The sequence below is a fragment of the Actinocrispum sp. NPDC049592 genome (assembly GCF_040675465.1).
Taxonomy (GTDB): Bacteria; Actinomycetota; Actinomycetes; order Mycobacteriales; family Pseudonocardiaceae; genus Kibdelosporangium.
In genome coordinates this window covers 1-57,671 of the sequence record NZ_JBFAPA010000011.1, presented here as the reverse complement: position 1 = coordinate 57,671, position 57,671 = coordinate 1, and the positions used below count along the sequence as shown (strand labels likewise).

Here is a 57,671-nt window from a genome sequence, read left to right as displayed (position 1 = left end):
ACCCAGAAACCGCACCAGACAGTGACCACGACATCGCTGCCCAGGACATCGGTGTCGAGGATCCGAGTGCCGTCGAGGATGTGGATGTGGTGGTTTCGGTGCCGTTGGTGGCGGTCGCGGTGGACGGCAAAACCTTACGAGGCACCGTTCCCCGCACCGGCGGCGCCGGAGTACACCTACTCGCAGCGTTCACCCACCGCGCCGGGACCGTCGCCGCACAACGACTCGTCCCGATCGGTACCAGCGAGATCGCCTGGTTCACCCCACTGCTGGACTGTCTCGAGTTGACCGGAGTCGTCATCACCGCGGACGCCCTGCACACCGTCCGCGATCACGCCACCTACCTCACCGGCCGCGACGCCCACTACGTGTTCACCGTCAAGAAAAACCAGCACCGCCTGCACGCCAGACTCGCCGCTCTGTCCTGGCCGACAATCGAGCAGCACACCACCGAGGACACCGGGCACCACCGCATCGAACACCGCGCCATCCACCTCCGGACCGCACCCGACACACCCGACGATCTGGATTTCCCTGGTGTGGCACAGGTTTTCCGCATCACCCGCGACCGCACCGACCGCGCCACCGGCAAACACGAAACCCACACCTGGTTCGGGGTCACCAGCCTCACCCCCGAACAGGCCGATCCCGCCTGCATCGCGTTCCTGCTACGCGGACACTGGAGGATCGAGAACAGACTGCACTGGGTCCGCGACGTCACCTGCACCGAAGACACCTCTCGACTGCGCACCGGCAACGCACCCCGCGCCATGGCCTCCCTACGCAACCTCGCCAGCAGCGCCCTACGCACAACAGGGTGGATCAACATCGCCCAAGCCCTCCGCCACATGGGCCCGAGACACCACCCGACCACTCACCCTGCTCGGAATCCATGCCTGACCAGCCACAACCGATTTTGACCGAACCCTGCCCGGGAGGGTGGGGGGTTCTGGTGGCCGTTGCGGCATTGCTGCGAGTTGGCGACTGCGGGGCGGGCGGTCGGGAACTGCGGTTCGAGGGGCGTCGTTGCCGGTCGGGTGGTGGGATGGGCCTGGTCCGGCTTGAGGGTGGTTCGTAACCGTGGTGTCGTTGGGTAGTTAAGGCTACGGCAGGGTAAGTTACCGGCAGTAGCTCGCCGAGGAGGAGTTCCCATGGCCGCCTACCAGACCATTGTTGTCGGCACGGATGGGTCGGACTCGTCGTACCGTGCGGTGGACCGGGCCGCGGCGGTGGCCGCGGACAGTGGTGCGACGCTGGTCATCGCGTGTGCGTACCAGCCCGCGAGCCGGCGTGATGTCGAGCATGCGCAGGACGAGCTGGGCAGTGATGTGGCGTATCAGGTCGTCGGGTCGGCGCCTGCCGAGGACACCGTGCGCACCGCGTCCGAGCGGGCCACGAAGGCCGGTGCGACCAAGATCGACACGGTGATCGTGGACGGTGAGCCGGTGCCGACGCTGACCCACCTGGTCCGCGAGCGGCAGGCCGATCTTCTGGTGGTCGGCAACCGGGGGCTGAACACGCTGGCCGGGCGCATTCTCGGGTCCGTGCCGTCGGAGGTCGCCCGGAAGTCGGGGGTCGACGTGCTCATCGTGCACACCACGTGAACGAGTCGCTGCCGGCGCGGGTCGAACGGGTCCTGCTGGGCGGCCGGCGCAAGTACACGCGCGTGCAGGTGGCCGAGAAGGCCGGGATGCCGCTGGAGCGCGCGACGGAACTGTGGCGGTCGCTGGGGTTCGCGAGTGTCGGCGACGACGAGGTGGTGTTCACCGAGGCCGATGTCGAGGCGTTGCGGCTGGTCAAGGAGCTGACCGAGCTCGGGCTGTACGACGCGGGCGCGCAGAACTCGATCGCGCGCGTGCTCGGCCAGCACATCTCCCGGATCGCCGAGATGGAGGTCCGCGTGCTGCAGGAGCTGATCGCGGCCCAGCCGGACCTGCTGGCCGACGAGCGCGGCTTCGCCCAGTTCATCGACCAGCTGATCCCGGACCTGGAACGGTTGCACGCCTTCACCTGGCGCCGCCAGCTCACCGCGTACGCGGGCCGGGCCCTTGCGGCGCCTGAGGAATCGCTCGACTCCGCGCAAGAAGTCGTCGGCTTCGCCGACATGGTCGGGTACACGTCGCTGACCCGGCGGTCCAGCGAGGCCGAACTGTCCCATGTGCTCGAACAGTTCGAGACCATGGTGACCAAGGCGATCGGCGAACAGCACGGCCGGGTGGTGAAGATGCTCGGCGACGAGGTGCTGTTCGTCGCGGACACCCCGCAGGCGGGCGCCGAGATCGCGTTGACCCTCGTCGAACTGGCGGAGGCGGACCCGGATCTGCCGTCGTTGCGCGCGGGCATGGCGTATGGGCGTGTGCTGTCGCGCTTCGGTGATGTCTACGGGTCGACGGTGAACATCGCGAGCCGTTTGACGTCCATTTGCAACCCCGGTGCAGTGCTTGTGGACGCGGAGTTGGCCGCCGCACTACAAGACGATCCCGCGTACACGATCCGGCACCGCCGTCCTGTGTCCGTGCGCGGCTTCCACCGGCTCAAGCCGTCGGTGCTGCGCCGGGCTACCAGCGCTTCGAAGTAGGGCGCCGGCGAAGACGGGCCTGCCAACACGCCTTGTGCCAGTGCCGTCGGTCCTCGACGTTGCCGTAGTCGTCCGTGGGCCACGCCACCACATGCGGGACGCCCGGCCCGATCTCGTGGTCGCAGCCCGGACACCGGTAGGTCTTGGCGGAACCTGTGACGGACCGGACATTCCAGTCCCCGTCCGGGCCCTCCTCGCCGCGCTGGAACGTCCCCGACGGTCTCGGCCGGGGATCGTCACGCTTGGCGCGGTTCCTGCGGGGCACAGCTGGTGACTATATTTCGGTCCGTGCCCACCTATGAGTTCAAGTGCCGTGACTGTCACGACACGTTCGAGGTCAACCGGCCGATGAGCGAGTCCAGCGCGCCCGCCAGCTGCCCCGAGGGTCACACCGACACGGTGAAGCTGCTGTCCATGGCGGGTCTCGCCGGGACCGCAGCCGTCACGTCCGGCGGTGGTGGCGGCGGTGGGGGATGCTGTGGTGGCGGCTGCTGCGGCGGCTGAGGGGTACGACACCGCCCGGACCGCCTTGTGGATCGGCGGTGCCCAATGGGCCGGGAAGACCACGGTCGCCCGGATCCTAGCGTACCGCCATCGGCTCACGGCCTACCACTGGGACTACTTCGACGTCCGGACGTACACGGATCGGCTCCGGGCCGCGGGCGTCGAGACCGGGCCGCCGGACTGGGTGAACTCCACCCCAGCCGACCTGGCGACCCGCGCACTTGACCTGTTCCCGCGGCGGTTCGAGTACACCCTGGAGGACCTGCGCGGCCTGGTCTCCCCGCACCCGGTTCTCGCCGAGGGCTGGGGCCTGCGCCCGGAACTGGTGGCGCCGCTGCTGTCCGCGCCGACGCAGATGATCGTCATGGTGCCCACGGACGAGTTCCGCGCCCACCAGATCCGCACCCTGCCCCGCGCGCAGGCCGTCGGCGCCGTCGTCACCAACCCCGGACGGGCCCAACGCAACCGGCTCGCCCGCGACCGTCTCATCGCGACAGACGCCGTGGAGTCCGCGCGCCGCTTGGGAATCCGTGTCCTCGAGGTCGACGGCAGCCAGGACGCCGAAGCCGTCGCCGACATCCTCACGGACCACTTCCGGCCGCACCTGCCCTGAACGCGAAAGAGCCCCGCCGCGGCACGGCGGGGCTCTTCGCTCCGAGCTCAGTACTGGTTGATCAGGGTGGTGGGGCCGACGGCCCAGCCGCCCGGGTGGCTGGCCCACTTCTCGACCGGGCTGTCCAGGCCGGTGGGGTTGCCGTTCCAGGTGAACAGGCGCGTGACGCCGCCGCCGTAGTCGTACAGGGCGCCGATGTCGGTCTTGCCGTCGCCGTTGAAGTCACCGGTGGTGAACTTGCTCTGGCCCATGTTCCAGCCGTTGCTCAGCCACTTCGAGGTGGCGTCGGTGAAGCCGGTGGCCGTGGCGGACCACACGTAGATGCGCGTGGTGTTGTTGCCGTAGTCGTACGTGCCGCCGACGTCGGTGCGGCCGTCGCCGTTGAAGTCACCGGTGAACAGGCGGGTCCGCGCGCCTTCCCACTGGCCGGTGCCGCTGGCCCACTTCGAGGTCGCGCCGGTGAACCCGGACCCGGTCGACTCCCAGGTGAACAGCCGCACGGTGTTGCCCTGGTAGGAGTACAGCGCGCCGATGTCGGTCTTGCCGTCGCCGTTGAAGTCACCCGTGACGAACTGGCTCTGGCTGGTGTTCCAGCCGCCGGGGTTGCTCTGCCACTTCACCGTCGGGTCGGCGAACTTGTCCGTGCCGTACTCCCACACGAACAGCTTGGCCACGCCGTTGCCGTAGTCGGCGAACGCGGCGATGTCGGTCTTGCCGTCGCCGTTGAAGTCGCCGGAGACGAACTTGGCCTTGGACGCGTCCCAGCCGTTGCTCTCCCAGCGCGGGGTGGCGCCGGTGAAGCCGGTGTCGGTGGCCTGCCAGACGAAGATGCGGGTCAGCGCGTTGCCGTAGTAGTAGACGCCCGCGATGTCGCCCTTGCCGTCGCCGTTGAAGTCACCGGTGACGAACTTGGTCTTGGCGATCGACCAGTTTCCCTGGCCGCTGGACCACTTGGTGGTCGCGTCGGAGAACCCGGCGCCGGTGGAGACCCAGTTGTACATGCTGGTGGTGTCGTTCGTGTAGTCGTAGAACGCGCCGATGTCGTCCTTCTTGTCACCGGTGAAATCGGTGACCGTCGGAACGGCCGTGGTGGCGGACACGACCGTCGACGCCGGGCCGTCCTGGCCGTTCACGACCGGCACGATCTTGTAGTACCAGGTCTGGTTCGCCGCGAGCGCGGTGTGCGTGAAGCCGGGAGTCGTCACGGTGCCCAGCAGCGTCGGCGCGTCCGGCGTGGTCGAGCCGTAGACGCGGTAGGAGGCGTTGGCCTGCGAGGAGATCCGGGCCCACGACAGGGTGATCGCGTGTTGCGGAGCCGGAGTCGCGGTCAGGTCGAGCAGCTGCGACTCGAGCCAGCCGCCGAGGTTGTCCACACGGGACTCAACGGCGCCCTGCCGGGTCTCGGTCTCGCCGAAACACCCGTGCTGCCACGAAGTGCTGTGCACCGCGACGAGCTCAGCCCCGCCGCCGGTCTCCCGGAACGCCGGGCCGCCGGAGTCGCCCTTGCACGTGGTGGCGCCGTTCCCGGCCTGTGGCAACAGGTTCAGCGTGGTCGCGGCGACGGCGTCGACCGTGGCCGTGGCGCTGTGCAGCCGGTCGGGCACCCACTCGGTGGCGGTCCGGCCGTAACCGGTGATCCGCACCACGTCGTCCTTGGCGGGCGCGGTGGTGGCGACCTTGACCGGCGTGATGCCGGTGACCGGAGCGGCCAGCCGGGCCAGCACCAGGTTGCGGTCCGCGCGGAACGCCAGCCTGGTCACCGGCGCGACCTGGCCGCCGGTGCCGGTCAGGTTCGTGCGCCCGATCGTGGCCGTGGTGGCCTTGGCCGGGGCGCCGTCCTGCCCGTTGTTCTCCGGGAAACAGCTGCTCGCGGTGAGCAGCCACTGCACGTCGATCAAAGTACCGCTACAGCTGCGGACTCCGCCGATGTCGAGCTTCGCGGAGAACGGGAACGACCCGTCCGGCGCGGGCGCCCCACCGGTGATCGCCCCGGCCGATCCGGCGGAGAGCAGGCTCGCCCCGGCCAGGCCGGCGGCCAGCAGCCCCGCTCGCAAACGTCTGGATGACACGTCGAGACACACCCCTGTAGAAGAGATTTCGCAGGCACAGGCGGAAAAGCGCCGCAATTCTCGGAATCGAGAAGCCCACGCCACGAAGGCCGCGTGAAACGCGGCCACCCCAGATTCGTGAGTATTCCCCCAGGAATTACTTCACCACCCCGCGGGCACGACCCTAGGCGGTCCGTGGCCCGGAGGACAAGGTGGGGTCAGGGGATTTGGTGGAGGTGGTGGCGCAGATCACCGGCGAGGTCGACGGTCACCCGCCGTTCGGTGAACCGCCATTGCCCGTCGCGCCGCGTGAACGTGTCGTGATAGCGCCCGCTCGCGATGGGCTGCAACGGCAACAGGTCCGCGACCGCCTGGAACACGGTGAAGTACGACCGCGCGGCGGCGGTGTCGCCGTCGAGCTCCAGGATGGTGTTGGTGGTGACGTGTTTGGTCCTCGGCGTGCCGTCCGGGTAGAGGATCACGATGCGCTGGAAGGCTTTCGTGACGTCCGCGGCACCGCTGGCCGAGCCGAAGCCCGCGCTGTACGTGCCTTCCGCGAACAGCTCGCCGACCCCGGCGAAGTCGCCGGTGTCGACCAGTTCCGCGTAACGCGCGATGAGGTTGTGCAGGTCCCGGTCGCTCACGGGCGGGGCTTCGGCACCGGCTTGGCCACCGGTTTCGTGGTGTCCAGCGGGAGCTCCTCCGGCTCGGCCGGCTCCCAGTGCTCCTTCGGCGGGCCACCGGCCGCCTCGGTCTGCGTGAGCGCGGTGAACTTCCTGGTCGGCGGCTCCTCGGCGGCCGGGTTGCCGTCCTGCGGCCGGCGCTCCTCGGGCAACGGGTCCAGCACCGGCGTCGCGTTGTCCAGCACCACGTCCGCGTCCTGGATCAGGCTGCGCGCCTGGCGAAGCTGATTGGCCACGCGGGTACGCAGCTGGCGCAGGGCGGCGACGCGCTGGGCGGCATGGCTGATCCGGCGGTTGGCCTCGTCGGTCGCCTCGCGCACCCGCCGGTGCGCCTCCTCGCTGGCCTCCTGCAGCCGCGCGTTGGACTCGGTGAGCGCTTCGTGCCTGCGGCGGTTGGCCTCCTCGGTCGCCTCCCGCACGCGCCGCTCGGCCTCGGCCTTGCTGGTGGCCTCCTGCTCGGCGAGCGCGCGCATGGACTCGGTGCGCCGCGAGGCCATCGCGATCTCGAAGTCCTCCTCGACCTGGGTGCGCCGCTGCTCGGACTCCGCGTCCAGCCGGTTGCGCTCGGCCTCGGCCTTCGAGGTGATCTCGTCGGCGTCCGCCCGCGCCTTGGCCAGCACGTTGAGGTGCTCGGCCTCCATCTCGGCGCGCCGGGTGTCCAGGCCGCGCAGCATCTCCTCGTAGCGGGCGCGCAGGGCGTTCGCGTCGGTCTCGGCCTTGGCCCGGATGTGCCCGGCCTCGGCCTCGGCGCGCGCCTTGGTCTCGGTCGCCTCGTCCTGGGCCAGCCGCAGCATCCGCTGCAGGCGTTCGCTCAGGCCCTCCAGCGTGGTCGGCGGCAGCGACAGGCGTTCGACCTGGCCGCGCAGGTCGTCGATCTCCGACCGCGCGATCTCCAGCTGCCGAGCGAGGTCGGCCGCCTGGGACACCGCCGCGTCCCGGTCGGCGGCCAGCAGCTTGAGGTCGTTGTCCACCCGTTCGAGGTGGTCGTCGACCTGCATCTTGCTGTAGCCACGCTTGGTGATGTCGAAGCCGACACCGAGCGGTACGAGCTCGCGTTCCTCGCCTAGCGCCATGCCCCCAACCTACCCCGCACGGTTCAGCGCCATGTGCGCGTATACCACATCACAACTCTTGACCGGCCGGCCAACCAAGCGCACTATCGACACGTAGGACCTTTTCTCCTTCCCGGAGGTGATCGCCATGAGCGACACAACGTCCACCAGGGCATGGACCCGCTGGCAGGACTGGGCCGAAGTGGTTCTCGGGGTCGTCGCGGTGCTGTCCCCGCTGTGGCTGACCACGACCAACACCATCACCTGGACCATGGTCGTGCTCGGCGCCCTGATCGTCCTCGACGGTCTGTTCTCACTGGCCATGCCGGGCGTCGTGTTCGGTGAGTACGTGCAGATCGTGCTGGGTGTGCTGCTGTTCATCTCGCCGTGGGTGATGGGCTTCACCGACATGACCGGCGCGATGTGGAGCGCGTTCATCATCGGTGCGCTGACGGCCATCGCCGGCGCAGTCGCCCTGCCCGCCGCCACCACCGCCCACCAGGGCATGGCGGGCCAGCACTGAGCTGACCGAATCCCTTGCGGAGCGCGCTCCGGGCTTGGTGTGATGCCGGGGCGCACTCCGCCGCGAGGGGGTACCAGTGTCGAAGTCAGCCGACGCCAAGGAGCGGATCCTCACCGCGGCCGAGAAACTGTTCGCCGAGACGGGCTTCGACGCCACCCCGACCTCGAAGATCGCCGAGGCCGCGCACGTGCCCAAGGGCCTCGTGCACTACTACTTCCGCCGCAAGTCCGACCTGCTGACCGCGTTGGTGCAGCGGCTGCCGGACGAGCACATCGAACCGTCGAAGGTTGTCGTCCCCGGTGACGTGGCCGCGAGCCTGCGCCACCTGGTGGCCGAACTGGACCACCGGCTGAGCAAGTCCCGCCTGCTGTCCCACCTGTTGTGGCGCGAGGCGGACACCCACAGCGCCGTCCGCGAGGCGCTCCAGGCCCGCTACCACTCGATCGTCGTGCAGGTCCGCTCGGTGATCCTGGCCGCGGGCGCGGGCACGATCGCCATGTCGGACGTGGACAGCGCGGCCGGCCTGTTCGCGTTGGCCGTCAGCTACCGGCATTCGGTGGCCCGGCACGCCGAGGAGACGCCGCCGCCGATGGACCGCGAGGTCTCGTTCATCGCCGATGCGCTGACTCTGGGCGCGGGACAGAGCTCCTGACCCACATCAACACGATCGCGGCGATCGCGATGGCCACTCCGATCGGGCTGAGATAGGTCTGCGACGGCAGCTTCATCGCCGCCACACCGCCGACCGCGACCAGCGCCATGACAACTGTCGCCCGGACTCTTCCTTTGGGCAGCCTGGTAGCGAACCAGACGGACAGCCCGGCCAGCACGACGTGCACGACCTCCGCGCCCAACGCCGTGCCCTCGGCGGCGTCGCGGTTGGGCGCGAACGCCGTACCGATGAACGCGTTGACTGTCGGCTCCCAGTTGAGCCACAACAGCACGGCGATGACGATCTGGAACACAGCCTCGGCGTACAGACACCTTGCCGCCCAACGCATTGTCACGTCCGGAACCTCCATCGGGGTTCTTTCTTGGGGTGGTTACGGCGTTTGGCGGCGGGCCCACGCTGCTCCCAGTCATCGGTGAGCCGCGTGAGCAGGCTTGTGAGGGTCCGCAGGTCGTCCTCGGACCAGTCGGCGACGACTTCCGCGAACACGGTCAGGCCCGCGGCTTCGAGGTGCTGGAGCTCCTTGGTACCGGCCTCGGTGACCTCGACGAGGCAGGTGCGGGCGTCCGCGGGATCGGCCTCGACGGTGACCTGCCCGGCGTCCTCAAGGGCCTGCACGTGCCGGGTCACCGACGAAGGCGCCATGTCGAGCGCCTCCCCGATCGTCCCCGGCCGGACCGGCCCCTGCGCAGCCACGACGTGCAGCACGCCCACGCGTGGCGCGTCGAAGGACCGGCTCATGCCCCGGCGAGCGTCGTCGACCAGCCGGAACGTCGCCCGGTTGACCGCTCGGACGAGTTCCGTTCGTTCCATGAAGGAAAGATATCACGCCCGGCGAAACCCCAGGCCACGAGGGGCGTGACCTGGGGTTTCGGGGAGATCAGACGCCGCGGAAGCGGTTGATCTCGGTGAGGTGCTTCGCGCGCAGTTCGGGGTTGGTCACGCCGAGGCCTTCCTCGGGGGCCAGGCACAGCACGCCGACCTTGCCCTGGTGGGCGTTGCGGTGCACGTCGTAGGCCGCCTGCCCGACCTCGGTGAGCGGGTAGGACTTCGACAGGGTCGGGTGGATCTTTCCCTTGGCGATCAACCGGTTCGCCTCGGAGGCCTCGCGGTAGTTGGCGAAGTGCGAACCCACGATCCGCTTGAGGTGCATCCACAGGTACCGGTTGTCGTAGCTGTGCATGAACCCGGAGGTCGACGCGCAGGTCACGATCGTGCCGCCGCGACGGGCGACGAACACGCTGGCACCAAAGGTCTCCCGGCCCGGGTGCTCGAACACGATGTCCGGGTCCTCGCCGCCGGTCAGCTCACGGATCCGGGCGCCGAACCGCTTCCACTCCCGCGGGTCCGGGGTGTCCTCGTCCGACCAGAACCGGTAGTCCTCGGCCGCGCGGTCGATGATCAGCTCGGCGCCCATCCGCCGGCAGATCTCGGCCTTCTGCGGGCTGGACACCACGCACACCGGGGTCGCGCCGCCGTTCAGCGCGAACTGGGTCGCGTACGACCCCAGACCGCCCGAGGCGCCCCAGATCAGCACGGTGTCGCCCTGCTTCATCGCGGCGCCGTTGTGCGACACGAGCTGGCGGTACGCCGTGGAGTTCACCAGACCGGGCGACGCCGCCTCCTCCCACGTGAGGTGCGCCGGCTTGGGCATCAGCTGGTTGGACTTCACCAGCGCGAGGTCGGCCAGGCCGCCGAAGTTCGTCTCGAACCCCCAGATCCGCTGCTCGGGGTCCATCATCGTGTCGTTGTGCCCGTCCGGGTGCTCCAGCTCGACCGAAAGGCAGTGTGCGACAACGGCATCGCCGGGCTTCCAGGCCTGCACACCCGGCCCGGTGCGCACGACCACGCCGGCCAGGTCCGAGCCGACCACGTGGTAGGGCAGGTCGTGGCGTTTGGCCAGCTCGGACGTCTTGCCGTAGCGGCGCAGGAAGCCGAACGTGTCCAGCGGCTCGAAGATCGACGTCCAGACCGTGTTGTAGTTGATCGCCGACGCCATCACCGCGATCAGCGCCTCGCCCGGTCCCAGCTCGGGCGTGGCCACGTCCTCGACGTGCAGCGACTTGCGCGGGTCCTTGTCGCGGGTCTCCAGGCCGGCGAACATGTCCACCTCGTCGGCGTGCACCGTCACCGCCCGGTAGTGATCCGGTACCGGGATATCGCCGGCGGCGTTCAGGTCACCCGAAAGAATGGCGTCACGGATCTTTTCCACGGTGTGCCTCCAGGTCGCGAATGCCCGGAGGTTACCCACCGGTAACCGAAGATCACCACAATTGTGAGACCTGCGCCACCGGGACCGATTCAGCGCTCCGAAGCGGGCTCCACCAATTCCACCAGAACGCCTCCGGCCGATTTCGGGTGAATGAAGTTCGTCCGGCTGTTCTGGGTGCCGTGCCGGGGCGAGTCGAACACCACATTCAGGCCGTTGGCCCGCGCGCCGTCGGACGCCTCGTCGATGTCGGCCACCCGGTAAGCCAGCTGCTGCATGCCGGGACCGTTGCGGGCGATGAACTTCCCGATCGTCGAGTCCGGCGACAGCGGTGCGAGCAGCTGGATCGCCGTGCCGGTGCCGTCGTCGCCGGGAACCCGCAGCATGGCCTCGCGCACGCCCTGTTCCTCGTTGACCTCCTCGGCGGTCACTTCCAGGCCGAACGCGGAACGGTAGAACTCGATCGCCTCGTCCAGGTCGGGCACGGCGATGCCGACGTGGTCGATGGCGGTCACACGGGTGGCAGGCTGCTGCGGCATAACATTGAGAGTAAGCACACTTCGCGACGCCAACGCGACAGGTCTGTGGTGTGCGCGACACAGTCCGTTGCTCGGAATCGGTTCCGTCGTTCCCCGTGGGTATGGTCTGAGGTTAACGAGCGCTTGCATTGGAGGCTGTTGTGTCCGGTTCCGTCATTGTCGCTGGAGCCCGTACCCCGATGGGGCGGCTCTTGGGGGGCCTGAAGGATTTCTCCGGCACCCAGCTGGGTGGGTTCGCGATCAGGGGTGCGCTGGAGCGAGCCGGGGTCAAGCCCGAGCAGGTGCAGTATGTGATCATGGGCCAGGTGCTCACCGCGGGCGCGGGCCAGATTCCCGCCCGCCAGGCCGCCGTGAACGCCGGTATCCCGATGAGCGTGCCCGCGCTGACCATCAACAAGGTCTGCCTGTCCGGCCTGGACGCGATCGCGCTGGCCGACCAGCTGATCCGCGCCGGTGAGTTCGACATCATCGTCGCGGGCGGCCAGGAGTCGATGACCCAGGCGCCGCACCTGATGCCGAAGTCCCGCTCCGGCTTCAAGTACGGCGACGTGGCCATGCTCGACCACATGGCGCACGACGGCCTGTTCTGCGCCTTCGACCAGGTCGCCATGGGCGCGTCGACGGAGAAGTACAACTCCCGCTACAACGTCACCCGCCAGCAGCAGGACGAGTTCGCGGTGCGCTCACACCAGCGTGCCGCGGATGCGCAGAAGAACGGCATCTTCGCCGAGGAGATCGTGCCGGTGCAGGTCCCGCAGCGGAAGGGCGACCCGATCGTCATCGCCGACGACGAGGGCATCCGCGGCGACACCACCGTCGAGGCGCTGGGCAAGCTGCGGCCCGCGTTCGCCAGCGACGGCTCGATCACCGCCGGTTCGGCCTCGCCGATCTCCGACGGCGCCGCGGCGGTCGTGGTGATGAGCAAGGCGAAGGCCGAGGAGCTGGGCCTGTCCTGGATCGCCGAGATCGGCGCGCACGGCGTGGTCGCCGGCCCGGACGCCAGCCTGCACGAGCAGCCGTCCAACGCGATCAAAGCCGCGCTGGCCAAGGAGAAGCTCGAGCCGGCCGACCTGGACCTGGTGGAGATCAACGAGGCCTTCGCTGCCGTCGGCCTGGTGTCAAGCGAGCAGCTGGGGATCAGCCCGGACAAGGTGAACGTGAACGGCGGTGCGATCGCGCTGGGCCACCCGATCGGCATGTCCGGCGCGCGGCTGGTGCTGCACCTGGCGCTGGAGCTCAAGCGGCGCGGCGGCGGGGTCGGTGCCGCGGCGTTGTGCGGTGGCGGCGGGCAGGGCGACGCGCTGGTGATCCGAGTTCCCTGACCGTGCCGGATGTCGCTGACCTGGTCGACCGCGCGCGGCGGTACGAGCCGCGCGCGGTGGCCAGGTTGATCTCGCTGGTCGAGGACGCCAGCCCGCAGCTGCGTGAGGTCGCCGCCGCGCTGGCGCCGTTGACCGGCCGCGCCCAGGTGATCGGGCTGACCGGTCCGCCCGGTGTCGGCAAGTCGACTTCGACTTCGGCGTTGGTCACTTCCCTTCGGGCGCAAGGGAAACGGGTCGGCGTGCTGGCAGTGGACCCGTCCTCGCCGTTCTCCGGCGGGGCGCTGCTGGGCGACCGGATCCGGATGCAGCAGCACGCGACCGACCCGGGTGTGTTCATCCGGTCGATGGCCACCCGCGGCCACCTCGGCGGCCTTTCCTGGGCCACGCCCCAGGCTTTGCGCGTTCTCGACGCGGCCGGGTTCGACGTGGTCCTGGTCGAGACCGTCGGGGTTGGACAGTCCGAAGTGGACGTTGTCTCGCTGGCGGACACGACGATCGTATTGCTGGCGCCCGGGATGGGCGACGGCATCCAGGCCGCCAAGGCGGGCATCCTGGAGATCGCCGACGTGTTCGTGGTCAACAAGGCCGACCGGGACGGCGCCGAGGCGACCGTGCGGGACCTGAAGAACATGGTGGCCATGTCCCGGCGCGGGGTCGCCGGAAGTTCGTGGCGCCAGCCGATCGTGCCGACCGTTGCGTCCACAATGGATGGCGTGGACGATGTCGTGAAGGCGATCGAGACCCATCACCAGTGGCTCGTCGAGCACGATGAACTGGGCCAACGGCGGTACCGGCGGGCCCGTGCCGAGGTCGAGGCGATCGCGCTGGAGTCGGTGCGCGCCAAGCTCGGCGGCCCCGGCGAGGACGCGTTGCGCCGGTTGTCCGAACGCGTCTCAGCGGGTGAGATCGACCCGTACACCGCCGCCGACCGGCTGGTTGAGGGAATATCCGGCGGGTAACCGGCGTCAGGTGGAGCACACACCGACGGAAGGGGCGGTTGATGAAGTTCGGCATCTCCACGTTCGTCAATGACGACGGGATCAGGCCGGCCGAGCTGGCCCGGGCCGTCGAAGAGCGTGGGTTCGACTCGCTGTTCGTCCCGGAGCACTCGCACATCCCGGCCAGCCGCGAGACGCCGTACCCGGGCGGCGGCGACCTGCCGCCGGTCTACTACCGCACGCTCGACCAGTTCGTCACGCTCACCGCCGCGGCCGTCGCGACCGAGCGCCTGCTCGTCGTCGCCGCGATCAACCTGCTGATCCAGCGCGACCCCATCCACGTCGCCAAGGAGACCGCGAGCGTCGACCTGGTCTCCAACGGGCGCCTGGTCTTCGGCGTCGGCGCGGGCTGGAACCTCGAGGAGATGCGCAACCACGGCACCGACCCGGACACCCGCGGCGCCGTGCTGGACGAGCGGATCGAGGCGATCAAGGCCATCTGGACCACCGAACCGGCCGAGTACCACGGCAAGCACGTCGACTTCGACCCGATCTTCAGCCGCCCCAAGCCCGTCCAGCAGCCGCACCCGCCGATCTACTTCGGCGGCAACTCCAAAGCGACCGTCCGCCGGGTCATCCAGCACGGCGGCGGCTGGCTGGCCAACCCGTTCCCGATCGAGCAGCTCACCACCCGGATCGCCGCCATGCGCGACGGCGCCGGCCGCGACGTGCCGGTCAGTGTGTTCGGTGTGGCCAAGGACGAGGACGTGTGGCGCGCCTACCAGGGTCTGGGCATCGAGCGTGCCGCCCTGTTCCTGCCGACCCGGCCGCGCGACGAGAGCCTCAAGCTGCTGGACACCTACGCCGAGCAGGTCGCGAAGTTCCAGCGGGGGTAGGGACAACTCCACCACCGGCCCGGGAGTTGGCGCCATTCTTCACGAAGGGTGGCGCCAATAGCGTTGCTGCCATGACCACACAGACATTGGCGCCGGTGACAACCCCCGCGCTGCGGCTGACCGGGGTGTCCAAGGTGTACGGGTCCGGCAACAGCGCGGTGCACGCGCTGCGCGATGTCAGCATCGAGCTGCGGCGCGGCACGTTCACCGCGGTGATGGGGCCGTCCGGCTCGGGCAAGAGCACGTTCCTGCACTGTGCGGCCGGTCTGGACCAGCCGACCGAGGGGCAGGTGCTGCTGGGCGACGTCGACCTGGCCCGGATGAACGAGACCCAGCTGACCATCCTGCGCCGGGAGCGGATCGGGTTCGTCTTCCAGGCGTACAACCTGCTGTCGTCGTTGACCGTGCAGCAGAACATCACGCTGCCACTGCGTCTCGCGGGCAAGCGCGCCGACCGCCGCCTGCTGGATTCCGTGGTGCACGCGGTCGGCCTGGAGGGGCGGCTGAACCGGCTGCCCAGCGAGCTTTCCGGCGGTCAGCAACAACGAGTCGCGATCGCCCGTGCGCTGGTCACGCGGCCGGACGCGGTGTTCGCGGACGAGCCGACCGGCGCGTTGGACTCGCGGACCGCCCGCCAGGTCCTGGAGCTGCTGCGAAACGTCGTGACCGGCATGGGGCAGACCGTTCTGATGGTCACGCACGACCCGGTCGCGGCCTCGTACGCGGACTCGGTGGTGTTCCTGGCCGACGGCCGGATCGCCGGGGAGATGCACCGGCCGACGCCGGAACGGATCGCCGAGCGCATGACCCACCTCGGGGACCGCTGAGAAGGTGTAGCCCGCTCCACTGTGCGGGCCCGGCGTTCACGGGAGACTGACTAGCATGGTGAAACAGTGGGGGAAGAACCTGGCGTACCTGGCGGCCGTGGCCTGCACCGCGCTGGTGTCACTGCCGTTGCTGATCTTGTTGCCGATGTCGGTCATGTCGATCGCCTTCGCCGGCGTGGGGTTCGTCCTCATCCCGGTGTACGTGATCATCGTGCGGCTGTGGACCGACCTGCACCGGACGCTCGTCGGGCTGGTCCTGCCCCAACGCGTGCCGCTCGCGCTGCGGATGCCGCAGGGGTCGGTGCTGGCCCGGTTCCGCCAGGCGGTGACGGACGCCAACACCTGGCGCGACCTGGTCTGGCTGGTGGTGCACGGGTTCCTCGGGTTCTTCTCGGGCTGGGTGGCGGTGCTGGTGTGCCTGATGGCCGCGGGCGGGGTGTTCACCACGTTGTTCTGGTGGACGCTGCCGCGGAGCGACTCGCTCCAGATCGTGGACGTCCACATCACCAACTGGGCCCTGGCTCTGGTGGTCGGCCTGCCGATGACGATCTTCGGGGGTATCGGCGCCCGGTACGCGATCCCGTTCCTCGCCCAGACGCACGCGCACATGTCCCGGGTGCTGCTCTCGCCATCGCTGGAGGCCCGGGTCGAGGAACTGACCGAGACCCGTGCGGGCGCGGTCGACGCGCACGAGGCCGAGCTGCGCCGGATCGAGCGGGACCTGCACGACGGGACGCAGGCGCGGCTGGTGTCGATCGCGATGCGGCTGGGCGTGGCGGAGAAGTCGATGTCCACCGAGGACCCGGCGGCCGTGCTGGTGCGGGAGGCACGGGAGGGCGCCGAACAGGCCATGGGGGAGCTGCGGGACGTCATCCGGACGATGTACCCGCCGATCCTGGCCGACCGCGGGCTGTCCGGAGCGTTGACCGCGTTGGGCGCGCGGTGCCCGGTGCCGGTCGGGGTGGAGGTCGGTGAGCTGCCACGGATCCCGCCCGCGGTGGAGGCGGCGGCGTACTACGTCGTGGCGGAGGCGCTGACCAACGTTGCCAAGCACAGCAAGGCAACGCGGGCGTCGGTCCGGGTGACGTGGGACGACGCGGTGGTGATCATGGTGGCGGACAACGGGTTCGGCGGGGTCGACGAGGCGCGCGGCACGGGGGTGCTGGGGATGCGGCGCCGGGTGGCGGCCCTGGACGGTACGTTGACCGTGGACAGCCCGGCCGGCGGGCCCACCGTGATCTCCGTGGAGGTGCCTTGCGGGTCGTGATCGCCGAGGACAACGTGCTGCTCCTCGAGGGCCTCAACCTCCTGCTGCGGTCCAGCGGTATCGAGGTGGCGGCCACCGCGATCACCGGCGACGCCTTCGTGGCGGCGGTGCGGTCTCACCAGCCGGACGTGACCATTGTGGACGTCCGGCTGCCACCGTCCTTCCGCGACGAAGGCCTGCGCGCGGCTTTGGCTGTGCGCAAGGAGTTCCCCTCGCTGCCGGTGCTGGTCCTGTCGCAGTACGTCGAGGAGACCTACGCGGCGGAGCTGCTCGCGGACGGGCGGGGCGGGGTTGGCTACCTGTTGAAGGACCGGGTCAGCCGGGTGGACGCGTTCATCGACGCGCTGCACCGGGTGGCCTCCGGCGGGACGGTGATGGACCCCGAGGTGGTCGCGCAGCTGCTGGTGCGCAAGCGGGACCCGGTGTCCCAGCTTTCGCCGCGTGAACTGGAAGTCCTCGAGCTGATGGCCCAGGGGCTGGGCAACGGCGAGATCGCCACGCGCCTGGTGGTGACCGACCGCGCGGTGCACAAGCACATCGGCAACATCTTCGCGAAACTCGACCTGCCCGCCAGCGACAGTGGCCATCGTCGCGTTCTGGCGGTGCTGGCGTACCTCAACCGTTAGCCTGTCCCGGTGCGGGACGAATGGAACAACGCGGTCTCGGCCCTCGGCGGTTCAGTGGTCTCAACGGACCTGGAAACCCGTTACGCCGAACCCCACCGCAAATACCACAACGCCACGCACATCCACGCGGTCCTGCGGGACGCGACCCTGTTGGTGCCTTCGCTGGATCCCGTGCTCGTCCTGGCGATCTGCGCGCACGACGTGATCTACAACGCCCACCCGGGCGACGACGAACGCGAAAGCGCCGCCTGGGCCCGGACCTGGCTGACCTCCTCAGCTGTGGCGGAACCCCACATAGCCGCCGTCGAGTCCCACATCCTCGCCACCATCACCCACACCTCCGAAAACCCCGCGACCCAGGTCCTGCTGGACGCCGACCTCGCCATCCTCGCGGCCGAACCGGATGCATACGACGTGTACATAAGGTGTGTACGAGCGGAATACGCGTCGTATGCGGAGCCGGAGTGGCGAGCGGGCCGCGCCAAAGTCCTGAGCTCCCTCCTCACCCGCGACCCCCTCTACCAAACCCCACGCGCCCAAACCCTCTGGACCACCCAAGCCCGAACCAACCTCAACCGCGAACTCACCACCCTCACCTAACTCCCAACACCCCCACCCCCCAACGTGGAACACGCCCACCCCCAACGTGGAACACGGGGTACCCCAACGTGGGACACGGCCCGCCCGAACGTGGGACACGCGCGGACGAGAGCGCGCCGACCCATCCCCGCGCGTGTCCCACGTTCGTGGGGGTCGTGTTCCACGTTCGTGGGGGGTGTGTTCCCCGTTGGTGGGGGGTGGGTTTCCCGTTCGTCTGGTGGGTCAGGTGGGTGGGCGGAGCGGTGTTCGTGGTGGTTGCGCCCGGCGGACGGCGATCCCGATCTCCTTCGTGGCTGGAACGGCGGGTGCCCGGGTGGGCACCCGCCGGTCGCGCTATCGGGTCCAGCCTGGCACACCCGGCAAGGGGCCGGATGGCAGTGCCGACGGGCCGGCGGCCAGGGTTGCGGCCGTCGGGGGTTCGACTGCGGCGCAACGGGTTCCGGGCGCCGGGGTCTTCAACGTCGCGAAGTATGTGTTCACGGCGGTGTTGACGCAGTCGCTGCGGCCATACACACCGTGGCCCCAGCCTTCGTAGGTCAGGAACACGGTGGTGTCCCTGGTCTGGTTGTGCGCGTTGGCGGCCCAGGCGTAGGCGGTCGCCGGGTCGTGGATGGCGTTGAGCATCAGGATCTTCGGCGCGTGCCGGATGTTCAACCGGTGCTGCGGGTTGTTGACCTTCGTCGGCAGGCCGATGCAGCCGGTGTACGCGGTGTGGCCCAACGCGCCGCCGCGCATGTGCGGTGCGATGGCGTTCTCGGCCGTGGCCACCGCCTGGTACTCCGCGAAGCTACGCACCGGCAGGCTCCAGTCCGAGCAGAACGCCGCCTGGAACACGTCGTTCACTTCCTGGTCGGCGAAAGCCTTGGTGCCAAGCGGCTTCTCCGCGTCCAGGGCGGCGATGAACTCGGCGAGCGGAGCCCAGCTGGGGCCGTAGAAAGCGCCGAACGAGGCCTGGATGACGTTGCGCGCGGTCAGTTTCACCGTGGGGTCGTCCGGGTCGGTGAGTTCGCCGCGGTCGGCCCTGGCCAGCACGCTGTCCCACACTCGGGCCGCGCCCTTGTCGTGCAGCACACAGGAAGTGGTGCGGTCACACCACTTCACCCACTCGTTGAACGAATCCTCCGCGGTGGCCGCCTCGGTCGCCGCGAACGCCCAGGTCCCCAGGCTGTGGTCCATGTTGCTGTCGATGACCATCGCCCGGATCTTGTCGCCGTACCGTTCGGCGTACTGCTGGCCCATCAGCGTGCCGTACGAGACGCCGTAGTAGTTGATCTTCTTCTCGCCCAGCGCCCGCCGGATCGAGTCCATGTCCTGGATGGTCGCGCCGGTGTCGGCGTGGTCGGTGATGGCGCCGCTGCGCTTGCGGCAGTCCGCCAGCAGGTCACGGTTGAACTTGGCCAGCGCGTCGAACTCGGCCTGGTTGCGCGGATACCGTGACGGCGCGGCTCGCTCCAGGTCCAGCGAGCACCTGACCGGCGCGCTGCGGGCGACACCGCGCGGGTCCCACCCGATGATGTCGAAGCGCGACTTGATCTCTTCCGGCCAGTTCTTGAACAGCGCGTAGCTCACGCCGGACCCGCCCGGGCCACCCGGGTTGACCAGCATGACGCCCAGCCGCTTGGCCGGGTCGGTCGCCTTGCGGCGCGCCACCGCGAGGTCGAACTTCTCCCCGGCCGGGTTCGCGTAGTCGATGGGCAGCTTCAGGCTGCCGCACTCGCCCGTCGGGTCCTCGGGACACGGTTTCCAGTCGATCGAGCCGACCGGCACCGCGTCGATCTCCGCCGGTTGAGCGTTCGCCAGCGAACCACTGACCACCAGGGTCCCGCTGACGAGCGCCACCCCGAACGCCCGCGTGATCGATCGCAAAGAGTCACCCTCCCTAGTCCTTGCCTCTGTGCGACCGACCCTGCCAACACCGTGAGTGAGCCTGCGACCGCCAGAAGTAGGGAAGCGCCCCTGGTTCTGCTCGGGGATCACCCTGACAGGAGCGCCTCCGCGAGCCGCGCGGTGAACCATTTCTCGGCTTTGCCGTAGGACCAGCCGAAGTCGGTGACCACCCGGTGCCACGAGTCATGGCCGAGGAAGAAGGTGACGGTGTCCTCGCCCTCGGCCAGGCTGCCGCGCAGAACGCCCAGGTCACGCAGCCGCGCGGCGACTTTCCGGGCGCTGGAACGAAACCAGCGCTCCGACTCGGCGGCGATCGCCGCCACGGTCTCGTCGAACGCGGCGTTCACCCTGATGATCGAGAACAGGTCCGCGTTGCGCTCGGCGCTGTATCTGGTCGCCGCGACGGCCAACCGGAGCACCTCACGCGGATCCCGCGCGTGACGCAACGACTCCACGAACCCGCCCAGCGTGCTGTCGGCCGCGCTCGTGCGGGCCAGCTCCTCGAGCAAGCGCTGTTTACCGCCAACGCTGGTGTAGATCGTGGCCGTGGCGACCCGGGCCGCCTTCGCGATGTCCCCGATCGTCGTTGCGGCATAACCCTTCTCGGCGAAGAGCCGGCGCGCGGCGGCCAGGATCGCCTGCTGGGTCCCGGCCGCGGCCTCCGCCCTGCGTGGCGAGTTGTAGACGCTCATAGTGCCACTCTGTTCATTAGAGAGCTATTCTGATGAATATGGACGTCATTGTAGTAGGTGCCGGACCGGTTGGCCTGTGGCTGGCCTCGGAGCTGCAGCTGGCCGGCGTGTCCACGGTGGTGCTGGAGCGCGCGGCCGAGCGCAGCCCCCACACCAAGGCGCTGGGGATGCACGTGCGCACGCTGGAAGTGCTCGCCATGCGGGGTGCGCTGGACGAACTGCTGGCTGCGGGGATCCCGGTCCCGGCCTGGCACTTCGGCCTGCTCGACCGGCGGGTCAGCTTCGCGGGCCTGGACACCCCGTACCCCTTCATGCTGGCCATCCCGCAGTTGATCACTGAGGAGCTGTTGGAGAAACGCGCACTCGCGCTGGGCGTTCGGATCCTCCGCGAGCACGAGGTGACCGGGATATCCCAGGACCAGGACTCGGTGCGGGTGACGGTCAACTCGGAAACCGTGCTGACCGCGGCGTATGTCGTGGGCTGCGACGGAGCCGGGAGCACGGTCCGCAAGGCAGCCGGAATCGAGTTCCCTGGCACTGCCAGCACCGCGTGGGGCTACCTCGCGGACGTCACCCTCGCCGACCCGCCGCAAGGCCCGTACACGCGGCACACACCGCAGGGCGCGCTGATCGTCGCGCCGCTCCCGGGTGGCCTGCACCGTGTCACCGGCTTCGACCCGACCAGTGCGGACCGCACCGAGCTGACCTTGGCGGACGTGCGCGCAAGCGCTTTCGCGGTCGCTGGAACGGACTTCGGCATGCGGGACCCGGTGTGGCTGTCCAGGTTCGGCAACGCGGCCCGCCTCGCCTCGGCCTATCGCAACGGTCGTGTCCTGCTCGCCGGGGACGCGGCCCACATGCACATGCCCACCGGTGGCCTGGGGCTCAACGTGGGCATCCAGGACGCCATGAACCTGGGCTGGAAGCTCGCCGCGGTCGCCCAGAACCGTTCCCCCGCGACCCTGCTCGATACGTACCACGCTGAACGCCATGCCGTCGGCTCCTGGCTCGTGGAGAATGCCCAAGCCCAGACCGCACTGCTGACGAACTACACCCCGGAAACCCAGGCCCTGCGGGCAACCCTGTCCACGCTGATCGACCGCAACCCCGCCCTGGAACACGACCTGGCCATGCAACTCTCCGGCCTCGACGTCTCCTACCCAGCCAACGAAGGCGCGCACCCCCTTGTCGGTACCCGGGCGCCTGACCTGGACGGCGAACTCTTCGCCAGCATGCACGACGGCCGCCCGCTCCGGGTAACCACTGCCGACAAGCCGTATACCGATGGCATGCACGTTGTATACATGTCGCATACCAGGCCGGAGTGGACGGACGTGGCCACCGCCGAGATCCGCCCCGACGGCTACATCGCCGAGGTGGCCACGAAATAGCAGATGGCGGGTGCCCGGCCGGGCACCCGCCATCTGCTTGTCAGCTCAGCACTTGGTCTTGTAGAAGAACTCCGCCTTGTTGGTCATGTCGTCCTTGGTCAGGGCGACCAGCGGTGCGGAGATGTTGCGCTGCACGGACTTGCCCTCGATGGCGTTCACGGCCTGCTCGACGCCGACCTTGCCGATGGTGGCCGGGTCCTGGGCGATCAGGGCCTGGAACGCGCCGTTCTTCAGCCCCTCCACCTCGGACGGGCTGGCGTCGAACCCGACCAGCTGCACCTGGCCGACCTTGCCCGCGCTGCGCAGGCCGGTGGCCGCGCCCTCACCGGTGTTCAGGTTGGTGGCGAACACACCGATCAGGTCCGGGGTGCTGGAGATCGCGGCGGTGACCTTCTGGGCGGCCACAGCGGGCTCGTTGTCGGTGAACTGGATGCCGATGGACTTGAGGTTCGGCGCGGCGGTCTTGAGCTCCTCCTCGAACCCCTTGGCGCGCGCGGCGGTCGTCGACGTGCCGGCCTTGGTGTCCAGCACCAGCACCGATCCGGTCTTGCCGCTGGTCAGCTTGGCGATGGTCTGGGCCGCGAGCTTGCCGCCCTGGGTGTTGTCCGAGGAGATCGAGGAGGCGGCCACGCTGGTGTCCTGCAGCGCGGTGTCCACCTCGATGATCTTGACGCCCATGTCCTTGATGGTCTTCATCTGCGGCGCCATGGTCTTGTCGTCGGTCGGAGCGATCAGCAGTGCGGCCGGTTTCTTGGCGCCGAGGGCGGTCACGATCGGGCCCTGCAGGGTCGGGTCGAACTTGTCCGGCGCCTGGGTGTTGAGCGTGTAGCCGGCCGACTTCGCGGCCGCCTCGGCACCGCACTGCATGGAGATGTAGAACGGCTCGTTCTTCACCCCGACGACAAGTTCCAGGTTCTTGTTGCCCGAAGCGGCGCCGCCGCCGGAAGATTGCGACGACGGTGCCGCGTTGTTCTCGCCGATCTTGCCGCCGCACGCGGTGAGCAACGCCCCCGCCGCCAGCACAGCCCCCGTCAGGATGAGCGTCCTCGTTGACACTTTTACCTCCGACTACCGTTTGTTTTGGGCTCGCCTGCGGTGCTGGTCGAACCACACGGCCGCGACCAGGACCGCTCCGACGGCGATCATCTGCCAGTACGGCTGAACACCGATGATGTTGAACCCCTTCTGCAGCACCGCGGGGATGAACACCCCGATGACGGTGCCCAGAATGGTGCCGAGCCCGCCGAACAAACTCGTGCCGCCCATCACCACGGCGGCGATCGCGTTCAAGTTATCCGTTGTGTGCCCGGAGATCGTGGTCGACTGGAAGTAGGCCAGCGACATGAAACCCGCGATACCGGCCAGGAACCCGGTGAGCAGGTAGACGAACGTCAGGTGACGGGTCACGCCGATACCGGCCCGGCGCGCGGCCTCGGCGTTGGAGCCGATCGCGAACGTGTACCGGCCGAACCTGGTGGTGTGCAGGATGAACCCGAAGATCACCGTGATGATCGCGGCCACCACGACCAGGTTCGGGATGTTGCCCTCCAGCGTGCCGAAGCCCAGGCTGTCCCGCAGTTCCAACGGAACCGTCCGCACGTTCGTGCCGTCGTTCAACAGGCTCGCCACACCGAGTGCGGCACCCAGCGTGCCCAGGGTGACGATCAGCGGCGGAATGTGCGCCCTGGCAATGAGAAGCCCGTTCAGCAGACCCCACACCGAACCGCCGAGGATCGCCACGACGAGTCCGACGAGGATGGTGCCCCAGCCCGCGTTGCTCGCGTCCTGGCCCGGGCTCATCCACTCCATCGTCTTGGCGGAGATCATTCCCGCGAAGATCAGCACCGAGCCCACTGACAGGTCGATGCCGCCGGTGATGATCACGAACGTCATCCCGACCGCGATCACCAGCAGCACGGCCGTCTCGATGAACAGCTGCTGGAAGTTGAAGAACGTGAGGAACGAGTCCGGTGCCAGGATGCTGAACACGACGATCAGCGCCAGCAGCACCAGCGCGATCCAGAACGTGTTGGCGGACAACAGCCTTGTCGTGAAGCTACGCCGCTCGACGGTCGGCAGAGTGTCCACAGTGGTGCTCACGCGGCGTCCTCCTGCGTCAGTGCCCCGGTCATCGCGCCGACCAGGTCCTCGAGCGTGGCGTCGGCCGCGGTGAACCGGGCCACCCGGCGGCCGAGGCGCAGTACCTCGACCCGGTCGGACACCGACAGCACCTCGGGCATGTTGTGGCTGATCAGCACGACGGCCATGCCCTCGTCACGGACCCGCCGGATCACGTCCAGCACCTTTTCCCGTTGCACCACACCCAAAGCGGCGGTGGGCTCGTCCATGAAGACGACCTTGCTGGCCCACACGACCGATCGCGCGACGGCGACGCTCTGCCGCTGTCCACCGGACAACGAGCCGATGGGGACGTCGATGCTCTGCAGTGTCACGCCGAGCCGGGTGAACTCCTCCGCGGCCTGCCGGCGCATCTCGGCCTTGTCCAGCACGCCCAACGCGCCCAACAGGCCCTTGCGCCGGATTTCCCTGCCCAGGAACAGGTTCGCGGCCGGGTCCAGGTCCGGCGCGACGGCCAGGTCCTGGTACACGGTCTCGATGCCCAGCCGGCGGGCGGTCACCGGGGAGTCCAAGGTGACCTGCCGGCCGTCGATCGTTATCGTGCCCGAGTCCGGGATCTCGGCCCCGGACAGGCACTTGACCAAAGTGGACTTACCCGCGCCGTTGTCGCCGATGAGGGCGACCACCTCACCCGAGCCGACCTCGAACGAGGCGCCGCGCAGAGCTTCGACCGAGCCGTAGTGCTTGACGATGTTCTGCGCTTGGAGAACAGCTGTCATTGCGGAACCTCCGGCGGCAGGCAACGGATCGCGGTGACATCACCGTCCACTGTAGCCGGTCCAGCCGCATAGGGGAGTACGTATGTATCGCCTTTATGCAAAGGAAATTGTCCACTTTCGGACTTCAGCGATCCAGAACCCTCAAGCGCCACAACGATGGAGAACGACGGCTCCAGCTCGGCGCCACCGCGGACGCGCTGCGCGCGGAAGAAGGCGGCGGCGTCCTTGCCCAGCAGGTCGGTGACCGGCAAGGCATCCTCGGCGTGCCGGACGATCGAGCCCAGCCGGGCGGCGTCCCAGCCGGACCGGTCCACGCAGTCCAGCACGACGTCGTAGCCGAAGCCGAGGTGGCCACCGGCCTCGTCGGCCAGGAAGTCCTTCCACTCCAACGTGACCGACAGGTCGGTCGGCTGCTGGAGCTCGACAATGAACACACCCGCGCCGATGGCGTGCGGCAGCCCGGCGGGAACGAAGACGGTGTCACCGGGCCGGACGGAGACCTGGTTCAGCGCACCGAGCATGGCCGCGGTGTCCTGTTCGGCCACCCAGTCGGCGACCGTGGCGGCGGAGAGGTCCTCCTTGAAGCCGATGTGGACGTCGCCGCCGTCCGCGGGCGTGCCAACGATGATCCACGCCTCGGTCTTGCCGTAGTGCGAGTTCATGTGCGCCCGCGCGAAGTCGTTGGACGGGTGGCAGTGCACCGGCAGGCGCTGGCCCGCGTCCAGAAGCTTCACCAGCACAGCGGGATCCGCGCCGAAGTACGTCGAATGTGCCTTGCCCAGCCAGTTCTCCGGGGACACCCGCACGGCGTCGCGCAGCCACTGGCCGTCGTCCAGCCGGGTCAGGCCCTCGGTGGGCTGCCCGTATCTGGTCGTGGTCGAGCCGACCCAGTCCTCCGGCCCGTGGTCGAGCCGCGCGTTCCCGGCGCCGCGCAGCGCCACGATCGCCTCGCCGCCGGCGTAGAACTGGTGCGGCTGGTTGGCCGGCAGCCACACAGGAGTGGTCCCTGCGGCGGCGTCTGGGCTGTTCAAGGGCGTACCTCTCCTGATCCCCGGGGAATGATGCTGGCCGGCAGCACGATCCTGCGCGGCGGTGACGTGTCGCCCTCCATGCGGGCGAACAACAGCTCGGCCGCGGCCCGGCCCATCGCGGCGATGTCGTGCGCGAGCACGGTCACCGGCGGGTCGAGCAGGTCGGCCAGCTCGAAGTCGTCGAACCCGGCCAGCGCCGGGCGTCTGTCCAGCGTGGACAGCGCACGCAGGACCATGATGGTGATCCGGTTGTTCCCGGTGATCAGTGCGGTCGCCCCGGCGGCCAGCAGTCTGTCCACAGCGGACTTGACGCCCGCGTCGGTGTGCGGGCCCATCACGACAAGGCTTTCGTCGAACCGGATCCCGGCCCGGGCGCAGCCCTCCCGGAACCCGCGCAGCCGCTCGCTCGCGGTGAAGATGTCCGGTGCGTCGCCCAGGAACGCCAGCCGGGAGTGGCCGTGCTCGACCAGATGTCCCACCATGGCAGCGGTTCCGCCGAGGTTGTCCACGAGAACGGTGTCGGCGACCACATCCCCGGCGGGGCGGTCGACGAACACCACGGGCGTGCCCGCGCGCATCTCCGGCACGAGGTACCCGTGCTGCATCCCGGCAGGCACAACAATGAGCCCGTCCACCCGCCGTGAGCAGAACTCCAGCGCCAGCTCGCGTTCCCTGGCAGGGTCCTCCGCGGACGAGCCGGTGAGCACCTGCCGCCCGTACTGCCGGGCGACCTCTTCCACCGCGCGCGTGAGCACTGAGTAGAACGGGTTCCCGACATCCTCGAGGACGAGGCCGATAGTCCCGGTCGACATGCCGCGGCGCAGGTTGCGAGCGCCGAGGTTGCGGCGGAAGCCGAGCTGTTCGATCGCGGCCAGCACGCGCTCCGCGGTGTCGGGGTGGACACCGGGCTCGTCATTGACCACCCTGGACACGGTTTTGATGCTCACGCCGGCCAGCCGGGCGACGTCGCTCATGGTCGCGCGGCGGACCTTGCGGGCACTGGGTTCCGACAACGTTGTCATGGTGCGGCGAGTGTCACATCGGGCCGACCGCATGTCAACGGGTGTACCCGGCGAAACCGGTCACGTCGTCACCCGATCTGGACCTGTTACTGCGTTCGGCGTACGTTTGCTGTTCACGATCAAGCGATTGAACCGGCCAAGGGTTGACGAATCTCGCGACGCTCCGCATTGTGGCCGACACGAACGGTTGACAGCGACAAGGTTGTCAGTCAATCCGCGTGGAGGCGAATCTCGGAGATGTCCCGCAGCAGACGGCTCGCAATCCTGCTGGCGTTGGGGCTGGTGACAGGCCTGGCCACGGCCGCGCCGGCGACGGCAGCACAAGACGATCTCGCACAGTTCGTGAACCCCTACATCGGCACCAAACCGGGTGGCCCGGACCACGGCACCGGCGGCGGCGCCGGGAACACGTTCCCGGGCGCGGACGTGCCGTTCGGCATGGTCCAGTGGAGCCCGGACACGGTGACCCAGCAGCACGGCGGCTACTTCTACGACGACACCAGGCTGAAGGGCTTCAGCCTGACCCACCTGTCCGGCGCCGGTTGCTCGACCTACCAGGACATCCCGTTCATGCCCTTCGCCGGTCAGGTGACCACGTCCCCGGCGACGGATCCGGGCCGGTACATCGCGGGATTCAACCGTGCCAACGAATCGGCGACACCGGGCGCGTACTCGGTGACGTTGAACTCGGGGGCTCGCGTTGACCTGTCGGTGACCCAGCGGACCGGGATCGGGCGGTTCACCTTCCCGGCCGGGCCGGCGACCTTGCTGGTCAACACGTCCGGCTCGATCGCGGGCACGGACGACGCCGAGGTCACCATCGGCACGAACACGATCTCCGGCTGGGCCACCAGCGGCAGGTTCTGCGGCGCCGACCACCGCTACCGCGTCTACTTCACCGCTCAGTTCGACCGGCCGTTCGAGTCGATCGGCACCTGGAAGAACGGGACCGTCACCCCCGGCCGGTCGACGGAACGCGGCGGTTCACCGGCCAAAGTGGACGTTTCCAAGACGACCGCCAAGGCAGCGAACCGACAGGACACCACCGTATCCGGGCCCGGCTCGGGCGGGTTCGTCACGTTCGACACCTTCGAGTCGGACACTGTGAACGTACGGGTCGGTCTGTCCTTTGTGTCCATCGACGGCGCGGCCAAGAACCTCAAGGCCGAGAGCGGAACCAAGACCCTGGAGCAGATCCGGGACGCGGCCCGCATGGCCTGGAACACCCGACTGAACACGATCAAGGTCAAGGGCGGCACGCCGGACCAGCTGACCACCTTCTACACCGCGCTCTATCACTCGTTGTTGCAGCCCAACGTGTTCTCCGATGCCGACGGCCGCTATCCGGGCTTCGACGGCCGGATACACACCGCGGACAAGGGGCACGCGGTCTACACCAACTTCTCCGGCTGGGACATCTACCGGTCGGAGGCCCAGCTACTGGCGTTGATAGCCCCCAAGGAGACCTCGGACATCGCCCGGTCGATGATCGCCTTCGCCGAACAGGGCGGTTCCTGGGACCGCTGGACGGTCGCCAACGGCTACACCGGCGTGATGAACGGCGACCCCTACCACATCATCGTCTCGACCGCGTATGCCTTCGGCGCCAAGGACTTCGACGCCTCGAAGGCGCTCCTGCTGATGCTTCGCGGTGCCACACAACCGACTCAGGGCTACCAGGAGCGGCCGGGGCTCGACGACTACCAGAAGCTCGGCTACATCCCGATGGGTGCGCCCGATGTCTGGGGTCCGGCGGCGACCACACTGGAGTACACCAGCGCCGACTTCGCGATCTCCGAACTGGCCCGGCGGCTCGGTGACACCGCCACCTGGAGCACGTTCACCAAACGCGCCCAGAACTGGCAGAACCTCTACAACCCGGCGACGGGTTATCTCCAGCCGCGCAACCGGGACGGCTCGTTCCTGCGCCCGTTCAACCCGGCCTCGGGTGACGGTTTCGTTGAAGGTAACGGGGCTCAGTACACCTGGATGGTGCCGTACAACCCGCGTGGTCTGTTCAATGCCCTGGGCGGCAATGCGACTGTGGTGAGCAGACTGGACACGTTCTTCAGTCAGCTCAACGCCGGTCCGGCGCAGCCGTTCGCGTTCATGGGCAACGAGCCCAACTCGAACGTTCCGTGGCTCTACAACTACGCGGGCGCGCCTGCCAAGACCCAAGCGGTGACAAGGAGAGTGCTGGACGAGCTGTACAGCCCGCATCCCGATGGCCTGGTGGGTAACGACGATCTCGGCCAGATGTCGGCTTGGTACGTGTGGGCGGCGATGGGGCTGTACCCGATGATCCCCGGCCGGTCCGAACTCGTCCTCAATGGACCATCGTTCTCGCAGGTCGTGATCACCCGGCCGAACGCAACCCTGACGCTCAACGCGACCGGCGCGGGGCAGTACATCAGCGGGTTGTCGTTCAACGGCAAGGCTTCGACCCGGACCTGGCTGCCGGAGTCCTTTGTGGAGAAAGGCGGCACGGTCGACTTCGCGATGTCGTCCAGTCCGTCGGCCTGGGGCAGTGGGCCGGGTGACGCGCCGCCTTCGTTCCGGGACGGTGAGGTCGGCCAGCGCGGGTACGTCGACCCCAGTCGTGTGATCATCCCCCCTGGCACAACGGGTTTCGTCGAGATCGGCGCGCAGGACTTCTCCGGCAACGGCGCCAAGGTGCAGTGGACCGCTCCACCGCCGGTCGGCCTGTCGGTGATCCCGGGCGGCGGTGAGATCGACGTGCCGCCGGGTGCGAAGGCGAGCCGGTCGGTCGCTGTGCGCGTCGAGCCGGACACGCCCGAGGCCACGTACAAGATCGTCGTGAACTTCGCGGGCCTGGAACCGGCCGTCCTGCAGGTCCTGGTGACGCAGCCCGGCAGCCTGCGGTCGGCGTTCAACAACGTCGGCATCTCGCCGGACAACGCCATGTCCGTGGCGAACTTCGACAACGTGGGGTTCAGCTACTCGGCGAACGCGTTGTCCAACGCGGGGGTCAAGCCAGGCAGCAAGATCACAGTGGACGGTCTGGTGCACACCTGGCCGATCACCGAGGTCGGCGAACCGGACAACGTGATCGCGTCCGGGCAGACGGTGAACCTCACCGCACCGGCCGGAGCGACCAAGCTGGCGTTGCTGGGCAGCGCCGCCAACGGCAGCGCCTCCGGCACGCTCACGATCACTTACACAGACGGCACAACACAATCGGCGCAGGTCGGGTTCTCCGACTGGACGCTCGGCGGCGGTGGGCAGCAGCCGTCGTTCAACAACCGGATCGCTGCTACGTCAAGCTATCGGAACTCGACGAACGGGACGACACAAGGCCTTGCGACGTACGTGTTCGCGACCGAACCGATCACAGTGGACGGCACGAAGACGATCAGGAGCGTCACGTTGCCGCTCTCTGTGACCGGAGGAAGCCTGCATGTGTTCGCTGTGACAGCGGGATAGCCCGAATGGTCTAACCAATAGGCTGATATTTGTATCGAGTCGACCGTGCGGCGTCCTTTCCGGGCGCCGCACGGGTTATCTTTCCCGGCATGACATCTGTTGGGGGAGATGCGATCGTCGTCTCCGACATACGCAAGAGCTACGGAGACCTGAAAGCGGTCGACGGGGTGTCGTTCACCGTGGCCGAGGGCGAGTTCTTCGGCATCCTCGGGCCGAACGGCGCGGGCAAGACCACCACGCTGGAGATCATCGAAGGACTGCGCGAGGCCGATTCGGGCACGGTCACGCTGCTGGGCGAGAACCCGTGGCCGCGCAAGGTCGCGCTGCTGCCGCGGATCGGCGTGCAGCTGCAGGCTTCGGCGTTCTTCGAGAAGCTGACCGCACGCGAGCAGCTGGAGACGTTCGCGTCGCTGTACGGCGTGAAGTCCAAGATCATCGACGACATGCTGGAGATCGTCGGCCTGGCCGACAAGGCGAACACCCGTGAGGACAAGCTGTCCGGCGGCCAGCGCCAGCGGCTGTCCATCGCGTGCGCGCTGGTGCACGACCCGGACGTGGTGTTCCTGGACGAGCCGACCGCGGCGCTGGACCCGCAGGCGCGCCGCAACCTCTGGGACGTGCTGCGCGCGATCCAGGACCGCGGCAAGACGATCGTCTACACCACGCACTACCTCGACGAGGCCGAGATCCTCTGCGACCGCGTGGCGATCATGGACCACGGCACGATCCTGGCGATGGACACACCCGCGGCCCTGGTGCGCGGCCTGGACGCGCCGACGCGGATCATCCTCGAGCACGGTGTGTTGCCCGCCGACGAGGTCCGTTCCTTTGTGGGCGTGGACGAAGTCGTCGACGACGAGTCCACTTTGACCATCTCCACCCGCAAGCCGGCGCCGGTCCTCGGCGCGCTGGCCGAGCGCGGCACGTTGGACGGGCTGCAGGTCCGTACCGCCACCCTGGAAGACGTCTTCCTCGACCTGACCGGACGGGAGTACCGCGCATGAGCGCCTTCAAGAGCCTGTCGTCCGCGATGGGCAAGGGTTTCGTGCGGGACAAGGCCGCGCTGTTCTTCGTCTTCCTGATGCCACTGATGTTCCTGGTGATCTTCGGGCTGCTGTTCAAGGACTCGGGCAGCGACAAGATCAAGGTCGGGGTGGTCGGGGACGGCCCGGTCGTCCAGGCGCTGCAACAGATCCCGGTCGTCGAGGCGCAGAAGTTCGGCTCCTACGACGAGGCCGTGCAGAAGGTCAAGGACGGCGACATCCCGGGCATCGTCTACCAGGACGGCACCAAGGTTCAGCTGCGGTTCGCCGCCAGCGACCAGACCCAGTCCGGGATCATCCAGGGCCTGGTCTCCGGCGTGGTCGACAAGACCAACATCGCCGTGACCGGCCAGCCACCCCGGTTCTCCTACGACGCCGAGCAGGTCGAGGACTCGTCGCTGAGCGCGATCCAGTACCTCACCCCGGGCATCCTGTCGTGGGCGGTGGCGTCCGCGGGCGTGTTCGGCACCGGAGTGTCCTTTGTGGCCTGGCGCAAGAAGAAGGTGCTGCTGCGCCTCCGGCTGGCCCCGGTGTCCCCGATGACCGTGCTGACATCCAGGATCACCGTGACCCTGGGGATCGCGATCGCGCAGGCGATCCTGTTCATCGGCATCGCCACGCTGCCGGCGTTCGGCCTGAAGCTCACCGGCACCTGGCCACTGGCGATCCCGGTGTTCATCCTCGGCATGCTGGCGTTCTTCGCGATCGGCCTGCTGGTCGGCGCGTTCGCCAAGACCGAGGAGGCGGCCACCGGCGCGGCTCAGATCGTGATCCTGCCGATGGCCTTCCTGTCCGGCACGTTCTTCCCGATCGACCGCGCACCCGGCTGGCTGCGGACGGTGTCGGAGATCTTCCCATTGCGGCACATGAACGACGGCATGCAGGACTTCCTGGTGCGGGGCAAGGGCGTCGAGGCGCTGCTGCTGCCCGGCGGCATCCTGCTCGGGTTCACCGTGGTGGTCGGGTTCATCGCCACCAGGCTGTTCCGCTGGGACGACCGTTAGCCTCTGTTGGGCACCAGCTTCTTCAGGTGCAGCGGCAGCGTCAGCACGAAGCTGACGATCGCCACGATGATCGCGCCGAGGAAGCCGGCCCAGAACCCGGTCACCTCGAAGGGCAGCTCAAGCTCCTGGGCTGCCCACCCGGTGAACCAGAACAGCAGGCCGTTCACCACGAACCCGATCAGCCCGAAGGTCAGGATGTAGACAACACACCCCGCCACCTTCACGATCGGCTTCAGGATCGTGTTGACGATGCCGAACAGCAACGCCACCCCGATCAACGTGCCGATCCGCGCCGCGGCCGACCCCGTCAGCAGATTGATCCCCGGCAGAATCGTCGCTACCCACACAGCAACCGCCGTGGCAAGCACTCGATACAGGAATTCCACGCGGCCACCCTCTCACGAAAGCCCACTGTGGACCCCACAGACGCGCGGCGAGCATCCCGGCCTCACTCACAGCAGGTGATCGGGCGAGCCCTCAAGCCACCCCGCAGTTCATCTGCCGGGAGTCAGTCCCCGGTCTTGCCGTCGATGCGTTCCCTGATCAGGTCGGCGTGCCCGTTGTGGCGCGCGTACTCCTCGATCATGTGGATCAGCACCCACCGCACGGACATGGTCCCGCGCACCTTCTCCTCAATGGTGTCCTCAAGGGACACGCCCGCCATGGCCTTGCGGGCCTGCTCGACCATGTCCAGCAGCCGCGCGTAGTCCTCCTCGGCGGTGGCCGCCGAAGCCTCCGAGAAGTCCGTGTCCCCATCGGTCGTCCAGAACAGGAACGGCGAGTCCTGACCCTGGATCCGCCGCAGGAACCAGGTGCGCTCGACGTCGGTCATGTGCCGGATCAGCCCCAGCAGCGACATGTCCGATGGCGGTGTTGACTGGGTTGCCAGCTGAGCGCCCGTCAGGCCGGCGCATTTCCACAGGAGGGTGGCTCGGTGGTACTCGAGCCAGCCGAGCAGCATCGCCCGTTCGTCGCCGAGGCAGGGCTCGGTGGGGCGGTCGATCTCAGGTGCGGTCCACGACATCCGCGGAGCATCCCAGTCAGTCGGTGAAATCGCCGACCGATTTACGCACGCGGGCCAGCAGTTCCGACAGCTGCTTGGTCTGCCTGCCCGTCAGTCCGCGCAGGCCGAAGTCGATCTCGGTCACCGCCTCGGTCGCCGCCGCGCGCCGTTCCCGGCCCGCTTCGGTGATCTCGGTCAGCGTCGTGCGGCGGTCGGTTGGGTGTGGTGTTCGTTTCACCAGGCCGTCGGCTTCGAGGCGGTCCACGATGTTGGTCACGCTGGTGGGGTGCAGCTGGAGGCGTTCGCCCATCACGCGCATCGGGAGGCTGCCGCGCTTGGAGAACGACAGCAGCACCAGGGCCTCGTACCGCGCGAACGTCAGGCCGTGTGGCCGTAGCGCGGTGTCCACGGCGGACTGGATGATCTGCTGCACGCGCATCACGCTGGTGACCGCCGCCATGGTGTCCGACGGGCCGATGCGCTCCTCCCACAGCTCGGCTGCGCGGGCAATCGGGTCGAACGGCAACGGGCGTGACGTCATGGCGCAAAAAGCTACCAGGGAGTACACCTGGGGCGACCATTTCGAAGGGAGACGCCCGGTGCTCATCGCGTTCAGTGTCAGCCCGCTCGGGGGTGAGTCGGACAGCGTGGCCGAGTCGGTCGCCGACGCTGTCCGGGTCGTGCGCGAGTCCGGCCTGCCCAACCGCACGTCGGCCATGTTCACCGAGGTCGAGGGCGAGTGGGACGAGGTCATGGACGTCGTCAGACGCGCGGTGGAAGCTGTCCAGCAGAGCGCTCCGCGGGTGAGCCTGGTGCTGAAGGCCGACATCCGGCCGGGGCACACCGACCAGATGAACGCCAAAGTCGAGCGGCTGGAGTCCTACCTTGACCAGTAGCCGGACCATGTGGGTGCTGTTCGAGACCTACCACGACGTCACGTACTTCACGCCCGAGTCGCGCGCGGCCACCGACGAGCTGGGCTGCAAAGGCGGCTGGATGGGGTACTTCGGCATGCGCGCCGCCCCGCTCGGCGCCGTCTCGCCGGAGCTGGTCATCTCGACCTTCTACAACTTCCACCCGCGGATGGTCCGGCGCGCGATCCCGGACGCCTGGGAGGTCGCCCCGCCGGACAAGTTCCTCGAGATCCGGCTGCTCGGCGCGTCGCGGGCGCTCAAGCGGATGCTCGGTGACGCGTTGAACGACATCGACGAGGCCGCTGAGCTGGCTGTCGAGGCCGCGTCGGCCGCACCGATCGCGGGCCGTCCGCTGGGTGCCGCGAACGCCGCGTTGCCCGTGCCGAACGAGCCGCATCTCGCGTTGTGGCAGGCCGCGACCACACTGCGGGAATCCCGCGGCGACGGGCACGTCGCCACGCTGGTCAACGCCGAACTGGACCCGGTCGAGACGCTGGTGCTGTTCGCCGCGGACCGCGGCCTGGAGTTCAGCTACATGCAGCTGGCGCGCGGCTGGTCGCCCGAGGAGTGGGACGCGGCCGTCCACCGTCTGACCGGACGCGGCCTGCTCACCGACGGTGTGATCAGCGACGCAGGCGTTTCGCTCAGAGCTGACATCGAGGCGAAAACGGACTCGCTCGCCTCCGCGCCCTGGGACGCATTGGGCCCGGACAAGGCGTCCCGGCTGGCCGAACTGCTCATGCCACTCGTGCTCACGCTGGCCGACAGCAACGAGGCGATGCGGTCGAACCCGATGGCGTTGAACGTGCGCAAAGCCCTCGCCGGGCAGTTGTAACTAGGATGGGTGCGTGACACGGCCAGATCCACGTCAGACAGCCGCGATGTCCGCGGCCCTGTCCGGTGCTGTCGACCTCTCCGCCCTCAAGGCCAGGGCCGACGCCGCGCGGCAGGCACCCAGCACGCCCACCAGCAGTGCCGCCGCCGCACCGGCCGCCGGCCAGGGCAACTTCGTGTTCGACGTCACCGAGGCGACCTTCCAGGCCGACGTGGTCGAACGTTCGCTGCAGGTCCCCGTCGTGGTCGACCTGTGGGCCGAGTGGTGCGGCCCGTGCAAGCAGCTTTCCCCCGTGCTCGAACGCCTGGCGAACGCCGGCAACGGCGCCTGGGTGCTGGCGAAGGTGGACGTCGACGCGAACCCCCGGATCGCCCAGCTCTTCGGTGTCCAGTCGATCCCGACCGTGGTCGCGATCGCCGGCGGCCAGCCGGTCGACGCGTTCACCGGCGCCCAGCCCGAGCCGCAGATCCGCCAGTGGATCGGTGCGCTGCTGGACGCGCTGCGCGACCGGCTGCCCGGCATCCAGGAGGCCGAGGCGGGCGGCGGTGGCGAGCCGGCCGAGGAGTACGAGGAGCCCGTCGACCCCCGGTTCGCCGAGGCCGAGGACGCCTTCGAGGCCGGTGACTTCGCCGCCGCCGAACAGGCCTACCAGCAGATCCTCGCCGCCGAGCCGGGCAACGAGGACGCCAAGGCCGCCCTGGCCCAGGTCAAGTTCACCGCCCGCACCGAGGCCATCGACCCCAGCGCGGTCTCCAAGGCCGACGCCAACCCCTCGGACCTCGACGCCCAGCTGGCGGCCGCGGACCTCGAAGTGGCCCAGCAGCAGGTCGACCAGGCTTTCGCGCGCCTGATCGCCAGCGTGCGCAGCACCGCCGGCGACGACCGCGACAAGGTCCGGTCCCACCTGGTCGAACTCTTCGGCCTCTTCCCCGCCGACGACCCCCGCGTCGCCAAGGCCCGCCGCGACCTCGCGTCAGCCCTCTTCTAGAAAGCCCTTCTCGTGAGTGGTTGTACTGGTTCTCGCCAGCGCAACCACTCACGAGGGTCAGTCGCTGCGGGAGTGTTCTCCAAACGCTTTCAAGATGCCGGTGACAGCTTCGGCCTGCTTTGTGGCGACATGCTCCTCCACGACTGCAGGTCATCGAGGCGTCGAAGAACCCTTCGGCGATCGACGATGACACTTATCGCGCGATCCGGGAGGAGGCCATTCAGGCCTCCACGAGTTTCATCGAATGCGCTCGGGGTGAGCTGGCTATTGCTCAGGTGAATCGGGCGGTGCATTCCTTGGCGTTGTTGTGGCCGATGCGGAATGCCTCCACGCGGGCGAACCCGGCTTTCACGGGGGTGCCGTTGATGTCGGCGGCGATGAGGGACTTGCCCATCAGCATCTCGGCGACGGCCTCGTCGAGGTCGCCGGGAGAGATGCGGAGGGTGTTGTTGCCGGAGCCCTTCTCCTCGGCGACGCGGGCCCAGGCGCCGACCAGGCACGCGGTGCGCAGGCCCGCGCGTTCGTCGTCGAGGTTCATGCCCACGGTCTTCTGCACCGCGAGGGTGTAGCGGGAGGCGAGCTCGGCGAACGCCGCGAAGTCGCCGATGCCCACGCCGTCCAGGCCCGGTTCCTCCCCTCGGCGGGGTGGTGTGCCGAGTTTGACCAGCGCTGCTTTGTCGAACACGACGGTGTTGTCGTCCGGGCAGTAGGCGACGGGGGTGGTCGACTTGCCGGACGCGCACTTCGAACCGTTGTCCTTGAACGACGGCGGGTTGATGTTGCTGGTCTTGAAGGCCTCGTCCAGGCTGCTCTTGATCTTGCCGATGGTGGTGTCGTTGATGTCGATGTTGCCGCGCTGGGTGTCCTTCTCGACGAACTTCTCCTCGGCGATCCGGCCGTCGATCTCCTTCTGGTCCATCCGCGCGCACCGGGTGGGGCCGCCGCTGAACCCGGCCTGGAACCCGTACACCCGGTCCCACGCCAGGCCGTGCGCGCCCTGCTTGTTCGCGTCGGTGCCGGCCGGGTCGCGGATGAAGAACATGGTGGCCAGCACCTTGTTGATGCCCTCACCGGTGGAGATCTGGAACCGCTTGGACTTGCCGTCGGCGATCCACCGGAAGAACGCGCCCGCGTAGCAGTCCGCCTGCTGTTCCTTGACGATCGTCTTGGTGGCCTGGGTGATGTTGCTCTTGCCGCCCAGCTTGAACTGCACTGCGTGCCCGGTCTCGTGCGCCAGCACGGTGACCACGGACATCTTGCCGAACTGCTTGGTCAGCTCGGGCAACAGCACACCGCGGTCCCACGCGATGCTGTCGTCCAGGCTGCAGTAGAACGCGTTCACCAGGCCCTTGGTGTCGGTCTGGCACAGCTTCAGCGACTTGCCCTTGGAGTCGTAGGACACCAGGCGGGACAACGGCGTGAACTTCTGGCCCTCGAAGTCCGCGGGCATCTGCTCGTTCCAGTACTCGTACAGGTCGGCCACCGCGGCCAGGGCGAGCTGGTCCATCTCGCCGCCGTCGCCGTTCTCCACCTGCAGGCCGGAATCCGGCGCGCCCGCCTTGAGCCCGGTCTGCACCTGGGATTCGTCGGTGACCGGCAGGCCGGCAACGGACCCGGCGTCGATCTCGCCCTCCGCCTTGGGCGTCCCGGTCACCGCCTTCCCGCACCCGCACACCATCGCCACCACCGCGACAAGTGCGACCAGCACTCGCCGTGTCTCGCGTGCCCGCATTGATCCCTCGTCCCCAACCGGTCCCTACCGACGCCTGGCACCCTACTGCGAACGGCCGACACCCGTACCGGAAACCGGGGGTATCGCGTGACGAACCTGACTCTGGTTCCTGACCTGGGCGGACGTTAGTGTTCCCGATGTAACTGGGGCGAGTTTCTTTTTGGGGGGAAATCATGAGGGTGACTCCTGCGCGCGCTGCCGGCCTGATCGTGCTGGCGGCGGCGGGAGCGATGCTGGCCGGTCTGCCCGGTGCGGCGGTCAGCGGCGGTGCACCAGTGCCGGACGGCACGTACGGGTTCATCGCGAAGGTCGAGGTCGGGACGGTGCACGGCTGCAGCGGCGCGCTGGTCGCGCCGCAGTGGGTGATCACGTCCGGCACGTGCTTCCCGGAGAACGCCGGGGTCGCGGGTACGCCGAAAGTGGCGGCGAAGGCCACGGTGAGCGGGCAGTCGGTGTCCATTGTGGACTTGCTGTTCCGGTCGGACCGGAACGTGGCGCTGGCCAAGCTGGCGAAGCCGGTCGCCGGGGTCACGCCGGTCGCGCCCGGCACGACGGCGCCCGCGAACAACGAACTGTTGCGGGTGGCCGGTTACGGCCGCACGAACGCCGACTGGGTACCCGACAAACCGCACAGCGCAACGGTTTCCGTGCAGAGCAGCACGGACACGACGATGGCGGTCATCGGCAACCCGCAGCCCGCGGCGATCACGTGTCAGGGCGACGCCGGCGGCCCGGCGCTGCGCGAACGGGACGGCACGGTCCAGCTCGTCGCGATCCACCACTCGTCCTGGCAGACAGGGTGTCTGGGGTCCACTGAGACCCGCCAGGGCGGCGTGGAGACCCGGGTGGACAACATCGCCGACTGGATCGGCCAGCACACCCGTGGCGACGCCTACACCGCTTTGCCTGCCATGAAACGGATCCTGGACACCCGCACCGAGCTCGGCGGGCACAACAAGGCACTGACCGGCGGCGAGTCCGTCGACATCGCCGTGCCGGACCTGCCCAAGGGCGCCAGCGCGGTCGCGGTGGACCTGATCGGCACGGAAGCCACCGCGTCGACGTACCTGACCGCGTACGGCGACGAGGCAAAGGGGTCCACCCTCAACCTCGCCCCCGGCCGCGCGGCCGCGGTGATGGCGATCGTCCCGGTCGGCGTGGACGGCAAGATCCGGGTCCGCAACAACTCCGGCTCGGTCCACGCGATCGTGGACTTCCTCGGCTACTACAGCGCCTCCGGCGAGTCGACCTACCAGCCGAAGGACAAGCCCGACCTGATCCTGGACACCCGCACGAGCCTCGGCGGGCACCAGCGTCCGGTCAACGGCGGTGAGGTCGTGACGCTGCCCATCCGCGGCGTGGCCGGGGTGCCGTCGAACGCGGTCGCGGTGGCGGTGAACATCACCGGCACGGAGTCCACCATGGAGAACTTCTTCACCGTGTTCGCCCAGGGCTCGCCCGCGCTGTCCTCGCTGAACCTGGTCAAGGGCGAGGACCGGGCGACCCAGTCGCTGGTGCGGATCGGTGACGACGGCCAGATCCGGGTCTCGCTCAACGCCGGCCAGGCGCACCTGCTGGTGTCGGTGGTGGGGTACTTCGTGCCCGGTGACGGCGGCAGCCGGTTCCAGGTCCTGCCGGCCACGAACCGCTTCTACGACAGCCGGGTGACCGCGCAGCACGGGTTCGGTCCCGGTGAGATCAGGACGGTGACCGTGCCGGGCCTGCCCGCGCAGGCGACCGCGGTTGCGCTCGGTGTCGTGGGCATCGCGCCGACCGGCAACACGTTCCTGACCCTGTGGAACCCGGGCATCGCCTACTCCGGCGCGATCCCGTCCACGATCAACATCACCAAGGGCGAGGACACCGCGAACGCGGCCACCGTCCGCCTCGACTCGCAGGCCCGCATCAACATCCGCAACGCGGGCAACGCGATCGACGCCCTGACCGACCTCCAGGGCTACTACACCCGCTGACAAGCGCCTGCCCCGGCAGACCAGTCTGCCGGGGCAGGCACATCAGCCGAGTTTGCAGGCGGGGAAGCCGCCGACGGCGCCGACCCGGAAGTCGGAGACGCGTTCGAAGCCGGTCTCCGGGGCGTCGCCCTTGAGGTCACGGGCCGCGTAGTCGTAGCGCAGCAACACCTGTACGGCCTCGTCGAGGTCACCGGGGGACAGGCGGTAGCCGTCGTCCTTGTTCAGCAGCTGACCGCTGTACGCGCCCGCCACGCACAACACGGCCTTCTGCGCGTCACGGCCGGTCAGGGGCTTGTTCAACGCGGCCAGGACGCCAAGGCCGTAGCGGCTGGAGATGATCGTCCCGGTCGACCAGTCGCCGATCTCCTTGTGGATCTCGGCCAGCTGCCCGCCGGACTCCACGTCCACCTCGTCGCTGTCCTGGCAGAACGCGACCGGACCCTGGTCGCCGGAACCGCACTCGGGCTCCGAGGTGACCTCCTTGAGCTTGGGCTGCTTCCACTGCTTGCCCAGCTTGGTGACCTGTTGCTGCAGGTAGGGGTTGATGTCCTCGTCGATGCCCTTGAGCGTCTCGGCCAGGCTGATGTTGCCGCCGGTGGCCTTGTCCTGCTGGGACTCGAAGCCCTTCTGGGTGAACTCGCGGTTGTCCACGCTCATCTTGGCGCAGAGCGAGGCGCCCTTCTCGAAGCCGTCCTGGAACGCCGAGACCCGGTCGAACGCGTCACCGTGCGCACCCTGGGCGCCCGCCGTGGTGCCGACGGGGTCGCGGAACACGACCATGGCCTCCAGCGCCGGGTCCAGTGCGGTCCGTTCGACCTGCAGCCGGGCCGCCTTGCCCTCGGTCACCCAGCGCACGAACGAACCCGCGTAGCAGTCCGCCTGCGCCTCCAGCAGGATCGTCGGGTACTTCTGCGGGTTGGCCCGCTCGGCCTGCGGGGTGATCCCGGCCCGCCGCTGCACCGCGTGCCCCATCTCGTGGGCCAGCACGAGCATCACCGACGCCTCGCCGAAGTTCTCCTTGAGCAGCGGCAGCAAGGCCGCGCGGTCCCAGGCGATGGCGTCCGCGCTCGGGCAGTAGAACGCGTTGCCCTCCACGTCCGACGCCTGGTCGGTGCACGGCGGCGCGGGCGCCTTGGGGCTCTTGGTGTCCACCGAGTAGTAGCCGCCGCGCAGCGGTTCCCACGCCTTGTTGTCGAAGGTGGCCGGGAATGTGTCCATCCAGTACTTCTCGACGTCCTTGACGACCGTCCCAGCGAGTTTGTCGATCTCACCCCCGTCGGTGTTGTTGATGAACGACGGGTCGACGTCACCGCCCTGGTTGCGGTTGATCACCCCGCCGGCCGCCACTGGCACACCCACAACGGTGGTAGTGCAGGCGGAGGCGAGCAGGGCGACACCAACGGCGAGGATGGCGAACACAGAGGACCGGGCCACCCGAACAGTGTGCCTGGTCGGCTTGTCGGCTGGGGGTAAGTGCATGCGCTTCGCTGATATATCGGCCCGAAAGTGCAGGTCAGACACTGAACCGGTCAATTGCCCTGATTTTGTTGGTGGCGTCCAGCGCGGCGACCTTGTACGCCTCGGACAGCGTGGGGTAGTTGAACACCGCGTCGACCAGGTAGTCGATCGTGCCGCCGCAGCCCATCACCGCCTGGCCGATGTGCACCAGATCGGTCGCGCCGGTGCCGAACACGTGCACACCCAGCACCTTCCGGTCCGTTGTGGACACCAGGAGCTTGAGCATGCCGTACGAGTCACCGGCGATCTGGCCGCGCGCGAGCTCGCGGTAACGCGCGGTGCCGGTCTCGTACGGAACGGCCGACGTGGTCAGTTCCGCCTCGGTGGCGCCGCAGTAGGAGATCTCCGGGATCGTGTAGATCCCGATGGGCTGCAACGCGCTCAGCTCGTGCACCGGCTCCTCGAACGCGTGGTACGCGGCCAGCCGGCCCTGGTCCATCGAGGTCGCCGCCAGCGCGGGGAACCCGATCACGTCGCCGACCGCGTAGATGTGCTCGACCGGGGTGCGGTAGTGCGGGTCCACCGTCAGGCGGCCGCGGTGGTCGGCGGCCAGCCCGGCCTTCTCCAGGTCCAGCGACGCGGTCATGCCCTGACGCCCGGCCGAGTACATCACCGCCTCGGCGGGGATCCGCTTGCCACTGGCCAAAGTGGTCACCGTGGCGTGGTCGTTCACGGCCACGTCCACGACCTTCTCGCCGAACCGGAAGGTGACCGCCAGGTCGCGCAGGTGGAACTTGAGCGACTCGACGATCTCCGGGTCGCAGAACTCCAGCATCCGTTCCCGCTGCTCCACCACGGTCACCCGGGTGCCGAGCGCGGCGAACATGGACGCGTACTCGATGCCGATCACGCCCGCGCCGACCACCACCAGCGAGGCGGGAACGTGCTCCAGCGCCAGGATCTCGTCCGAGTCGAGCACCCGCTTGGCGTCGAAGTCGACCTCGCTGGGCCGCGCCGGGCTGGTGCCGGTGGCGATCACGATGAACCGGCCGGTGATCGTGGTGCGCGCCCGGCCCTCGACGGCGATGGTGTGCGGGTCGACGAACCGGCCGAGCCCGTCGACCAGTTCGACGTGGTTGCGCATCAGCTGCGCGCGGACGATCTCCACCTCGCGGCCGATCACGTGCTGTGTCCGGGCCAGCAGATCGGCGACGGTTATGTCCTGTTTGACGCGGTAACTCGCGCCGTACAGCTCGCGCTGGTTCATGCCGGTCAGGTAGAGCACCGCTTCGCGCAGTGTTTTCGACGGAATGGTCCCCGTGTTCACGCAGACCCCGCCGACCATGTCATGGCGGTCCACGACCGCGACGTGTTTGCCCAGCTTGGCCGCGGCGATCGCGGCCTTCTGCCCACCGGGGCCGGAGCCCAGGACGATCAGGTCGTAGTCGTACTCGCTCACGCCCTACAGCCTGCCTCATCGAACCCGGAAATGGAGGATGGAAGGTGGCCGGCGCGGGCGCCGACCACCTTCGGTCCGATGAATTCACTAGCAAGTAATCGTCGGGTTACCCCAGTCCGCGTGGTCGGAGTTGTTGCCGTCGCCCGCGTCGGTGACCACGAGGCGTAGCTGGTCGGCCCCGGCGATGCTGCCGGACAGCTGCTTGGCCGCGGTGGCCCCGGTCATCGTGCCGCTGTCGGCGATCTTGGTGCCGTCGGCGAACACTTGGAACACCACCGAGCCCTTCGTACTGGCCACCTCGTCGTCCACGCCGACGCTCGCCGAGAACGTGTCACACGCTTTGCCCAGGTAGAACGAGATGTCGCTGGCCGCGTGCGTGCCGAGGCCCTTGGCGTACGTGGTCCCGTTGATGGTCAGCGTCTTGCCGTCGCCGCCGGCCTGGGTGTTGTTGCTGCGGTCCTTCTCCACCGGGCCCCAGCCGCTCACCGCCGAGTCCCAGCTCAGGTCGGACACCTGGTGCGTGCCCTCGGCCGGTGGCGTGCGCACACCCTTGCTGACCCGGTAGATCACCGTCTCGTGCGCGGGCACGGACACGCTGATCGTGCCGGTGGTGTTCCGGGTGGACTTCGACCACAGGTCCTTGAGGTTGTAGTTCGACGAGGAGCCGATGCCGATCGCCGAGGCGGTCGTGCTGATCGTCTGGGCCGAGGAGTTGTTGTTGAACAACGCCACCGCGTAGTCCCCATTGGACAGTGGCTTGGAGATCACGTACTTGTTGCCACTGGCGGAGATCTGCTTGCCCTGGACGCCCAGGGTGTCCTGGTCGACCGCGATGACGTCCTTGTTCAGCAGGGTCTCGTAGTTCTCCGCGGACACCTTGCGCAGGTCCGCGCCGATCAGCAGCGGCGCGGCCATGATCGCCCACAGGCTGAAGTGCGAGCGGTACTCCGCCGGGGTCATCCCGCCGTTGCCGACCTCGAGCATGTCCGGGTCGTTCCACGCGCCCGGTTTGGCGTACTGGGCCAGCGGCAGGTTCTTCTGGAAGATCGACACCATCTTCGAGTACGAGTCGCTGATGTCACCCGTGGTGCGCCACAGGTTCCCGACCGGCTGCGCCCACGTCCACGGCTGGTTCTGGCCCCACTCGCAGATGGAGAACACGATCGGCCGGCCGGTGGCGGCCAGCGCGTCGCGCATCTTCTTGTACCGCTGCTGGGCGTCCACACCCTGGTTGTTGCAGTTGTCGTACTTCAGGTAGTCGACACCCCAGGACGCGAACAGGTTGGCGTCCTGCGTTTCGTGGTTCAGGCCGCCCGGGAAGCCCGCCGTGTTGCAGGTTTTCGTGCCCGCGCTGGTGTAGATGCCGAACTTGAGGCCCTTCGAGTGCACGTAGTCGGCGACGGCCTTGATGCCGTTGGGGAACCGCACCGGGTCGGGCTCCAGGTTGCCCTGCGCGTTGCGGGAGGTCTTGGCCCAGCAGTCGTCGATGTTGACGTACTGGTAGCCGGCGTCCTTGAGTCCCTTGGACACGAACAGGTCGGCGATGCTCTTGATCATCGCCTCGTTGAAGGTGGCCTTGCACTGGGTGGTGTTCCAGTTGTTGAACCCCATCGGTGGGGTGCGGGCCAGGCCGTTGTCCAGCGCAAGTGCTTGCGGGGTGGCCTGGACGACGACGAAACCGAGCATTGTGGACAGTGCGGCCACAGCGACCGCGAGCCTTCTGAGCATGGTCGTAGCCTCGATTCAGCTGGGCAAGCCCCACTGCTTGCCGGGGACGGTGATCGGGACGGGGGCGACGGTGAGGTCGGGCAGGGCGCCCTTCGGGTACACGACCGCGGTCGCGCCCTTGACGAGGTCGATCTGGATCACGCCATCACCGGTGCTGTGCCAGGCAATCGGGGTTCCGTCCGGTGTGGACACCGTGATGTCCCCGGCGATCCCGTGCTTGACCCGGCACGGCTGGCCGGCCTCGCTGGTGAGCTTGACCCAGGCGGTCTTTCCCTGCCGCCGCACGGCGCTGAGCAAGAAAGCGCCCTGCGTGCGGAAGGTGCCCAGCGCGGCGTCGGCCCACTTGTCCGGGACCGCCGGGAAGACCCGGATGACCCCGCCCCAGCTCTGGCACAGCATGTCGTGAATGGACTGGGACGCGGACAGCGGTGTCTCGACCACCGGACTGCCCTCTTTGTACATGGTGTTCTCGGTGACCGGGTACTTCGTACTGGTGTCGAAGAACTTCAGCAGGTAGGTGAGCGCCTCGTTGCCGTTGCCCAGCACGGCGAACATCGACGCGGCGCCGGTGTAGCTGTACCCGCGGTGCGCACCCTGGATGGAGTGCCAGTGCCGCACCGACTTCTCGATCAGCGCCCGGTTCGCCGCGGTGTCCGGCGTGACCAGGTACAGCGGGTAGACCATGAGCAGGTGCGAGTAGTGCCGGTGTGACTTGGCGTACGGAACGCCCGCGCCGATCATGAACCCGGTGCTGTCGGTTGGATACGGCGTCAGGTCCTTGAGGGTCTGCTGCCATTTACCGGCCAGTGGGTCATCGGGTTTGGTCTGTAACAGGGTTTGCAGCGACCAGCGCAGCAGGGCGATGTCGTAGTTGGCGTCCGGGGCGAGGCCGTACTCGGGCGAAAGTGTTTGCGGCAGATGGAGTTTGCCGTCGTCGCCTTTCTTGAGGAAGTGCAGGTAGTAGTTGGTTGTGCGGCGCAGCAACGGGAAGATCGTGTTCTGCAGCAGCGACTCGTCCATGGTGTGCCGGTAGCTGAGCCACGCGTTGTGCAGTGTCCACGCGAGGTTGCCGACCTCACCGCTGCCGCTGTCCCCCGGGCGTTGCACATAGCTGCCCTTGATCGTGCGGCGGTCGGTGCTGCGCCCGACACCCGCGGAGTCCGGCTGGTATTCGGGGCGGACGTTCTTGATCAGGTTGTCCATGTTGTCGTGCAGGGTTTTGCTGATCGCGTCCAGCTCCAAGTGGTTGGAGCCGTGGATCAGCCAGTACTCGAGCTGCACGTTCAGGTTCCACCACACCGCCGGCCACCCGGTTTTCTCCAGCCAGGGGCCGCAGGTGGCCATGACGGGTGCGTCCGCGCGGGTGCCCGAGGCGATCTTGTACAGCTGGGCCCAGTGGAAGGACTGCAGGCGTTGGTCCGGAATGGACAGGAAGCTCTTCTGGTAGTAGGCGTTCCACCACTTGCGGTGGGCTGTTCGCAGTGTGGTCTCGGTGGCGTTCTGGATCCTGGTGAGGGCTTTGGCTTCCGCGGTCTTGTCCGTCGCGGTGTGCGCGACCGTGAGTAGCAGGGTGTCGCCGGTCTTGCGGTAGGCCGTGGCCGTTTGCCCGCCCGCGACCAGGTTTTGGGTGACCTGGCTGATGTTTTCTGTCGTCTTCTTGGTGGGCGCCGGGTTCTCGGTGTACCCGCTGGGCGGGGCCTCGGACGCGGACTTCGGGCTGATCGCCTTCTCCTCGTGGAAGACCCACTTGACCGTCTCGCCGCTCTGCGCGGTCGCCTTCGCGACGAGGGTCTGGTCGTGGATGAAGACGTTGAGCGTCAACGTGCCCTTGCTGGTCGTGACGGTGCCGGTGAGTTCGGCGTTCCACAGATCCAGCCGCCAGTCGACCTTGCTGATCGTCCCCGAAGGCTCAAGCGTCAGATGCCCAACCGGCAGCCGGCACACACCCCACGCGCTGCCGAACTGCGGGCGGTAGTCCTGGACCTCGGAATGCTGGGTGGTGAACCGGATCTGGTTCTTGCCGGGTTCCTGGTAGACCATCGACCCGAGCAGCCCATCGCCGAGAAACGGCCCCTGCCACCAGTCGGACGGAAGCCGTTTCCACACCAGATCCTGCTGGCCGACAAACGCGGGCCAGTCCAGCGCCTGGGCCTGGACCGGGTCCGCCGCCGCTTGGGCCGGGTCCGCTGCTTGGGCCGGGTTCGCGACCCCAGCCAACGCCGCGGTCGCCACCGACCCCGCGATAAATCCACGCCGGGAAACATCCCAGCTCTCTCCGGGCATGCGCCGTCCCTAGACTCGTGGGCAGGTGCGGGGCGGCGACGTTGCACCCGAGTTCACCAAGAAACTAAGCAGTGCTGAACACCCCGTCAAGACCCATGGACTAGACCATTGGAACGAAAGTCATCCGATCTCTGTCCGAGGTGAGGGGAAGGCGCTTGGCTGCTGTTCGTCGTGAGCGGCTGGGCGCGGTTCGATTTTGTGCGGGGACCCCTGCGGCGCACGGGCAGGCACCAAAGGGGGCAGGTCTGCGACCTGCCTCGCCGGAGAGCTTCTGTGCGCCGCCACCCCGCACAAAATCGAACCGCGCCCAGCCGCATCGGCCCAACTCTCACCCCGCCCATCCGCACGCCGCTTCATGGCACCGTGGCCCCTGCAGTAGGCCCTCGATTCTGGCCCCAGGTACGGCCAGACGGCCGCGAGGTCGAAGCCGCGGTCGTAGTCGTTCAGCAGCGCTTCGAAGAAGCCGGTCGCCACCGCGTCCTTGTCCGGTTCGGACCCGTCGGTGAGGACCTGATCGAGGGCGGCGAAAAGGGCGCGCCGCTGGGGTTCGTCGAACTCGGCGGCGTGGGTGGTGAAGGTGTGGGCGAGGGAGGCGAGGCGGATGGTGGGTGGGGATGGGTCGTCCGCGGTCAGGGTTGGGTGGCCGGCCACGAGTGCGGCCAGCCACTGGGGTCGGGATGATGTTCGTTCAGTCCTGGGTTGTGGCTGGGGCGAGCCAGATCACGCCTTGGGGTGGGAGTTGCAGCACGGCCGAGGCGGGCCTGCCGTGCCACGGCTTCTCTGTTGCCTCCACGTCGCCGAGGTTGCCCACACCTGAGCCGCCATAGGTGGTGGCGTCGGTGTTGAGGACTTCGCGCCAGTGGCCGGCCTGGGGGAGGCCGACGCGGTAGTTGTTGTGGGGCGCGCCGGAGAAGTTGGCGACGCAGGCCATGACGTTGGTGCCGTCGGGGTCATGGCGCAGGAAGCTCAGCACGTTGCCGCCTGCGTCGTTGGCGTCGATCCAGGAGAAACCCTCGGGGGAGGTGTCGCCCGCGTACAGGGCGGAGTTCTCGCGGTAGGCCGCGTTGAGGTCCGCCACCAGCGACCGGATGCCCGCGTGCAGCGGTTCCTCCAGCAGGTACCAGTCCAGCGACCTGTTCTCCGACCACTCGCCGACCTGGCCGAACTCGCCGCCCATGAACAGCATCTGCTTACCCGGATGCGCCCACATGTAGGCGAGCAGGGCACGCACGCCCGCGGCCTTGTTCCAGTCGTCGCCGGGCATCCGCGTCCACAGCGATCCCTTGCCGTGCACCACCTCGTCGTGCGACAGCGGCAGCACGAAGTTCTCGCTCCACGCGTACACCAGGGAGAACGTGATCTCGTTGTGGTGGTACGAGCGGTGCACCGGGTCGTGCTTGAGGTACGACAGGGTGTCGTGCATCCAGCCCATGTTCCACTTGAAGCCGAACCCGAGGCCGCCCAGGTGGGTCGGGCGGGTGACGCCGGGCCAGGCGGTGGACTCCTCGGCGATCATCATCGCGCCCGGGTGTCGCCTGTAGACGGTCGCGTTCAGCTCCTGCAGGAAGTTCACCGCGTCGAGGTTCTCCCGGCCGCCGTGCACGTTCGGCAGCCACTCGCCCTCACGCCGCGAGTAGTCGAGGTACAGCATCGAGGCGACCGCGTCCACCCGCAGGCCGTCGATGTGGAACTCCTCCAGCCAGTACAGCGCGTTGGCCACCAGGAAGTTGCGCACCTCGTTGCGGCCGAAGTCGAACACGAGCGTGCCCCAGTCCGGGTGCTCGCCGCGGCGCGGGTCGGCGTGCTCGTACAACGGCTCGCCGTCGAACCGCGCCAGCGCCCACGAGTCCTTGGGGAAGTGCGCGGGGACCCAGTCCATGATCACGCTGATGCCCTGCGAGTGCAGGTGGTCGACGAAGTAGCGGAAGTCGTCGGGGGAGCCGAACCGGGACATCGGCGCGTAGTACGACGTGACCTGGTAGCCCCACGAGCCGCTGAACGGGTGCTGCGCGACCGGCATCAGCTCGACGTGCGTGAAGCCCATCTCCACCACGTACTCGGCCAGCTGCTCGGCCAGTTCCCGGTACCCCAGGCCCGGGCGCCACGACCCCAGGTGCACCTCGTAGGTGCTGACCGGCTTACGCCACCAGTCGGTCGACTCGCGTGCGGTGACCCACTCGTCGTCCTGCCACTTGTAGTCCGAAGTGGACACGATCGAGGCGGTCGCGGGCGGCGGTTCGGCGCTGAACGCGAACGGGTCGGCCTTCTCGTGCCAGTTGCCGTCCTTGCCCAGCAGGCGGAACTTGTAGCGCGTGCCCGGCGGCAGCCCCGGGAGGAAGATCTCCCAGATGCCCGACGACCCGAGCGACCGCAGCGGGTTCGCGCGGCCGTCCCAGCCGTCGAAGTCGCCGCAGACCCGCACACCGTGCGCGTTCGGCGCCCACACCGCGAACGACGTGCCCTCCACCGGGCCCGTCGGGGTGTCGTAGCTGCGGGTGTGCGCGCCCAGAACGGTCCAGAGCCGCTCGTGGCGACCCTCCGCGATCAGGTGCAGATCCAGCTCACCGAGCGTGGGCAGCCACCGGTACGGGTCGTCGACGAGCTCGACCCGGTCGTTGTACGCGACCTCGAAGAGGTACTCGGTGGGCGTCTGGCTGAGAATCCCCGCGAACAACCCCGCGGCGACCTCGTCCAGCTCCTGCTTGAGGTCCCCGGCGAGAACGGTGACCGACGTCGCCCCGGGCCGGTACGCGCGGACCACGGCGCCGGACGGGTGCGCGTGTATCCCCAGCACCGAATGCGGGTCATGGTGCGAGCCGGCGAGCAGGCGGTTGACATCCTCGGCCGGCGGGGCCGGATCGAGTGGCTTCACCTCAGCGATCCTAACGGCCCGCACCGCCACCCGCAGAACACCCACCGTCCTGTTCGCCCGGTGACTCCCCGTAACTCACCGCTTGGTCCACATAGGACAGTCGCGGTCATCAGCCGAGTTCCTGGGCGAGCCCGACGACGATGCCCTCGGGACCGCGGAGGTAGCAGAGCAGGTAGATGTCCTCGAACCGCTCCAGCTCACCCACGAGTTCGGCGCCGTGCGTGCGCAGGCGGGCGATGACGTCCTCGATGTCGTCGACCGCGAACATGATGCGACGGATGCCCAGCGTGTTCGCGGGCGCGTCCTTCGGCTCCGGGGTGATGGCCTTGGGCCGGTGGAACTTCGCCAGCTCCACTCGCCCCCCGCCGCCCGGGACCCGGAGCATGGCGACGTCCTGCTGGACGTCCTCGAGCCCGACGACACGCTCAGCCCCTCGCCATTCGAGCGGCCCCTTGCCCTCCAGTTCCATGCCGAGTTCGACGAAGAACGCGATAACGGCATCGAGGTCCTCGACGACGATGAGGACGTTGTCCATCCGCCGGATAGCCACGCTGGGTCTCCTTCGTGAGATGCGGCCAAGATCCGCCCCTGGGACGGAGCCGCCAAGCCGTTCTCGACAGCTTGGTTCGTTCTGCTCCTGGTTCGATCGGGGCTACGAAGCGATCCGGGCGATCGAAGCGAGCGGGATCTGCACCCAGTCCGGGCGGTTGGCGTGCTCGTAGGAGACCTCGTACACCGCCTTGTCCAACTCCAGCGCCCGCAACAGAACTTCGTGCTCCCGCGGGTCCCCGTTCGGCGACACCTCGGCGTACCCGTCGCAGAACGCGCCGCGGTTGCGGTCGGACCACTCCCGCGCCCGGACCGCCAGCTGGTGATCCTCTGGTTGCCCCACAAGCAGTTGGTGCGCCGCGTAGTCGAACGACCGGAGCATCCCGGCGACATCCCGCAACGGTGACCGCGGTGCGGTGCGTTCGCTTAACGGCGCCGCCGGTTCACCTTCGAAGTCGATGAGCAGCCAGCCGTTCACGGTCCGGAGCACCTGCCCGAGGTGCAGATCGCCGTGCACGTGCTGGATCGGCACCCCGCCGTCGACGCCGCGTGCCGAGTCGAAGGCCGTCCGCAACGGTGTTTCGTATTCCGCGAGCTCGGGAACAACCGCCAGCACGGTGTCGAGGCGGCGGTGCATGGCGTCCACCGCTCCGTCGACCTCACCGGCCTGCACCGGGCGGGAATCCAACGCCCGCGCCAGGTCCGCGTGCACGGCGGCGACCGCGGCGCCGAGGCGGTGGGCCTCGCCGGCGAAGTCACCGCCCACCTCGAACGCGTGCAGGTCGGCTTCGGCCATCAGGTCGCGGACGCTTGCCGTGGCCATGGCCCAGCCGTCGGCGGCGTCGGCGAGGAACTGCTGCAACATGCCGAGCGTGGGGCGGTCGCCCTCCTCGTCGGCGATCCAGCCCAGCGGCTGGGCGATGTGCTCACAGCCGACCGACCGCAACGCGAGGTGCATCTGCAGGTCGGGGTTCGGGCCGGCGGACAGTTTGCGGAACAGCTTGAGGATGTACTGCTGCCCGTAGATCAACGAGGTGTTGCTCTGCTCGGAGGTCACCGCGCGCCCGCGCAGGCCCTGCTCGAGCTCCACCTCCGGCTCGCGGTGGAACTCGATCGGGCCGTGCGACTGGGTCTCGGCGATCGCGTCCAGCAGGAACGCCATCAGCTCGGGGTCGCTGGCCGCCTCGTACCACTGCCGCCCGTCCTCCCCGACCCAGATCCCGGACAGGTACTCCGGCGGAGACTCACGGCTGCCCAGCAGCAGCTGGTACGTCGCTTTCCGGTCCTCCTGCAGCACCTCGACGAGTGCGTGCACCAGCCGCGGGTTGCCCTCCAGCAGGGGGACCACCCGCACCGCGCGCGCCTCGGTGACCGGCCGGTCCTTGCCGCCGAACCACCGCTGGTTCGGCAGCCAGGACGGCAGTTCCTCGGCCAGCATCTTCTGAACTGCTGGCTCGCTCGTCATCCCTCGTCCACCGCCATGATCTCGAACCAGTAGAAACCGTGTCCTGGCAACGTGAGCAGGTAGGACAGCTCGCCGATCAAGGGGAACCGCACGCCGCCGGTGAGCTCGACCGGCTGGCGTCCCTCGTAGGCCGACAGATCCAGCTCGACCGGCTGGGGGAACCGGGACAGGTTGTTCACGCACAACACCGTGTCCTCCCCGAACCGGCGCAGGTAGGCCAGCACGCTCGGGTTGGACGAACCCAGTTCGTGGAAGTCGCCGAGCCCGAACGCCCGGTGCTGCTTGCGGACCTCGATCATGCGCCGCGACCAGTGCAGCAGTGACGATGTGTTGTTCAGCTGCGACTCGACGTTGATCGCCTGATATCCATACACGGGGTCGGCGATGACCGGCAAGTAGATCCTGCCGGGGTCGCACTGGGAGAACCCGCCGTTGCGGTCGGGTGTCCACTGCATCGGCGTGCGCACCGCGTCACGGTCACCGAGCCAGATGTTGTCGCCCATCCCGATCTCGTCGCCGTAGTACAGCACCGGCGAGCCCGGCAGCGACAGCAGCATCGCGGTGAACAGCTCCAGCTGGTTGCGGTCGTTGTCCAGCAACGGCGCCAGCCGGCGGCGGATGCCGATGTTCGCCTTCATCCGCGGGTCTTTGGCGTACTCGGTGTACATGTAGTCGCGCTCTTCGTCGGTGACCATCTCGAGGGTCAGCTCGTCGTGGTTGCGCAGGAAGATGCCCCACTGGCAGCCGTCCGGAATGGCCGGTGTCTGGGCCAGGATCTCCGAGATCGGGAACCGGGACTCGCGGCGCACGGCCATGAAGATGCGCGGCATCAACGGGAAGTGGAACGCCATGTGACACTCGTCGCCGCCGACCGCCGGGTCGCCGAAGTACTCGACGACGTCGGACGGCCACTGGTTGGCCTCGGCGAGCAGTACCCGCCCGGGGTACTCGTCGTCGACCACCTTGCGGCACCGGCGCAGGAACTCGTGCGTGCGCGGCAGGTTCTCGCAGTTGGTGCCCTCCTCCTCGAACAGGTAGGGCACGGCGTCCAGGCGGAACCCGTCGATGCCCAGGTCCAGCCAGAACCGCAGCACCTCCAGCATCGCCTCCTGGACCTCGCCGTTCTCGTAGTTGAGGTCCGGCTGGTGGGAGAAGAAGCGGTGCCAGTAGAACTGGCCGCGGACCGGGTCGTAGGTCCAGTTCGACGACTCGGTGTCGACGAAGATGATCCGCGCCTCGGAGTACTTCGAGTCGTCGTCGCCCCACACGTAGAAGTCGCCGTACGGGCCGGATGGGTCGCTGCGGGAGGCCTGGAACCAGGGATGCGCGTCGCTGGTGTGGTTGAGCACCAGGTCGGTGATCACCCGGATACCTCTGCGGTGCGCCTCGTTGAGCAGGTAGACGAAGTCCTCGACGGTGCCGAACTCGGGCAGCACCGCCCGGAAGTCGCTGATGTCGTAGCCGCCGTCGCGCAACGGCGAGGCGTAGAAGGGCGGCAGCCACAGGCAGTCCACCCCGAGCCAGGACAGATAGTCCATTTTGGACGCAAGGCCACGCAGGTCGCCCGTGCCGTCCCCGTTGGAGTCGGTGAAGGCGCGGACGAGCACCTCGTAGAAGACAGCGCTCTTGAACCAGTCGGGGTCCCTGGGCACCAGCCGGGCCGAGCGGAAGTCCTCGGCCTGCGGCTCGACCAGGTGCCCATCGGCCAGGACGGCCTCACCGGTATGCGGCACCCCCGCCAACCCCAGGACGGAGTCTGGACGGGAGTCATCCGGCGTAATTGCCACGGCAGCACCACTCGTTCGCTCGAGTCCAACACTTTGGTGGTACCCCAAAGCGCGGCTGAATGAACAGCGAATGCTCTGGCGGTGAGCGGACTCTAGCCGGTCAACCGCCACCCGAGCGAATTACACCTCCCGAACCGCTCAATCACCCACCCACGCCTCATCCCGGCCACCACCCACCAGACCGCCCAAGAGGGATGGGGCCCGTCAGTACTTGAAGTACGCGCAGAACGTGAGAACCGGGCAGCCGAGTGAAAAACGACTCCGCGCCTGAGCCGGGGCTCAGACGCGGAGAGTCAGACCGGGTTTACAGCTGGTGGCCGCACTGGGCGCAGAACATCGCCCCGGGGGAGGCCTTCGTCCCGCATTGCGTGCAGTGCACCTCTTTGATCAGCGCCTGTCCGCAATGCTGGCAGAACTTTCCGCCTGGGGTGCTGCCGCCGCACGAATCGCACCGCAGCTTGGGCACCTCGGCCAGGTTCTGGTGGGACGTCCAGTCCTGCTCGAAGGCTTTTTCGCGGAATTGGTAGCGCTGCGCGTCCGATTGGGCGCGCGCGATTTCCTCGGCGATCAGCGGCGAGCATTCCATGCACTGGCCGACGTCATTGTTCCAGCAGAACTGGGCGCACACCCAGCGGCCGCACGCGCGGCACTGCCGGAAGTTGGGGCGGACCAGTTCCACCGCCTTGGCGAAGTGCCGGTCCTTGGTCGCGCTGCCCTCGCCCGACCAGCTGTAGCGGTTGAAGTCCTCGACGCCGGACGACAGCGTCTCGACCTTGCCGCCGAACCATTCGCCCGCCATGCGCAGCAGGCCCTTGCCGCGGGAGGCGATGTTCTGTTCGAACGGTGACTGAAAACCATTGTTGCAACGGTTGCAGTGGAACTCCCACTGGAAGCCATTCTCGTTGCACATGTCCCGAACGTTGCCGGTGAAGGGTACGGGTGCGACCACGAGAGCAGGATAAACGACCGCGCCCGGGTCGCGGCACGTGCGAACAGTGTTATTCATGGCGCCCCATCGGTTGCCCGAAAGGGCGCCGCAACCATATGTCCGTTATTACTACTTGCGCACCGAGATAATGTGCGCCACCGCGTTCCACGGCTCCAGCCGCACGTAATTCGCCTGGCCCCAGTCCCAGCTCTGTCCGGTGACCTCGTCGTGCGCGGTGAACCGGTCCTGCCACTGCAGGCCCAGTTCCGGCATGTCCAGCCAGACCGTGCCCTGCTCGGCGCTGAACGGGTCCAGCGACAGCACCACGATCACCGTGTCGCCGCTCGCCGGGTCCACTTTGGAGTAAGCCAGGATCGCGTCGTTGTCCACGTGGTGGAACCGCAACGTCCGCAGCTGCTGCAGCGCGGGGTGGGCGCGGCGGATCGTGTTCAGCTGGCGCAGCCACGGTTCCAGCGAACGTCCCTCGGCCAGGGCCTTGTCGTAGTCGCGCGGCCGCAGCTCGTACTTCTCCGAGTTCAGGTACTCCTCGCTGCCCTCGCGCACCGGCTCGTGCTCGAACAGCTCGTATCCCGAGTACACGCCCCACGTCGGCGCGAACGTCGCCGCCAGCGCGGCACGCAGCGCGAACATGCCCGGTCCGCCTTCCTGCAGCGACGCGTGCAGGATGTCCGGGGTGTTCACGAACAGGTTCGGCCGTGCCTCGTGCGCGTGGTTGACCAGTTCGTTGCCGAACTCGATCAGCTCCTGCTTGCCCACCCGCCAGGTGAAGTAGGTGTAGGACTGGGTGAACCCCAGGCGGGCGAGGCCGTAGAGACGCGCCGGGCGCGTGAACGCCTCGGACAGGAACAGGACGTCCGGGTGTGCCGCCTTGACCTGGGTGATCAGCCAGTGCCAGAAGTCCGGTGGCTTGGTGTGCGGGTTGTCGACCCGGAAGATCTTGATCCCCTGGTCCACCCAGTGCGTGACCACCCGCAGCACCTCGGCGTACAGGCCCACCGGGTCGTTGTCGAAGTTCAGCGGATAGATGTCCTGGTACTTCTTCGGCGGGTTCTCCGCGTACGCGATCGTCCCGTCCGGCCGGGTGGTGAACCACTCCGGGTGCTCGGCCACCCACGGGTGGTCCGGCGCGCACTGCAACGCCAGGTCGAGGGCCACTTCCATGCCCAGTTCCTGGGTGCGCGCGACGAAGTCCTTGAAGTCGGCGAGCGAGCCCAGCCGGGGGTGGATCGCGTCGTGCCCGCCCTCGTCGGACCCGATCGCCCAGACCGAGCCGACGTCCTCGGGCACCGAGATCACGCTGTTGTTGGGGCCCTTGCGGTTCACCTTGCCGATCGGGTGGATCGGCGGCAGGTACACCACGTCGAAGCCCATCGACGCGATCCGGTCCAGCTCGCCCATCGCGGTCTGGAACGTGCCGTGCACCGGCTTGCCGGACTCGTCCAAGCCGCCCGTGGACCTGGGGAAGAACTCGTACCAGGACCCGAACAGCGCGCGGCGGCGGTCCACCTGGACGCGCACGGCCTTGCCGCGGGTGACCAGTTCGCGCACCGGGTGCTCGGTCATGATCTGGTGCACCGGCTCGGACAGCGCCTCGGCGATCCGCGCCGGCAACGCGCGGCCGGTGTCCCGCAACGCCTGCGCGGCGGAGGTCAGCACGCGCTTCTCGCCGTTGCGGTTGGGGCGCCGGGAGACCCGGTCCAGCAGCCGGGCGCCGTTCTCCAGGTCGTTGGCCAGCTCCTCGGCCGACTGCATGGCGCCGACCTTCACCTCGACCGTGTGCCGCCACGTCGCCCACGGGTCGCTCCACGCGTCCACGCGGTAGGTCCACAGGCCCTCGGTGTCCGGGACGATCAGGGAGGTGAAGATGTCCGGCTCGACCGGGTGCGGCTGCATGCGGGTCTGCCGCGCCGCCCGGTCGGTCGGCCCGCGCCAGGCGACGGTGGCCGCGACCGCGTCATGCCCTTCGCGCCACACCGTCGCCTGGATCGGGACATGTTCACCCACAACGGCTTTGACCGGATACCGGCCACAGTCGACAGTGGGGGAGACGTCATCGATGCCCAGGCGACCGCTCACAGGCTCTCCTCGTTTCCGGGGTCTGCCTATAGTCTGCCGTGCCCGGGCATCGTACGCGGAACGGGGCGGTTAACTCGTTGCCGATGCCCGCTGGTACGCGGGTCACCGCTGCCCGGGCTATCCGTTCGGGACAGCGGTTTTCCGCACGCGGTAGGTCAGGTGCGTGACGCGAGTGCCTTGCACCACCTCGGGATCGTCGAGCATTACGTGGCCCGGCAGGTCGCCGAAGAACCGGATGCCGCGGCCGAACAGCACGGGCACCAGGTCGACGCTGATCTCGTCGAGCAGGCCGGCGGTGAGCGCCTGCTGCGCGACGGTCGGGCTCGCGACCGAGATGTGCTTGTCCCCGGCCAGTTTCCGGGCGGCCGCAACGGCGCTCTCGATACCGTCGGTGACGAACACGAAGTCGTCGTGCGGCCAGTCCTCCGGCGCCTTGTGGGTGAGCACGACCACCGGCACTCCCGCCGGATGCGCGCCACCCCACCCTTGCGCCACGTCGAACAACCGCCGTCCGGCGATCAACGCCCCCATCGACTCCACATTGCGCCGCAAGTGCTCCGCACTCACCGCGGACACCCGGACGTGCCTCGCCGGGTGATCACCGGGCAGCGAGTACGCCACCGGCCCCGCGCCGTACCAGTCGAACAACTCCCCGACCCCGTCCCCAGGCTCGGCGATGAACCCATCCAGCGACATCGACATGTTCGCGACGACCTTGCCCATGATGACCTCCCTTGTGTCACCAGTGAAACGCCGCCCGCGACCGGAACTCATCGGTGCGGCGATGAGTTTTTCGCTGGTCGCTGGTCGCTGGTCGCTGGTCGCTGGTCGCCCGCGCACGCCGGTTCGCGAGGCTCGCCATCCACTCCACTGCTTCGGCGCCGGTCACCGAGACGGCCTGCCCTCAGCCGCGCTCCACAGGGGCCACCCTCGATCTGCCCTGTCAGACACGCACCCGCCCACGCAGAATTGCGGCGCCACCTCGGATCGCTGCCTCGCGCTTGACCGAGAGTGCGGCCTGAGGATGGCCTCGTGCCCCACGGATAGCCCGCCCTGCTGGTCGATCGAGAGGTCGCTCCCCGGGTTGCCTCGCACCCAACGGCAAGTCCGCCCTGCGGTTGCCTCACACGCAACGAGCAATCCGCATCGCGAGAGTCGCCCACCATCCAAATTCGTTCGTCAACCACCCCACATCGCCCCCGAACGGCCCTTCCACCACGTCGCGTCCGTCTTGTTCAATCGCCCCGCGCCCCGCGCCCCGCGCCCCGCGCCCCGCGCCCCGTTGCGGTGGGACCGGACACGGTTTTCCAGGCGGGATCGGTCAGCAAGCACG

52 protein-coding genes are annotated in these 57,671 nt (G+C 68.3%); 22 read left to right on the top strand and 30 right to left on the bottom strand.

From position 1 onward, the window contains the following. Positions 1 to 80: 80 nt before the first annotated feature. The 3 genes from AB0J95_RS26365 to AB0J95_RS26355 all read left to right on the top strand — a co-directional run bounded on the left by AB0J95_RS26365 (position 81) and on the right by AB0J95_RS26355 (position 2,578). Entirely contained in the window at positions 81 to 920 is an 840-nt protein-coding gene (locus AB0J95_RS26365) for an ISAs1 family transposase (RefSeq protein WP_364763027.1), read from the top strand. A gap of 231 nt (positions 921 to 1,151) precedes the next feature. Further along, entirely contained in the window at positions 1,152 to 1,604 is a 453-nt protein-coding gene (locus AB0J95_RS26360; protein WP_364763024.1) for a universal stress protein, read from the top strand. Beyond that, entirely contained in the window at positions 1,601 to 2,578 is a 978-nt protein-coding gene (locus AB0J95_RS26355; RefSeq protein WP_364763021.1) for an adenylate/guanylate cyclase domain-containing protein, read from the top strand. Before AB0J95_RS26360 ends, AB0J95_RS26355 begins: the two co-directional genes overlap by 4 nt. On the opposite strand, the gene AB0J95_RS26350 is transcribed toward AB0J95_RS26355, so the two are convergent. Further along, the gene (locus tag AB0J95_RS26350) at positions 2,559 to 2,843 is read right to left on the bottom strand and encodes a hypothetical protein (protein WP_364763018.1); all 285 of its coding nucleotides are present in this window, start codon (positions 2,841 to 2,843) and stop codon (positions 2,559 to 2,561) included. The genes AB0J95_RS26355 and AB0J95_RS26350 overlap by 20 nt on opposite strands. 23 nt (positions 2,844 to 2,866) lie before the next feature. On the opposite strand from AB0J95_RS26350, the gene AB0J95_RS26345 reads away from it, so the two are divergent. Both AB0J95_RS26345 and AB0J95_RS26340 read left to right on the top strand, forming a co-directional pair. After that, positions 2,867 to 3,082 (top strand): zinc ribbon domain-containing protein, encoded by a 216-nt coding sequence (locus AB0J95_RS26345; RefSeq protein ID WP_364763016.1) that lies wholly within the window; start codon positions 2,867 to 2,869, stop codon positions 3,080 to 3,082. After that, positions 3,045 to 3,695 carry a hypothetical protein gene (locus AB0J95_RS26340; protein ID WP_364763014.1) on the top strand — a complete coding sequence of 217 codons (651 nt, stop codon included), beginning with the start codon at positions 3,045 to 3,047 and terminating at the stop codon, positions 3,693 to 3,695. The genes AB0J95_RS26345 and AB0J95_RS26340 overlap by 38 nt, the downstream gene beginning before the upstream one ends. A gap of 47 nt (positions 3,696 to 3,742) precedes the next feature. Here the strand turns inward: AB0J95_RS26340 and AB0J95_RS26335 are convergent, their stop codons facing one another. The 3 genes from AB0J95_RS26335 to AB0J95_RS26325 form a co-directional block, all read right to left on the bottom strand. After that, the gene (locus tag AB0J95_RS26335; RefSeq protein WP_364763012.1) at positions 3,743 to 5,764 is read right to left on the bottom strand and encodes an FG-GAP-like repeat-containing protein; all 2,022 of its coding nucleotides are present in this window, start codon (positions 5,762 to 5,764) and stop codon (positions 3,743 to 3,745) included. Between the two features lie 197 nt (positions 5,765 to 5,961). Continuing rightward, positions 5,962 to 6,387: a nuclear transport factor 2 family protein gene (locus AB0J95_RS26330; RefSeq protein WP_364763009.1), complete on the bottom strand. Its 426-nt coding sequence runs from the start codon at positions 6,385 to 6,387 to the stop codon at positions 5,962 to 5,964. Beyond that, positions 6,384 to 7,499, bottom strand: coding sequence for a chromosome segregation protein (locus AB0J95_RS26325; protein WP_364763006.1), 1,116 nt, complete (start codon positions 7,497 to 7,499; stop codon positions 6,384 to 6,386). The genes AB0J95_RS26330 and AB0J95_RS26325 overlap by 4 nt, the downstream gene beginning before the upstream one ends. Before the next feature lie 127 nt (positions 7,500 to 7,626). Between AB0J95_RS26325 and AB0J95_RS26320 the strand changes: the two genes are divergently transcribed. Together AB0J95_RS26320 and AB0J95_RS26315 are read left to right on the top strand one after the other, a co-directional pair. Further along, positions 7,627 to 8,001 carry an SPW repeat protein gene (locus AB0J95_RS26320; protein WP_364763003.1) on the top strand — a complete coding sequence of 125 codons (375 nt, stop codon included), beginning with the start codon at positions 7,627 to 7,629 and terminating at the stop codon, positions 7,999 to 8,001. Positions 8,002 to 8,077: 76 nt separating this feature from the next. Then, positions 8,078 to 8,653: a TetR/AcrR family transcriptional regulator gene (locus AB0J95_RS26315; protein ID WP_364763000.1), complete on the top strand. Its 576-nt coding sequence runs from the start codon at positions 8,078 to 8,080 to the stop codon at positions 8,651 to 8,653. Here AB0J95_RS26315 and AB0J95_RS26310 read toward each other — a convergent pair. The 4 genes from AB0J95_RS26310 to mce all read right to left on the bottom strand — a co-directional run bounded on the left by AB0J95_RS26310 (position 8,610) and on the right by mce (position 11,419). After that, positions 8,610 to 9,008, bottom strand: a complete 399-nt coding sequence (locus tag AB0J95_RS26310; RefSeq protein WP_364762998.1) for a hypothetical protein — start codon at positions 9,006 to 9,008, stop codon at positions 8,610 to 8,612. The two genes, AB0J95_RS26315 and AB0J95_RS26310, sit on opposite strands and share 44 nt — an antisense overlap. Continuing rightward, complete coding sequence (locus AB0J95_RS26305) at positions 9,005 to 9,484, bottom strand: MarR family winged helix-turn-helix transcriptional regulator (protein ID WP_364762995.1); 480 nt, start codon at positions 9,482 to 9,484, stop codon at positions 9,005 to 9,007. The genes AB0J95_RS26310 and AB0J95_RS26305 overlap by 4 nt, the downstream gene beginning before the upstream one ends. 67 nt (positions 9,485 to 9,551) lie before the next feature. Beyond that, a complete protein-coding gene (gene ccrA, locus AB0J95_RS26300) occupies positions 9,552 to 10,883 on the bottom strand; it encodes a crotonyl-CoA carboxylase/reductase (protein WP_364762992.1) in 1,332 nt (443 codons plus the stop codon). Positions 10,884 to 10,972: 89 nt separating this feature from the next. After that, positions 10,973 to 11,419 carry a methylmalonyl-CoA epimerase gene (mce, locus tag AB0J95_RS26295; RefSeq protein WP_364762989.1) on the bottom strand — a complete coding sequence of 149 codons (447 nt, stop codon included), beginning with the start codon at positions 11,417 to 11,419 and terminating at the stop codon, positions 10,973 to 10,975. 140 nt (positions 11,420 to 11,559) lie between these two features. Between mce and AB0J95_RS26290 the strand changes: the two genes are divergently transcribed. The 7 genes from AB0J95_RS26290 (at position 11,560) to AB0J95_RS26260 (ending at position 17,895) form a co-directional block, all read left to right on the top strand. Continuing rightward, entirely contained in the window at positions 11,560 to 12,741 is a 1,182-nt protein-coding gene (locus AB0J95_RS26290) for an acetyl-CoA C-acetyltransferase (RefSeq protein ID WP_364762986.1), read from the top strand. Continuing rightward, on the top strand, positions 12,738 to 13,700 hold the full coding sequence (gene meaB, locus AB0J95_RS26285; RefSeq protein ID WP_364763770.1) for a methylmalonyl Co-A mutase-associated GTPase MeaB: 963 nt from the start codon (positions 12,738 to 12,740) through the stop codon (positions 13,698 to 13,700). Before AB0J95_RS26290 ends, meaB begins: the two co-directional genes overlap by 4 nt. A gap of 41 nt (positions 13,701 to 13,741) precedes the next feature. Continuing rightward, positions 13,742 to 14,575, top strand: a complete 834-nt coding sequence (locus AB0J95_RS26280; RefSeq protein WP_364762983.1) for an LLM class F420-dependent oxidoreductase — start codon at positions 13,742 to 13,744, stop codon at positions 14,573 to 14,575. A gap of 71 nt (positions 14,576 to 14,646) precedes the next feature. Beyond that, positions 14,647 to 15,402: an ABC transporter ATP-binding protein gene (locus tag AB0J95_RS26275; protein WP_364762980.1), complete on the top strand. Its 756-nt coding sequence runs from the start codon at positions 14,647 to 14,649 to the stop codon at positions 15,400 to 15,402. A gap of 55 nt (positions 15,403 to 15,457) precedes the next feature. Next, a complete protein-coding gene (locus tag AB0J95_RS26270) occupies positions 15,458 to 16,669 on the top strand; it encodes a sensor domain-containing protein (protein ID WP_364762977.1) in 1,212 nt (403 codons plus the stop codon). Continuing rightward, positions 16,657 to 17,295 (top strand): response regulator transcription factor, encoded by a 639-nt coding sequence (locus AB0J95_RS26265; RefSeq protein ID WP_364762974.1) that lies wholly within the window; start codon positions 16,657 to 16,659, stop codon positions 17,293 to 17,295. The genes AB0J95_RS26270 and AB0J95_RS26265 overlap by 13 nt, the downstream gene beginning before the upstream one ends. Positions 17,296 to 17,304: 9 nt before the next feature. Further along, on the top strand, positions 17,305 to 17,895 hold the full coding sequence (locus tag AB0J95_RS26260) for a hypothetical protein (RefSeq protein WP_364762971.1): 591 nt from the start codon (positions 17,305 to 17,307) through the stop codon (positions 17,893 to 17,895). A 333-nt stretch (positions 17,896 to 18,228) separates the two neighbouring features. Here AB0J95_RS26260 and AB0J95_RS26255 read toward each other — a convergent pair whose 3' ends face one another. Both AB0J95_RS26255 and AB0J95_RS26250 read right to left on the bottom strand, forming a co-directional pair. Next, positions 18,229 to 19,761, bottom strand: coding sequence for an alpha/beta fold hydrolase (locus tag AB0J95_RS26255; protein ID WP_364762968.1), 1,533 nt, complete (start codon positions 19,759 to 19,761; stop codon positions 18,229 to 18,231). A gap of 107 nt (positions 19,762 to 19,868) precedes the next feature. Next, positions 19,869 to 20,474 carry a helix-turn-helix domain-containing protein gene (locus AB0J95_RS26250; protein WP_364762965.1) on the bottom strand — a complete coding sequence of 202 codons (606 nt, stop codon included), beginning with the start codon at positions 20,472 to 20,474 and terminating at the stop codon, positions 19,869 to 19,871. A 38-nt stretch (positions 20,475 to 20,512) separates the two neighbouring features. On the opposite strand from AB0J95_RS26250, the gene AB0J95_RS26245 reads away from it, so the two are divergent. Continuing rightward, entirely contained in the window at positions 20,513 to 21,865 is a 1,353-nt protein-coding gene (locus AB0J95_RS26245; protein ID WP_364762962.1) for an FAD-dependent monooxygenase, read from the top strand. A 45-nt stretch (positions 21,866 to 21,910) separates the two neighbouring features. On the opposite strand, the gene AB0J95_RS26240 is transcribed toward AB0J95_RS26245, so the two are convergent. The 5 genes from AB0J95_RS26240 to AB0J95_RS26220 are packed head-to-tail and all read right to left on the bottom strand — an operon-like array spanning position 21,911 to position 26,728. Next, positions 21,911 to 22,921 (bottom strand): ABC transporter substrate-binding protein, encoded by a 1,011-nt coding sequence (locus tag AB0J95_RS26240; RefSeq protein ID WP_364762959.1) that lies wholly within the window; start codon positions 22,919 to 22,921, stop codon positions 21,911 to 21,913. Positions 22,922 to 22,933: 12 nt separating this feature from the next. Beyond that, positions 22,934 to 23,965 carry an ABC transporter permease gene (locus tag AB0J95_RS26235; protein ID WP_364762957.1) on the bottom strand — a complete coding sequence of 344 codons (1,032 nt, stop codon included), beginning with the start codon at positions 23,963 to 23,965 and terminating at the stop codon, positions 22,934 to 22,936. After that, positions 23,962 to 24,723: an ATP-binding cassette domain-containing protein gene (locus tag AB0J95_RS26230; protein WP_364762954.1), complete on the bottom strand. Its 762-nt coding sequence runs from the start codon at positions 24,721 to 24,723 to the stop codon at positions 23,962 to 23,964. Before AB0J95_RS26230 ends, AB0J95_RS26235 begins: the two co-directional genes overlap by 4 nt. Next, entirely contained in the window at positions 24,720 to 25,754 is a 1,035-nt protein-coding gene (locus tag AB0J95_RS26225) for a class I mannose-6-phosphate isomerase (protein ID WP_364762951.1), read from the bottom strand. The genes AB0J95_RS26230 and AB0J95_RS26225 overlap by 4 nt, the downstream gene beginning before the upstream one ends. Further along, positions 25,751 to 26,728 (bottom strand): LacI family DNA-binding transcriptional regulator, encoded by a 978-nt coding sequence (locus AB0J95_RS26220; protein WP_364763767.1) that lies wholly within the window; start codon positions 26,726 to 26,728, stop codon positions 25,751 to 25,753. Before AB0J95_RS26220 ends, AB0J95_RS26225 begins: the two co-directional genes overlap by 4 nt. Before the next feature lie 285 nt (positions 26,729 to 27,013). On the opposite strand from AB0J95_RS26220, the gene AB0J95_RS26215 reads away from it, so the two are divergent. The 3 genes from AB0J95_RS26215 to AB0J95_RS26205 all read left to right on the top strand — a co-directional run bounded on the left by AB0J95_RS26215 (position 27,014) and on the right by AB0J95_RS26205 (position 32,267). Next, on the top strand, positions 27,014 to 30,220 hold the full coding sequence (locus AB0J95_RS26215) for a GH92 family glycosyl hydrolase (protein WP_364762948.1): 3,207 nt from the start codon (positions 27,014 to 27,016) through the stop codon (positions 30,218 to 30,220). 89 nt (positions 30,221 to 30,309) lie between these two features. After that, complete coding sequence (locus AB0J95_RS26210) at positions 30,310 to 31,224, top strand: ABC transporter ATP-binding protein (RefSeq protein ID WP_364762945.1); 915 nt, start codon at positions 30,310 to 30,312, stop codon at positions 31,222 to 31,224. Then, on the top strand, positions 31,221 to 32,267 hold the full coding sequence (locus AB0J95_RS26205) for an ABC transporter permease (RefSeq protein WP_364762942.1): 1,047 nt from the start codon (positions 31,221 to 31,223) through the stop codon (positions 32,265 to 32,267). The genes AB0J95_RS26210 and AB0J95_RS26205 overlap by 4 nt, the downstream gene beginning before the upstream one ends. Here the strand turns inward: AB0J95_RS26205 and AB0J95_RS26200 are convergent. The 3 genes from AB0J95_RS26200 to AB0J95_RS26190 all read right to left on the bottom strand — a co-directional run bounded on the left by AB0J95_RS26200 (position 32,264) and on the right by AB0J95_RS26190 (position 33,811). Beyond that, positions 32,264 to 32,653 carry a phage holin family protein gene (locus tag AB0J95_RS26200; RefSeq protein ID WP_364762940.1) on the bottom strand — a complete coding sequence of 130 codons (390 nt, stop codon included), beginning with the start codon at positions 32,651 to 32,653 and terminating at the stop codon, positions 32,264 to 32,266. The two genes, AB0J95_RS26205 and AB0J95_RS26200, sit on opposite strands and share 4 nt — an antisense overlap. A gap of 122 nt (positions 32,654 to 32,775) precedes the next feature. Next, on the bottom strand, positions 32,776 to 33,291 hold the full coding sequence (locus AB0J95_RS26195; RefSeq protein ID WP_364762937.1) for a DinB family protein: 516 nt from the start codon (positions 33,289 to 33,291) through the stop codon (positions 32,776 to 32,778). A 16-nt stretch (positions 33,292 to 33,307) separates the two neighbouring features. Continuing rightward, a complete protein-coding gene (locus AB0J95_RS26190) occupies positions 33,308 to 33,811 on the bottom strand; it encodes a MarR family transcriptional regulator (RefSeq protein ID WP_364762934.1) in 504 nt (167 codons plus the stop codon). A gap of 58 nt (positions 33,812 to 33,869) precedes the next feature. On the opposite strand from AB0J95_RS26190, the gene AB0J95_RS26185 reads away from it, so the two are divergent. Genes AB0J95_RS26185 through AB0J95_RS26175 form a run of 3 tightly spaced genes read left to right on the top strand, consistent with a single transcriptional unit; the run spans position 33,870 to position 36,007 of the window. Continuing rightward, positions 33,870 to 34,166, top strand: coding sequence for an MTH1187 family thiamine-binding protein (locus AB0J95_RS26185; RefSeq protein ID WP_364763764.1), 297 nt, complete (start codon positions 33,870 to 33,872; stop codon positions 34,164 to 34,166). Then, a complete protein-coding gene (locus AB0J95_RS26180; RefSeq protein ID WP_364762931.1) occupies positions 34,156 to 35,019 on the top strand; it encodes a hypothetical protein in 864 nt (287 codons plus the stop codon). Before AB0J95_RS26185 ends, AB0J95_RS26180 begins: the two co-directional genes overlap by 11 nt. Before the next feature lie 46 nt (positions 35,020 to 35,065). Continuing rightward, positions 35,066 to 36,007 (top strand): tetratricopeptide repeat protein, encoded by a 942-nt coding sequence (locus AB0J95_RS26175; RefSeq protein WP_364763761.1) that lies wholly within the window; start codon positions 35,066 to 35,068, stop codon positions 36,005 to 36,007. 271 nt (positions 36,008 to 36,278) lie between these two features. On the opposite strand, the gene AB0J95_RS26170 is transcribed toward AB0J95_RS26175, so the two are convergent. Further along, complete coding sequence (locus tag AB0J95_RS26170; RefSeq protein ID WP_364762928.1) at positions 36,279 to 37,739, bottom strand: neutral zinc metallopeptidase; 1,461 nt, start codon at positions 37,737 to 37,739, stop codon at positions 36,279 to 36,281. Positions 37,740 to 37,912: 173 nt separating this feature from the next. On the opposite strand from AB0J95_RS26170, the gene AB0J95_RS26165 reads away from it, so the two are divergent. Further along, positions 37,913 to 39,712 (top strand): S1 family peptidase, encoded by a 1,800-nt coding sequence (locus AB0J95_RS26165; protein WP_364762925.1) that lies wholly within the window; start codon positions 37,913 to 37,915, stop codon positions 39,710 to 39,712. Positions 39,713 to 39,754: 42 nt separating this feature from the next. On the opposite strand, the gene AB0J95_RS26160 is transcribed toward AB0J95_RS26165, so the two are convergent. The 11 genes from AB0J95_RS26160 to AB0J95_RS26110 form a co-directional block, all read right to left on the bottom strand. Continuing rightward, the gene (locus AB0J95_RS26160) at positions 39,755 to 41,146 is read right to left on the bottom strand and encodes a neutral zinc metallopeptidase (protein WP_364762922.1); all 1,392 of its coding nucleotides are present in this window, start codon (positions 41,144 to 41,146) and stop codon (positions 39,755 to 39,757) included. A 79-nt stretch (positions 41,147 to 41,225) separates the two neighbouring features. Next, positions 41,226 to 42,629 (bottom strand): Si-specific NAD(P)(+) transhydrogenase, encoded by a 1,404-nt coding sequence (gene sthA / locus AB0J95_RS26155; RefSeq protein WP_364762919.1) that lies wholly within the window; start codon positions 42,627 to 42,629, stop codon positions 41,226 to 41,228. 87 nt (positions 42,630 to 42,716) lie between these two features. Beyond that, on the bottom strand, positions 42,717 to 44,357 hold the full coding sequence (locus AB0J95_RS26150) for an NPCBM/NEW2 domain-containing protein (RefSeq protein ID WP_364762917.1): 1,641 nt from the start codon (positions 44,355 to 44,357) through the stop codon (positions 42,717 to 42,719). 15 nt (positions 44,358 to 44,372) lie between these two features. Continuing rightward, positions 44,373 to 46,589, bottom strand: coding sequence for a glycoside hydrolase family 95-like protein (locus AB0J95_RS26145; protein ID WP_364762914.1), 2,217 nt, complete (start codon positions 46,587 to 46,589; stop codon positions 44,373 to 44,375). 739 nt (positions 46,590 to 47,328) lie between these two features. Next, positions 47,329 to 49,512, bottom strand: a complete 2,184-nt coding sequence (glgB, locus tag AB0J95_RS26140; protein WP_364762911.1) for a 1,4-alpha-glucan branching protein GlgB — start codon at positions 49,510 to 49,512, stop codon at positions 47,329 to 47,331. Positions 49,513 to 49,621: 109 nt separating this feature from the next. Beyond that, positions 49,622 to 50,062, bottom strand: coding sequence for a VOC family protein (locus AB0J95_RS26135; RefSeq protein ID WP_364762908.1), 441 nt, complete (start codon positions 50,060 to 50,062; stop codon positions 49,622 to 49,624). A gap of 102 nt (positions 50,063 to 50,164) precedes the next feature. Beyond that, positions 50,165 to 51,526 (bottom strand): aminoglycoside phosphotransferase, encoded by a 1,362-nt coding sequence (locus AB0J95_RS26130; RefSeq protein WP_364762905.1) that lies wholly within the window; start codon positions 51,524 to 51,526, stop codon positions 50,165 to 50,167. Continuing rightward, positions 51,523 to 53,259, bottom strand: coding sequence for a maltose alpha-D-glucosyltransferase (gene treS, locus AB0J95_RS26125; RefSeq protein ID WP_364762902.1), 1,737 nt, complete (start codon positions 53,257 to 53,259; stop codon positions 51,523 to 51,525). The genes AB0J95_RS26130 and treS overlap by 4 nt, the downstream gene beginning before the upstream one ends. A 358-nt stretch (positions 53,260 to 53,617) precedes the next feature. Further along, on the bottom strand, positions 53,618 to 54,262 hold the full coding sequence (locus tag AB0J95_RS26120; protein WP_364762899.1) for a zinc ribbon domain-containing protein: 645 nt from the start codon (positions 54,260 to 54,262) through the stop codon (positions 53,618 to 53,620). Positions 54,263 to 54,370: 108 nt separating this feature from the next. Next, the gene (locus tag AB0J95_RS26115; protein ID WP_364762896.1) at positions 54,371 to 56,338 is read right to left on the bottom strand and encodes an alpha-1,4-glucan--maltose-1-phosphate maltosyltransferase; all 1,968 of its coding nucleotides are present in this window, start codon (positions 56,336 to 56,338) and stop codon (positions 54,371 to 54,373) included. Positions 56,339 to 56,455: 117 nt separating this feature from the next. Further along, positions 56,456 to 57,061 carry a dihydrofolate reductase family protein gene (locus tag AB0J95_RS26110; RefSeq protein ID WP_364762893.1) on the bottom strand — a complete coding sequence of 202 codons (606 nt, stop codon included), beginning with the start codon at positions 57,059 to 57,061 and terminating at the stop codon, positions 56,456 to 56,458. Positions 57,062 to 57,671 lie beyond the last annotated feature (610 nt).

Coding starts and splice junctions, on each gene's coding strand:
- AB0J95_RS26360 (WP_364763024.1), top strand. CDS start 1,152: ATGGCCGCCTACCAGACCATTGTTGTCGGCACGGATGGGTCGGACTCG.
- AB0J95_RS26325 (WP_364763006.1), bottom strand. CDS start 7,499: ATGGCGCTAGGCGAGGAACGCGAGCTCGTACCGCTCGGTGTCGGCTTC.
- AB0J95_RS26320 (WP_364763003.1), top strand. CDS start 7,627: ATGAGCGACACAACGTCCACCAGGGCATGGACCCGCTGGCAGGACTGG.
- AB0J95_RS26305 (WP_364762995.1), bottom strand. CDS start 9,484: ATGGAACGAACGGAACTCGTCCGAGCGGTCAACCGGGCGACGTTCCGG.
- mce (WP_364762989.1), bottom strand. CDS start 11,419: ATGCCGCAGCAGCCTGCCACCCGTGTGACCGCCATCGACCACGTCGGC.
- AB0J95_RS26280 (WP_364762983.1), top strand. CDS start 13,742: ATGAAGTTCGGCATCTCCACGTTCGTCAATGACGACGGGATCAGGCCG.
- AB0J95_RS26275 (WP_364762980.1), top strand. CDS start 14,647: ATGACCACACAGACATTGGCGCCGGTGACAACCCCCGCGCTGCGGCTG.
- AB0J95_RS26270 (WP_364762977.1), top strand. CDS start 15,458: ATGGTGAAACAGTGGGGGAAGAACCTGGCGTACCTGGCGGCCGTGGCC.
- AB0J95_RS26250 (WP_364762965.1), bottom strand. CDS start 20,474: ATGAGCGTCTACAACTCGCCACGCAGGGCGGAGGCCGCGGCCGGGACC.
- AB0J95_RS26245 (WP_364762962.1), top strand. CDS start 20,513: ATGGACGTCATTGTAGTAGGTGCCGGACCGGTTGGCCTGTGGCTGGCC.
- AB0J95_RS26230 (WP_364762954.1), bottom strand. CDS start 24,723: ATGACAGCTGTTCTCCAAGCGCAGAACATCGTCAAGCACTACGGCTCG.
- AB0J95_RS26220 (WP_364763767.1), bottom strand. CDS start 26,728: ATGAGCGACGTCGCCCGGCTGGCCGGCGTGAGCATCAAAACCGTGTCC.
- AB0J95_RS26215 (WP_364762948.1), top strand. CDS start 27,014: ATGTCCCGCAGCAGACGGCTCGCAATCCTGCTGGCGTTGGGGCTGGTG.
- AB0J95_RS26210 (WP_364762945.1), top strand. CDS start 30,310: ATGACATCTGTTGGGGGAGATGCGATCGTCGTCTCCGACATACGCAAG.
- AB0J95_RS26205 (WP_364762942.1), top strand. CDS start 31,221: ATGAGCGCCTTCAAGAGCCTGTCGTCCGCGATGGGCAAGGGTTTCGTG.
- AB0J95_RS26195 (WP_364762937.1), bottom strand. CDS start 33,291: ATGTCGTGGACCGCACCTGAGATCGACCGCCCCACCGAGCCCTGCCTC.
- AB0J95_RS26190 (WP_364762934.1), bottom strand. CDS start 33,811: ATGACGTCACGCCCGTTGCCGTTCGACCCGATTGCCCGCGCAGCCGAG.
- AB0J95_RS26175 (WP_364763761.1), top strand. CDS start 35,066: ATGTCCGCGGCCCTGTCCGGTGCTGTCGACCTCTCCGCCCTCAAGGCC.
- AB0J95_RS26170 (WP_364762928.1), bottom strand. CDS start 37,739: ATGCGGGCACGCGAGACACGGCGAGTGCTGGTCGCACTTGTCGCGGTG.
- AB0J95_RS26165 (WP_364762925.1), top strand. CDS start 37,913: ATGAGGGTGACTCCTGCGCGCGCTGCCGGCCTGATCGTGCTGGCGGCG.
- AB0J95_RS26150 (WP_364762917.1), bottom strand. CDS start 44,357: ATGCTCAGAAGGCTCGCGGTCGCTGTGGCCGCACTGTCCACAATGCTC.
- AB0J95_RS26130 (WP_364762905.1), bottom strand. CDS start 51,526: ATGACGAGCGAGCCAGCAGTTCAGAAGATGCTGGCCGAGGAACTGCCG.
- AB0J95_RS26110 (WP_364762893.1), bottom strand. CDS start 57,061: ATGGGCAAGGTCGTCGCGAACATGTCGATGTCGCTGGATGGGTTCATC.